Annotated in this window: 54 protein-coding genes (2 of these 54 cut by a window edge); 18 read left to right on the top strand and 36 right to left on the bottom strand. The window is 71.2% G+C overall.

Annotation, left to right across the window (positions count from 1 at the left end; genetic code table 11):
• The 5 genes from ACIREO_RS34315 to ACIREO_RS34295 all read right to left on the bottom strand — a co-directional run.
• Positions 1-433, bottom strand: partial view of an ABC transporter permease gene (locus tag ACIREO_RS34315; RefSeq protein WP_404117486.1) — the 5' portion only. It extends 326 nt beyond the left edge of the window; 433 of the gene's 759 nt are visible here — the first part of the coding sequence; it begins with the start codon at positions 431-433; its stop codon lies off the left edge, out of view.
• Complete coding sequence (locus tag ACIREO_RS34310) at positions 430-1,236, bottom strand: ABC transporter ATP-binding protein (RefSeq protein WP_404117484.1); 807 nt, start codon at positions 1,234-1,236, stop codon at positions 430-432. The genes ACIREO_RS34315 and ACIREO_RS34310 overlap by 4 nt, the downstream gene beginning before the upstream one ends.
• A gap of 101 nt (positions 1,237-1,337) precedes the next feature.
• Positions 1,338-2,102: a class I SAM-dependent methyltransferase gene (locus ACIREO_RS34305; RefSeq protein WP_404117482.1), complete on the bottom strand. Its 765-nt coding sequence runs from the start codon at positions 2,100-2,102 to the stop codon at positions 1,338-1,340.
• Between the two features lie 51 nt (positions 2,103-2,153).
• Positions 2,154-2,708, bottom strand: a complete 555-nt coding sequence (locus ACIREO_RS34300; RefSeq protein WP_404117479.1) for a hypothetical protein — start codon at positions 2,706-2,708, stop codon at positions 2,154-2,156.
• A 55-nt stretch (positions 2,709-2,763) separates the two neighbouring features.
• Positions 2,764-3,108: an SH3 domain-containing protein gene (locus ACIREO_RS34295; RefSeq protein WP_404117476.1), complete on the bottom strand. Its 345-nt coding sequence runs from the start codon at positions 3,106-3,108 to the stop codon at positions 2,764-2,766.
• Between the two features lie 123 nt (positions 3,109-3,231).
• Between ACIREO_RS34295 and ACIREO_RS34290 the strand changes: the two genes are divergently transcribed.
• The gene (locus tag ACIREO_RS34290; protein ID WP_404117522.1) at positions 3,232-5,415 is read left to right on the top strand and encodes a PQQ-binding-like beta-propeller repeat protein; all 2,184 of its coding nucleotides are present in this window, start codon (positions 3,232-3,234) and stop codon (positions 5,413-5,415) included.
• A 34-nt stretch (positions 5,416-5,449) separates the two neighbouring features.
• Here the strand turns inward: ACIREO_RS34290 and ilvD are convergent, their stop codons facing one another.
• The 5 genes from ilvD to ACIREO_RS34265 all read right to left on the bottom strand — a co-directional run bounded on the left by ilvD (position 5,450) and on the right by ACIREO_RS34265 (position 11,405).
• A complete protein-coding gene (ilvD, locus tag ACIREO_RS34285) occupies positions 5,450-7,300 on the bottom strand; it encodes a dihydroxy-acid dehydratase (protein ID WP_404117474.1) in 1,851 nt (616 codons plus the stop codon).
• Between the two features lie 196 nt (positions 7,301-7,496).
• Entirely contained in the window at positions 7,497-8,726 is a 1,230-nt protein-coding gene (locus ACIREO_RS34280; protein ID WP_404117519.1) for a PQQ-binding-like beta-propeller repeat protein, read from the bottom strand.
• 203 nt (positions 8,727-8,929) lie between these two features.
• A complete protein-coding gene (locus ACIREO_RS34275) occupies positions 8,930-9,553 on the bottom strand; it encodes a TetR family transcriptional regulator (RefSeq protein ID WP_404117472.1) in 624 nt (207 codons plus the stop codon).
• Positions 9,550-10,359: a sugar phosphate isomerase/epimerase family protein gene (locus ACIREO_RS34270; RefSeq protein ID WP_404117516.1), complete on the bottom strand. Its 810-nt coding sequence runs from the start codon at positions 10,357-10,359 to the stop codon at positions 9,550-9,552. The genes ACIREO_RS34275 and ACIREO_RS34270 overlap by 4 nt, the downstream gene beginning before the upstream one ends.
• A gap of 98 nt (positions 10,360-10,457) precedes the next feature.
• Positions 10,458-11,405, bottom strand: coding sequence for a Ppx/GppA family phosphatase (locus ACIREO_RS34265; protein WP_404117470.1), 948 nt, complete (start codon positions 11,403-11,405; stop codon positions 10,458-10,460).
• 32 nt (positions 11,406-11,437) lie between these two features.
• On the opposite strand from ACIREO_RS34265, the gene ACIREO_RS34260 reads away from it, so the two are divergent.
• Positions 11,438-12,280, top strand: coding sequence for a hypothetical protein (locus ACIREO_RS34260; protein WP_404117468.1), 843 nt, complete (start codon positions 11,438-11,440; stop codon positions 12,278-12,280).
• 106 nt (positions 12,281-12,386) lie between these two features.
• Here ACIREO_RS34260 and ACIREO_RS34255 read toward each other — a convergent pair whose 3' ends face one another.
• Positions 12,387-14,252, bottom strand: a complete 1,866-nt coding sequence (locus ACIREO_RS34255) for a hypothetical protein (RefSeq protein WP_404117466.1) — start codon at positions 14,250-14,252, stop codon at positions 12,387-12,389.
• Positions 14,253-14,387: 135 nt separating this feature from the next.
• On the opposite strand from ACIREO_RS34255, the gene radA reads away from it, so the two are divergent.
• Together radA and disA are read left to right on the top strand one after the other, a co-directional pair.
• Positions 14,388-15,800, top strand: a complete 1,413-nt coding sequence (radA, locus tag ACIREO_RS34250; protein ID WP_404117463.1) for a DNA repair protein RadA — start codon at positions 14,388-14,390, stop codon at positions 15,798-15,800.
• Between the two features lie 80 nt (positions 15,801-15,880).
• On the top strand, positions 15,881-17,005 hold the full coding sequence (gene disA / locus ACIREO_RS34245) for a DNA integrity scanning diadenylate cyclase DisA (protein WP_404117460.1): 1,125 nt from the start codon (positions 15,881-15,883) through the stop codon (positions 17,003-17,005).
• Positions 17,006-17,238: 233 nt separating this feature from the next.
• On the opposite strand, the gene ACIREO_RS34240 is transcribed toward disA, so the two are convergent.
• The 4 genes from ACIREO_RS34240 to ACIREO_RS34225 are packed head-to-tail and all read right to left on the bottom strand — an operon-like array spanning position 17,239 to position 21,717.
• Positions 17,239-18,501: an ABC transporter permease gene (locus ACIREO_RS34240; RefSeq protein WP_404117457.1), complete on the bottom strand. Its 1,263-nt coding sequence runs from the start codon at positions 18,499-18,501 to the stop codon at positions 17,239-17,241.
• Positions 18,498-19,235 carry an ABC transporter ATP-binding protein gene (locus tag ACIREO_RS34235; RefSeq protein ID WP_404117513.1) on the bottom strand — a complete coding sequence of 246 codons (738 nt, stop codon included), beginning with the start codon at positions 19,233-19,235 and terminating at the stop codon, positions 18,498-18,500. Before ACIREO_RS34235 ends, ACIREO_RS34240 begins: the two co-directional genes overlap by 4 nt.
• Before the next feature lie 26 nt (positions 19,236-19,261).
• Positions 19,262-20,767 carry a peptidoglycan-binding protein gene (locus ACIREO_RS34230; RefSeq protein ID WP_404117454.1) on the bottom strand — a complete coding sequence of 502 codons (1,506 nt, stop codon included), beginning with the start codon at positions 20,765-20,767 and terminating at the stop codon, positions 19,262-19,264.
• Entirely contained in the window at positions 20,764-21,717 is a 954-nt protein-coding gene (locus ACIREO_RS34225; RefSeq protein WP_404117452.1) for a hypothetical protein, read from the bottom strand. The genes ACIREO_RS34230 and ACIREO_RS34225 overlap by 4 nt, the downstream gene beginning before the upstream one ends.
• Before the next feature lie 220 nt (positions 21,718-21,937).
• Between ACIREO_RS34225 and ACIREO_RS34220 the strand changes: the two genes are divergently transcribed.
• The 3 genes from ACIREO_RS34220 to ACIREO_RS34210 are packed head-to-tail and all read left to right on the top strand — an operon-like array spanning position 21,938 to position 24,692.
• Complete coding sequence (locus ACIREO_RS34220; protein ID WP_404117449.1) at positions 21,938-22,630, top strand: response regulator; 693 nt, start codon at positions 21,938-21,940, stop codon at positions 22,628-22,630.
• A complete protein-coding gene (locus ACIREO_RS34215; protein WP_404117447.1) occupies positions 22,627-24,120 on the top strand; it encodes a sensor histidine kinase in 1,494 nt (497 codons plus the stop codon). Before ACIREO_RS34220 ends, ACIREO_RS34215 begins: the two co-directional genes overlap by 4 nt.
• Complete coding sequence (locus ACIREO_RS34210) at positions 24,117-24,692, top strand: hypothetical protein (RefSeq protein ID WP_404117445.1); 576 nt, start codon at positions 24,117-24,119, stop codon at positions 24,690-24,692. The genes ACIREO_RS34215 and ACIREO_RS34210 overlap by 4 nt, the downstream gene beginning before the upstream one ends.
• A 157-nt stretch (positions 24,693-24,849) precedes the next feature.
• On the opposite strand, the gene ACIREO_RS34205 is transcribed toward ACIREO_RS34210, so the two are convergent.
• Positions 24,850-25,677, bottom strand: a complete 828-nt coding sequence (locus tag ACIREO_RS34205) for a hypothetical protein (protein WP_404117511.1) — start codon at positions 25,675-25,677, stop codon at positions 24,850-24,852.
• Between the two features lie 262 nt (positions 25,678-25,939).
• Between ACIREO_RS34205 and ACIREO_RS34200 the strand changes: the two genes are divergently transcribed.
• From ACIREO_RS34200 to cseC, 5 genes are all read left to right on the top strand, one after another.
• Positions 25,940-26,842, top strand: a complete 903-nt coding sequence (locus ACIREO_RS34200; RefSeq protein WP_404117442.1) for an A/G-specific adenine glycosylase — start codon at positions 25,940-25,942, stop codon at positions 26,840-26,842.
• Between the two features lie 178 nt (positions 26,843-27,020).
• On the top strand, positions 27,021-27,605 hold the full coding sequence (locus ACIREO_RS34195) for a SigE family RNA polymerase sigma factor (protein WP_404117439.1): 585 nt from the start codon (positions 27,021-27,023) through the stop codon (positions 27,603-27,605).
• A gap of 20 nt (positions 27,606-27,625) precedes the next feature.
• Complete coding sequence (locus ACIREO_RS34190) at positions 27,626-28,288, top strand: hypothetical protein (RefSeq protein WP_404117436.1); 663 nt, start codon at positions 27,626-27,628, stop codon at positions 28,286-28,288.
• An 11-nt stretch (positions 28,289-28,299) separates the two neighbouring features.
• Positions 28,300-29,010 (top strand): two-component system response regulator CseB, encoded by a 711-nt coding sequence (cseB, locus tag ACIREO_RS34185; protein ID WP_404117434.1) that lies wholly within the window; start codon positions 28,300-28,302, stop codon positions 29,008-29,010.
• Positions 29,007-30,329 carry a two-component system sensor histidine kinase CseC gene (gene cseC / locus ACIREO_RS34180; protein ID WP_404117431.1) on the top strand — a complete coding sequence of 441 codons (1,323 nt, stop codon included), beginning with the start codon at positions 29,007-29,009 and terminating at the stop codon, positions 30,327-30,329. Before cseB ends, cseC begins: the two co-directional genes overlap by 4 nt.
• A gap of 61 nt (positions 30,330-30,390) precedes the next feature.
• Here cseC and ACIREO_RS34175 read toward each other — a convergent pair whose 3' ends face one another.
• Complete coding sequence (locus tag ACIREO_RS34175) at positions 30,391-31,983, bottom strand: MDR family MFS transporter (RefSeq protein ID WP_404117429.1); 1,593 nt, start codon at positions 31,981-31,983, stop codon at positions 30,391-30,393.
• Between the two features lie 135 nt (positions 31,984-32,118).
• On the opposite strand from ACIREO_RS34175, the gene ACIREO_RS34170 reads away from it, so the two are divergent.
• Positions 32,119-32,703, top strand: a complete 585-nt coding sequence (locus tag ACIREO_RS34170) for a TetR/AcrR family transcriptional regulator (protein WP_404117426.1) — start codon at positions 32,119-32,121, stop codon at positions 32,701-32,703.
• A gap of 51 nt (positions 32,704-32,754) precedes the next feature.
• On the opposite strand, the gene ACIREO_RS34165 is transcribed toward ACIREO_RS34170, so the two are convergent.
• Both ACIREO_RS34165 and ACIREO_RS34160 read right to left on the bottom strand, forming a co-directional pair.
• Positions 32,755-33,471 carry a M23 family metallopeptidase gene (locus ACIREO_RS34165; protein ID WP_404117424.1) on the bottom strand — a complete coding sequence of 239 codons (717 nt, stop codon included), beginning with the start codon at positions 33,469-33,471 and terminating at the stop codon, positions 32,755-32,757.
• Between the two features lie 963 nt (positions 33,472-34,434).
• Positions 34,435-36,960 carry an ATP-dependent Clp protease ATP-binding subunit gene (locus ACIREO_RS34160; RefSeq protein WP_404117421.1) on the bottom strand — a complete coding sequence of 842 codons (2,526 nt, stop codon included), beginning with the start codon at positions 36,958-36,960 and terminating at the stop codon, positions 34,435-34,437.
• Positions 36,961-37,400: 440 nt separating this feature from the next.
• Between ACIREO_RS34160 and ACIREO_RS34155 the strand changes: the two genes are divergently transcribed.
• Positions 37,401-37,985 carry an SCO3374 family protein gene (locus ACIREO_RS34155; protein WP_404117418.1) on the top strand — a complete coding sequence of 195 codons (585 nt, stop codon included), beginning with the start codon at positions 37,401-37,403 and terminating at the stop codon, positions 37,983-37,985.
• Here ACIREO_RS34155 and ACIREO_RS34150 read toward each other — a convergent pair.
• The 10 genes from ACIREO_RS34150 to ACIREO_RS34105 all read right to left on the bottom strand — a co-directional run bounded on the left by ACIREO_RS34150 (position 37,964) and on the right by ACIREO_RS34105 (position 46,187).
• A complete protein-coding gene (locus tag ACIREO_RS34150; RefSeq protein ID WP_404117415.1) occupies positions 37,964-38,299 on the bottom strand; it encodes an Lsr2 family protein in 336 nt (111 codons plus the stop codon). The genes ACIREO_RS34155 and ACIREO_RS34150 overlap by 22 nt on opposite strands.
• A 145-nt stretch (positions 38,300-38,444) precedes the next feature.
• Positions 38,445-38,942, bottom strand: a complete 498-nt coding sequence (locus ACIREO_RS34145) for an amino-acid N-acetyltransferase (protein ID WP_404117509.1) — start codon at positions 38,940-38,942, stop codon at positions 38,445-38,447.
• Between the two features lie 129 nt (positions 38,943-39,071).
• On the bottom strand, positions 39,072-39,506 hold the full coding sequence (locus ACIREO_RS34140; protein ID WP_404117412.1) for a BlaI/MecI/CopY family transcriptional regulator: 435 nt from the start codon (positions 39,504-39,506) through the stop codon (positions 39,072-39,074).
• Positions 39,507-39,608: 102 nt separating this feature from the next.
• The gene (locus ACIREO_RS34135; RefSeq protein ID WP_404117409.1) at positions 39,609-39,788 is read right to left on the bottom strand and encodes a hypothetical protein; all 180 of its coding nucleotides are present in this window, start codon (positions 39,786-39,788) and stop codon (positions 39,609-39,611) included.
• Between the two features lie 65 nt (positions 39,789-39,853).
• Positions 39,854-40,450 (bottom strand): hypothetical protein, encoded by a 597-nt coding sequence (locus ACIREO_RS34130; RefSeq protein ID WP_404117506.1) that lies wholly within the window; start codon positions 40,448-40,450, stop codon positions 39,854-39,856.
• Positions 40,451-40,590: 140 nt separating this feature from the next.
• Positions 40,591-41,388: a type III pantothenate kinase gene (locus tag ACIREO_RS34125; RefSeq protein ID WP_031091045.1), complete on the bottom strand. Its 798-nt coding sequence runs from the start codon at positions 41,386-41,388 to the stop codon at positions 40,591-40,593.
• Positions 41,388-42,437, bottom strand: a complete 1,050-nt coding sequence (gene nadC, locus ACIREO_RS34120; RefSeq protein ID WP_404117406.1) for a carboxylating nicotinate-nucleotide diphosphorylase — start codon at positions 42,435-42,437, stop codon at positions 41,388-41,390. The genes ACIREO_RS34125 and nadC overlap by 1 nt, the downstream gene beginning before the upstream one ends.
• A 2-nt stretch (positions 42,438-42,439) precedes the next feature.
• On the bottom strand, positions 42,440-44,206 hold the full coding sequence (locus tag ACIREO_RS34115; RefSeq protein ID WP_404117403.1) for an L-aspartate oxidase: 1,767 nt from the start codon (positions 44,204-44,206) through the stop codon (positions 42,440-42,442).
• Positions 44,203-45,216 (bottom strand): pantoate--beta-alanine ligase, encoded by a 1,014-nt coding sequence (gene panC / locus ACIREO_RS34110; RefSeq protein WP_404117401.1) that lies wholly within the window; start codon positions 45,214-45,216, stop codon positions 44,203-44,205. The genes ACIREO_RS34115 and panC overlap by 4 nt, the downstream gene beginning before the upstream one ends.
• Positions 45,213-46,187: a Rossmann-like and DUF2520 domain-containing protein gene (locus tag ACIREO_RS34105; protein WP_404117398.1), complete on the bottom strand. Its 975-nt coding sequence runs from the start codon at positions 46,185-46,187 to the stop codon at positions 45,213-45,215. Before ACIREO_RS34105 ends, panC begins: the two co-directional genes overlap by 4 nt.
• A gap of 166 nt (positions 46,188-46,353) precedes the next feature.
• On the opposite strand from ACIREO_RS34105, the gene ACIREO_RS34100 reads away from it, so the two are divergent.
• Complete coding sequence (locus ACIREO_RS34100) at positions 46,354-47,499, top strand: threonine aldolase family protein (protein WP_404117396.1); 1,146 nt, start codon at positions 46,354-46,356, stop codon at positions 47,497-47,499.
• 4 nt (positions 47,500-47,503) lie between these two features.
• On the opposite strand, the gene ACIREO_RS34095 is transcribed toward ACIREO_RS34100, so the two are convergent.
• Positions 47,504-47,662 carry a hypothetical protein gene (locus ACIREO_RS34095; RefSeq protein WP_404117393.1) on the bottom strand — a complete coding sequence of 53 codons (159 nt, stop codon included), beginning with the start codon at positions 47,660-47,662 and terminating at the stop codon, positions 47,504-47,506.
• 103 nt (positions 47,663-47,765) lie between these two features.
• On the opposite strand from ACIREO_RS34095, the gene ACIREO_RS34090 reads away from it, so the two are divergent.
• Positions 47,766-48,878 (top strand): DUF5937 family protein, encoded by a 1,113-nt coding sequence (locus ACIREO_RS34090; RefSeq protein ID WP_404117504.1) that lies wholly within the window; start codon positions 47,766-47,768, stop codon positions 48,876-48,878.
• 43 nt (positions 48,879-48,921) lie between these two features.
• Here the strand turns inward: ACIREO_RS34090 and ACIREO_RS34085 are convergent, their stop codons facing one another.
• Together ACIREO_RS34085 and ACIREO_RS34080 are read right to left on the bottom strand one after the other, a co-directional pair.
• The gene (locus ACIREO_RS34085; protein WP_404117391.1) at positions 48,922-49,596 is read right to left on the bottom strand and encodes a response regulator; all 675 of its coding nucleotides are present in this window, start codon (positions 49,594-49,596) and stop codon (positions 48,922-48,924) included.
• A gap of 19 nt (positions 49,597-49,615) precedes the next feature.
• Positions 49,616-50,824, bottom strand: coding sequence for a sensor histidine kinase (locus ACIREO_RS34080; RefSeq protein ID WP_404117388.1), 1,209 nt, complete (start codon positions 50,822-50,824; stop codon positions 49,616-49,618).
• A 96-nt stretch (positions 50,825-50,920) separates the two neighbouring features.
• Here ACIREO_RS34080 and ACIREO_RS34075 point away from each other — a divergent pair, with 96 nt between their 5' ends.
• Both ACIREO_RS34075 and ACIREO_RS34070 read left to right on the top strand, forming a co-directional pair.
• Positions 50,921-51,922 (top strand): SAM-dependent methyltransferase, encoded by a 1,002-nt coding sequence (locus ACIREO_RS34075; protein WP_404117385.1) that lies wholly within the window; start codon positions 50,921-50,923, stop codon positions 51,920-51,922.
• Complete coding sequence (locus tag ACIREO_RS34070; RefSeq protein ID WP_404117383.1) at positions 51,919-53,061, top strand: NADH-quinone oxidoreductase subunit D; 1,143 nt, start codon at positions 51,919-51,921, stop codon at positions 53,059-53,061. Before ACIREO_RS34075 ends, ACIREO_RS34070 begins: the two co-directional genes overlap by 4 nt.
• 33 nt (positions 53,062-53,094) lie before the next feature.
• Here ACIREO_RS34070 and ACIREO_RS34065 read toward each other — a convergent pair whose 3' ends face one another.
• The 4 genes from ACIREO_RS34065 to ACIREO_RS34050 all read right to left on the bottom strand — a co-directional run.
• Entirely contained in the window at positions 53,095-54,123 is a 1,029-nt protein-coding gene (locus tag ACIREO_RS34065) for a hypothetical protein (protein WP_404117380.1), read from the bottom strand.
• A gap of 151 nt (positions 54,124-54,274) precedes the next feature.
• Complete coding sequence (locus ACIREO_RS34060; protein ID WP_404117378.1) at positions 54,275-55,246, bottom strand: glycine betaine ABC transporter substrate-binding protein; 972 nt, start codon at positions 55,244-55,246, stop codon at positions 54,275-54,277.
• A 49-nt stretch (positions 55,247-55,295) separates the two neighbouring features.
• Positions 55,296-55,970, bottom strand: coding sequence for an ABC transporter permease (locus tag ACIREO_RS34055; protein ID WP_404117375.1), 675 nt, complete (start codon positions 55,968-55,970; stop codon positions 55,296-55,298).
• A 3-nt stretch (positions 55,971-55,973) separates the two neighbouring features.
• Positions 55,974-56,356 carry the 3' portion of an ABC transporter permease gene (locus tag ACIREO_RS34050; RefSeq protein WP_401524919.1) on the bottom strand. It continues 337 nt past the right edge of the window, so 383 of the gene's 720 nt are visible here — the last part of the coding sequence; its start codon lies beyond the right edge, outside the window; it ends in the stop codon at positions 55,974-55,976.

Genomic DNA, 56,356 nt, shown 5'->3' with positions numbered 1-56,356 from the left:
GGGCGACCAGGAGCAGCAGCCAAGGGGATCCGACGACGTCCAGTCCGAGGACCCAGACGGACATCGCGGTGGCCAGGAGCGACTGGGCGACGGCGACGGCCCCGAAGGCCAGTGCGTATCCGGCGATCAGGTCGCCCTTGCCGAGTGGCATGGCGAGGAGGCGTTCCAGGGTGCCCGAGGTGCGTTCGCGGAGGGTGGCGATCGAGGTCACGAGGAACATCGTGATCAGCGGGAAGATGCCGAGCAGCGAGGCGCCGATGGCGTCGAAGGTCCGGGCGTCCGCGTCGAAGACGTAGCGCAGGAGCGTGATCATCAGGACCGGGACGATCAGCAGCAGCGCAATGGTCCGGGGGTCGTGACGGAGCTGGCGCAGGACGCGTCCGGCGGTGGCGAGGGTCCGGGCCGGGGAGAGTGCGGGGGCGTCGGTGCTCATCGGCTCTCCTGACGGGCGGCTGCCTCGTCCGCGGCTGCCTCGTCCGCGGCTGCCTCGTCCACGAGGTGGAGAAACGCCTCTTCGACGGTGGCGGAGCCGGTACGGGTGCGGAGGGCGTCGGGGGTGTCGTCGGCGAGGATCCGGCCCTCGCGCATGAGCAGCAGCCGGTGGCAGCGTTCCGCCTCGTCCATGACGTGGGAGGAGACGAGGATCGTGGTGCCCCGGTCGGCGGCGAGGGTGTGGAAGAGGTCCCAGAGATCGCGGCGCAGCACGGGGTCGAGGCCGACGGTCGGCTCGTCGAGGACCAGGAGCTCGGGGGTGCCGAGCAGGGCGACGGCGAGGGAGACGCGGCTGAGCTGGCCGCCGGAGAGGTTCCCGGCGAGTGCGTCGGCGTGGCTGGTGAGGTCGACGTCCCCGATGGCGCGGGTGACGGCTTCCTCGCGGTGGGCCCGGTGGGCGCGGCCCGGCTGGAGCACTGCCGCGAAGTAGTCCAGGTTCTGCCTGACGGTGAGGTCCGAGTAGACCGACGGGGCCTGGGTGACGTAGCCGACGCGGGCCCGCAGGGAGGGGTGGCCTGCGGGGCGGCCCAGGACGTCGAGGGTGCCCGTGACCTTGGCCTGGGTGCCGACGACGGCCCTCATGAGCGTGGACTTGCCGCAGCCCGACGGGCCGAGGAGGCCGGTGATCCTGCCCGGCTCGACGGTGAAGCCGAGGCCGCGCAGGACGGTGCGGTCTCCTCGTACGACGGTGAGGGCGCGGGCCTCCACGGCCCTCACGTCCGCAGTTCGGAGAGAATTCATCATGTGATGAATATGATCCCGCCGAGGGCGCCGCGTCAAGGGACACGGCACACCGGGTCAGGGCGGGCTGCGGTCGGGGGATCAGGACATCCGGCGATCAGCGGTCAGGGGATCAGCACGGCGAGTTCGACCACGTAACGCTCCTCGACCATGCCGTCGGGGAACACGGCGGCCAGGTGCCGGCGCTCCTCTTCCATGAACCTGCGGGTCGGCTCCTCGCCGGCCGCGCCGAGCACCAGGAAGGCGGAGTGGCTGGCGAGGTTGGCGAGATGTGTGCCGACCGGCACCGTCCGGGACCACGGCAGCAGCCGCTGCGCGAACTCGCCTCCGGAGAGCTGCGAAAGGTTCCGCGAATCGGCCGGTGTGCCGTGGGCGCTGTCGTCCGCGCCGAGGTGGCGGCGCAGCCGGGTGTCCTGGTCGGCGATCCAGCGGACGGAGTCGTCGGAGACGTTCCACCAGAGCGCCAGCGCACCACCGGGGCGCAGGACGCGGCGCGCTTCCGGGAGGGCCAGGGCGGGGTCCGTCCAGTGCCAGGACTGGGCGTAGGTGATCAGTTCGGCCGACGCGGTGGCCAGCGGAAGACGGTTGCCGTCGCCCCGGACGACGGGGACGGACGGCAGCGACCGGTGCAGCTCACCCGCCATGCCGGGGCCCGGCTCCACGGCCGTGACAAGGGCGCCCCGGGCGTGCAGCAACCGGGTGGCGATGCCCGTTCCCGCGCCGACGTCGACGGTGCGGGCGCCACTGAGGGGGCGGCCGGCCAGCTCCTCGACGGTGTCCAGGAGAGCGGGCGGGTATCCGGGGCGCGCGGCTGCGTACTGTGCGGCGGCGCTGTCGAACGACAGGGCGCGGGGCGTGGATGAGGTCATGCGTTCATCGTGCACGCGCCTCGGCGCACGCGGGGGTGGAAAGCGTCAGTCCTACCTGCGCCCGGAGCGCTTCCCCTTGGCGCCCTTGGCACCCTTGCGGGCCGCCGGGTTGCCGGCCCGGGAGGAGCGGCGCTTCGTGTACCGGTCGAGCGCCGTCTCGTACTCCGTACGACGCAGCTTCTCGCCCGGTGCCTCCTGGAACGAGCGGATGAAGTAGGCGAGCAGCGAGCCGATGAAGCCGATCGACTTGAGGCCGCGCAGCCTGTCGTCGTGGGACGGGTCGGCGGGGCGGCGGGTGAAGCCCTCCCAGGTCTTGCGGAAGGCGATGGCGCTGCACACCGCGAACATCAGCACGACGAGCATGCCGACGAGGCTGCCGACCTCGGCGATCTCCAGGCCCTGGTAGGCGAAGCGCAGGACGAAGCACGCGGCGACGGCCGCGGCGAGCGAGCCGATGGTGGCACCCGCGCGCCGCAGCCCGTACCCGCCGTCGTGGTCGACCCAGGTCGTACCGAAGAAACGGAGGGATTCGGGCTGCGGGCCCGGTGCGGTGGAGCCCGAAGGCACGGCCGAGGGCGTTCCGGAGGCTTCGCTGTTCTCGCTCACGGAGTCGATTATCCCCGTACGCGTGCCGGTTCCGTGACGACCGCGCGTGGGATCGTCAGTCGCAGCGCGGGGCGATGTAGCCGTCACTGCCCGTGTGGACATAGGCGTCCGACACGAACTGGCCGTTGGCGATGTTGTCCCAGACGTTCGACGTGCCGTACGGACCGGACACCCGTTCCCCCGGCTTCTGGCAGTACACCGGAACGCTCATCCCGTACGGCAGGGTCCGGACGATCCCGTACTGCGTGCCGGGTCCCCTGCGGACGTTGACGCGGTAGCCGGGAGCGATCGGGTAGACGACGGTGCCCGCGGCGAGCGTCTCCAACTCCTCCTCCGTGACCGCCTCGGCGACCGCGCCGTCCGTGGTGACTGTGCCGGCGATGTTCTCTTCAACACCCATGAGGGCCTCCCCCGTTGAAAGCGATGCGTGTGACGCGCAGGCTAACAAGCCCCACGCTTCTCGCACGCACCATCGACTAGGCTCCGTGCGTCGCGCTTGCGCACGAACACACGGGGGTGGGCGATGCCGCCGCTGCGAGGGACCGGATCTCATCCGGAAGCGGAGCATCCTGGGTACGCCGGGCAGTACCGGCTCGAGGCATGTCTCGGAGCGGGCGGCATGGGTGTCGTGCACCTGGCACGCTCCGCGTCCGGGCTGCAGCTCGCGGTCAAGGTGGTGCACCGCCAGCACGCGGCCGACCCGGAGTTCAGGGCGCGTTTCCGGCAGGAGGTCGCGGCCGCACGGCGCGTCAGCGGAGCGTTCACCGCGCCGGTCGTGGACGCCGATCCGGGGGCGGCGCTGCCCTGGATGGCCACCCTGTACGTCCCCGGCCCGACGCTCGCCGCGCAGGTGAAGCGGAACGGGCCGATGAGCCCCGCCGAGCTGCGCAGGCTCACGGCCGGGCTCGCCGAGGCGCTGCGCGACATCCACCGTGCCGGTGTCATCCACCGGGATCTCAAGCCGAGCAACGTGCTGCTCCCCGACTCCGGGCCCAAGGTCATCGACTTCGGCATCTCCCGGCCGTACGACAGCGATCTCCGCACGGAGACGGGCAAGCTGATCGGCTCGCCGCCGTACATGGCGCCCGAGCAGTTCCAGCGGCCCCGCGAGGTCGGCCCCGCCGCGGACGTGTTCGCGCTCGGGGCGGTGCTGGTCCACGCGGCGACCGGGCGGGGGCCCTTCGACTCGGACAGTCCGTATCTCGTGGCCTACCAGGTGGTGCACGACGAAGCCGATCTGGCCGGGGTGCCGGCGGATCTCGCGCCCCTGGTCGGGCGTTGCCTCGCCAAGGACCCCGGTGAGCGCCCCACCCCGGACGAGATCATGACCGCGCTGCACCCTCCGTCGTACGAGGCCGCCGCCTTCATACCCGTCCAGCGCAGGCCGGTCGCCGCCGAGTCCGTCGAGTCCCTGGAGGCGGACGAGGGGGCCGACGAGGGGACGACGCATGTGCGGGCGGCGGACGGGCTGCCGTCCGGGGCGGGTCCGGCCGCGAGCCGTCGCACGCGGCGCCGGCTCGCGGCCGTCGCCGCGGCGGCGGTGCTGGTGGCCGGAGGGTTCTGGGCGGTCGAAGGCCTGGGCTCCGGCTCCGGGGTGCCGGAGCCGGAGCCCGGTGCGAAGAAGGGGAGCGCGGCGGCCTTCGTACCGTGGCAGACACCGCTGCTGTCGCAGGGCGGCTCCACACCGTCGTGCACCCTGGGGGCGGCGGCCCCGGCGCTGTACTGCGTCTCCGCCGGCTACGGCACGGTCCGGCTGGACTCCTCGGACGGCCGGGAGGTCTGGGCTCACCGGGACACGTCGCCGAAGAACTCCGAGGGCCCGAGTCCCTCCGGCGCGGTCTCCGGGAGCGTGGCGTACACCGTCGTGGCGAGCGGCGCGATCCGCGCGTACTCCCCCGACAAGGGCACAGAACTCTGGCACGGGGATCTCTCCGCGTACCTCGACGCGCCCTTCCCCGCGGGTGACACCCTGCTGACGGCCCGCCAGGACGGGACGCTCCAGGCACTCGACGCGGCGACCGGCGAATCCCGGTGGCGGCGCTCCGTCCCGGGGCACGCGGCGCCGGGCTACGCGCTGTACGAGGCCGGGACCGGGCTCGCGTACGCGTACGAGAGTTCGGCGCAGGGGACCACCACCCTGGTCACGGCCATCGAGGCGAAGACCGGCGTGACGGCCTGGCAGCGCAGGCTGGACGGGATGCTCACCCCCGCCGGTACGTCGGACGGGTCGCTCGTGCTGACCTCGATGAACCAGAAGGCGCAGACCACCGGGCTCGTCCGCTACGACCCGGTGCTGCGGACCACGACCCGCGTTCCGCTGCCCTTCCGGATGGACGGGCCGGAGACCGTGATGGACGGGGAGACCGCCCTGCTGCTGGAGCGCGGCGGGACGCTGCTGGCTGTCGACGTACGTCCGGGCGCCGGGCGGGCCGAGCGGTGGCGGCTGGAGACGGCGGTCAGCACGACCTCGGCGCCGGTCGTCGGAGCGGGCGGCCGGCTGTACTTCTCGGCCGCCGACGGGCGGCTGCTCGCCGTCGACACGGAACACGGGACGCTGCTCGGCCAGACGCGTCCCCGGCTGAGGGGCGGGAAGCTCAGCCACGCGTCGTCCCTGCCCTCCCCCGTCGTCGTGGGCCGGAGCGTCATCGGCACCGCGCCCGACGGGTCCGTCTTCGCCGTGGACGCGGACGACCCCGCCCACTGGTGAGACCAGGGACGGGGCCGTACGGGGTAGCCAGGGGTCAGCCGAGCTTGGAGACGTCGCGGACGGCGCCCTTGTCCGCGCTGGTCGCCATCGCCGCGTACGCGCGCAGCGCCTGGGAGACCTTGCGGTCGCGGTCCTTCGGGGCGTAGACGCCGCCGAGGGCCTGGTCGCGGCGGGCCAGCTCCTCGTCGGACACCAGGAGCTCGATCGTGCGGTTCGGGATGTCGATCGCGATCCGGTCGCCGTCCTGCACCAGGGCGATGGTGCCGCCGGACGCGGCCTCAGGGGAGGCGTGCCCGATGGACAGGCCCGAGGTGCCGCCGGAGAAACGGCCGTCGGTCACCAGGGCGCAGGTCTTGCCGAGCCCGCGCCCCTTGAGGAACGACGTCGGGTAGAGCATCTCCTGCATGCCGGGGCCGCCCTTGGGGCCCTCGTAGCGGATGACGACGACGTCGCCGTGCGTGATCTCCTTACGGAGGATCTTGTCGACGGCCTCGTCCTGGGACTCGCAGACGACCGCGGGGCCCTCGAACGTCCAGATCGACTCGTCGACGCCGGCCGTCTTCACGACGCAGCCGTCGACGGCCAGGTTGCCCTTGAGGACCGCGAGGCCGCCGTCCTTGGAGTAGGCGTGCTCGACCGAGTGGATGCAGCCGCCGGCCGCGTCCGTGTCGAGGGACTCCCAGCGCTCCGACTGGGAGAAGGCGGTCGCCGAGCGCTTGCACCCGGGGGCCGCGTACCAGAGTTCGAGCGACTCGGCGGAGGGTGAGCCGCCGCGCACGTCCCAGGTCTTGAGCCATTCGTCGAGGGAGGCCGCGTGCACGCTGTGGACGTTCTCGTTGAGCAGGCCTCCTCGGTACAGCTCGCCGAGGATGGCGGGGATGCCGCCCGCGCGGTGCACGTCCTCCATGTAGTACGTCCCGCCGGGCGCCACGTTGGGGGCGACCTTCGCGAGGCAGGGGACCCGCCGGGAGATCTCGTCCATCTCCGGGAGGCCGAAGTCGAGCTCGGCCTCCTGGGCCGCGGCCAGCAGGTGGAGGATCGTGTTGGTGGAGCCGCCCATGGCGATGTCGAGGGCCATGGCGTTCTCGAAGGCCTCGCGGGTGGCGATGTTGCGGGGCAGGACGGAGTGGTCGTCCTCCCCGTAGTGCCGCTCGGTGATCTCGACGACCGTGCGGGCGGCGTTCTCGTACAGCGCCTTGCGGCCGGTGTGGGTGGCGAGGAGCGAGCCGTTGCCCGGAAGCGCCAGGCCGATGGCCTCCGCCAGGCAGTTCATCGAGTTGGCGGTGAACATGCCCGAACAGCTGCCGCAGGTCGGGCAGGCGTTCTCCTCGATGCGGAGGATGTCCGCATCGGAGATCTTGTCGTTGACGGCGTCCGAGATCGCGTCGACCAGGTCGAGGGTGCGGACCGTGCCGTCGACGAGGGTGGTCTTGCCGGCCTCCATCGGGCCGCCGGAGACGAAGACCGTCGGGATGTTGAGGCGCAGTGCGGCCATCAGCATCCCGGGGGTGATCTTGTCGCAGTTGGAGATGCAGATCAGGGCGTCGGCGCAGTGGGCCTCGACCATGTACTCGACGCTGTCCGCGATGAGGTCACGGGAGGGCAGGCTGTAGAGCATCCCGCCGTGTCCCATGGCGATCCCGTCGTCCACCGCGATCGTGTTGAACTCGCGGGGCACCGCGCCCGCCGCATGGATCGCCTCGGAGACGATCCGGCCGACCGGGGCGAGGTGGGTGTGACCAGGGACGAACTCGGTGAAGGAGTTGGCGACCGCGATGATCGGCTTACCGATGTCCTCACTGGCTACGCCGGACGCGCGCATAAGGGCGCGGGCGCCCGCCATGTTGCGGCCGTGGGTGACAGTGCGGGACCTCAGCTGGGGCATCGTCGATCGCTCCTTCGACAGAAAAGACTGTCTCTGAGCGTACGCCTCCCGTGCCAAGATCTGGACACAGCGTCCGGAATGCGGGATGTGACGCTCAACGGGTGGGCAGGGCGGGAGCCTCCCGCTCGCCCCCCGTCTCCCGCTCGCCCCCGCCACCCGCTCGCCCCGCCACCCGCTCGTCACACCGCCGGAAGCGTCACACCGCCGGAAGCGCCAGCACGCGTTCGGCGTGCAGCGCGGCCAGCCGCTTCTCGCCACCGGAGACCACGTACCACTGCTCGACCGAGCCCGAGCCGTCGTTGTAGGTCCAGCGGAGCTTCCCGTCACGCGCGTCGTAGGCCTGGACGCCGCCCTTCTTGTCGAACTCCGTCGCCCCGTACAGGGTGTCCCCCACCTTGGCGAACTGGAGCGGGACCGAGACCTCGCGCAGGTCGTCGGTGTTGTGCCACCGCTGCTTGCCCGTGGCGGCGTCGACGGCCCACAGGGAGTGGGCGCTGTCCGAGACGTAGAGCACCCCTTCGAGGAGGGTCGGCCCGTTGAACGTGTCGAACTCCTCGGTCTTCACCGCCCAGCGCTCGGCGCCGTCGTCCAGACCGAAGGAGCGCAGCTGCCTGCCGTCGGCGACGACCACCGCCCCGTCGTGGACGGCGATCCTCTCGAAGTTGGCCCTGCTGATCTTCTTCGTCCACAGCTGCCGTCCGGTCGTGGTGTCGCGGACCGTCAGGTTCTTGCGGAGGTCGGTGTAGACGAGACGCTCGCCGAACACCGCGGAGGTGAGACCGGACTCGTCGGTCCCGGTGTCCCGCCTCTCGCTCCAGACGGCCTTGCCCGTACGGATGTCGATGGCGGCGATCACATTCGTCCGGGAGCTGAGGTCCTTCTCCTGGATGCCCGCGATCACGTACACGCGTTCGGTGTCGGCGCCGACGGGCCGGGGCTGGTTGTACTTCCCCTCCAGGCGGCTGCGCCATGTCTCCTTGCCGGTGGCCGGGTCGAGACCCACGAGATCGCCGTCGTACTCGCCGCTCGCCAGATAGAGCGTGTCCCCGCCCATGATCAGCCGTGCGCCCGGCTGGACGGCGCCCGGCAGCGACCACAGCTTCTTGCCGGTGGCGACGGAACGGCCCACCAGAGGATCGCCGGCGACCAGGACCACGCTCCCCACGACGGCGAGCACCTCGTGGTTGCCGTGGGTGCCCACATCGGTCTTCTCCTGCCACAGGGCGCGCGGGGCGGTCCCGGCGGGCGGTGTCGTGAACGCGTCCCCGCCGCCCTCGCCGCTCCCGCCGGGCTTCGGCTCCCCGGTGCCGCCGGAGGCGTCGGCCTCCTCGGGTCCGCACGCGGTCATGACCGCTCCGGCGAGCACCAGGCCGAGTCCCGCACCCGCCAGCCTCAGCAGCCGCCTCCGCGGCAGTGCGGCGCCCATGCCGTCCTGCGGCCCGTCCGGCCTGCGCCCGGCTCCGGTCGTCACGCTCATGATCGTCTCCCCCACCGTTGTCCACGCCGTACGTCGGCCCGGATGATCCCGGACAGCCAACCACCAGGATCCGGTTACGGCCGGTGTCCGGTACCGACTCGCGACATCGTTGTGATGTCACCGGCACAGCCGTCACACGTGCAGGACCCGGATCACCCGTCGCCCAGATACCGCTGGAGTGTGGGGGCCACCATCGCGATGATCTTCTCGGGGTCCGCGGAGGCCAGGGGTTCGGCGCGGACGACGTACCGCAGGATCGCGATACCGATCATGTGCGAGGCCGCCAGCTCGGCGCGGAAGGTCGGGTCGGGCACGTCCAGCTCCGCCGCGATCCGCTCCATCAGCCGGCGCAGCACGAAGCCGCGCAGCACCTTCGCCGCCGCCTCGTGCGTGAGCGCTGAGCGGAGGATCGCCAGCAGCGGCGCCCGGGACACCGGGTTCTCCCATACGCCGATGAAGTACCGGGCCAGCCGCTCCCCGAGGGCGTCCGCGGGGCCGCCGAGGACCTGGGGGAGGACGAGGGCGGGCTCGAAGGAGAGCTCGATGGCCGCGGCGAAGAGCTCGTCCTTCGTACCGAAGTAGTGGTGGACCAGGGCCGCGTCGACGCCCGCCGCCCTGGCGACGCCCCGGATCGACGTCTTGTCGTAGCCCCGTTCGGCGAACTCCGTGCGGGCCGCCTCCAGGATCCGGGCCTTGGCGTCGGGGCCGGTGGCGCCCGCGGTACGGGAGGGGCGGCCCCTGCGCCGGGGCGCCGGGCCGTCGGCGCCGGGGGTCACGTGCGGGGCGTCCGCGCCGACGACGCCAGATGGAGCCGGGTGAAGGCGAGCGCCTCCGCGAGATCGGCCTCACGCTCGGCCGACGACATGGCGCGGCGGGTGTTGACCTCGATGACCACATGGCCGTCGAAGCCGGTACGGGCCAGCCGCTCCAGCAGCTCCGCGCAGGGCTGGTCGCCCCGGCCGGGCACGAGGTGCTCGTCCTTGCCCGAGCCCTTGCCGTCGGCGAGGTGGACATGGGCGAGCCGGTCGCCCATCCGGTCGACCATGGCGAGGCTGTCGGTGCGCGCGGTCGAGGTGTGCGAGAGGTCCACGGTGAAGTGCCGGTAGTCGTCGTTGCTGACGTCCCAGGCGGGGGCGTACGCGAGCATCTCGCGGTCCCGGTAGCGCCAGGGGTACATGTTCTCCACCGCGAAGCGCACGTCCGTCTCGTCCGCCATGCGCCAGATACCGGAGACGAAGTCGCGGGCGTAGTTCCGCTGCCACCGGAACGGCGGGTGGACGACCACCGCCGAGGCACCGAGCTTCTCCGCCGCGGCCCTGGCCCGCTGGAGCTTCACCCACGGGTCGGTGGACCAGACCCGCTGGGTGATCAGCAGACAGGGCGCGTGCACGGCCAGGATCGGCACCTGGTGATAGTCCGACAGCCGTTGCAGCGCCTCGACGTCCTGGCTGACGGGGTCGGTCCAGACCATGACCTCGACACCGTCGTAGCCCAGGCGCGCGGCGATCTCGAAGGCCGTCGCCGTCGACTCCGGATAGACGGAAGCCGTCGACAGGGCGACCTTCGCATCCGGGATGCGCACCACTGGTTCTGCCACGTGGACAGGGTACGGGCAGCGGCGGGCGAGTCCGAGGGAGCCCGGCTGAAAGTGACGAGGCCCATGAGGGGTGTCCGCCGGGATCAGGCCAGCGCCGCCTGCTCCGCGGGCAGGTGGTCGAGCCGGCGCAGGATGACCCCCTCGCGCAGCGCCCAGGGGCAGATCTCCAGCTCCTCGATCCCGAACAGGTCCATCGCGCCCTCGGCGACGAGCGCACCGGCCAGGAGCTGCGCGGCGCGCCCCTCGGTGACCCCGGGCAGATTCCCCCGCTGCTCGACGGTCATCGCCGACAGCTTCGGCACCCACTCCTCCAGGGCCTTGCGGGTGAGGACGCGCTGCACGTACAGCCCCTCGGCGGAGCGGGCGGCACCCGTGATCCTGGCGAGCTGGCGGAAAGTCTTGGAGGTCCCGACGACGTGGTCGGGCGGCCCCAGCCGGGTGAACTCGCCGACCGTACGGGCGATACCTGCGCGGACATGGCGGCGCAGCGCCTTCACAGCTGTGGGGTCCGGCGGGTCGCCGGGGAGCCAGGCGGCGGTGAGCCGGCCGGCGCCGAAGGGCAGCGAGACAGCGGCGTCGGGCTCCTCGTCCATCCCGTAGCCGACCTCCAGCGAACCACCGCCGATGTCGAGGACCAGCAGCTTCCCCGCGGACCAGCCGAACCAGCGGCGGGCCGCCAGGAAGGTCAGCCTGGCCTCCTCCTCACCGCTGAGGACGGCGAGGGTGACACCGGTCTCGTCCCGCACCCGGGCCAGCACCTGGTCCGCGTTGCGGGCCTCACGCACGGCGGAGGTGGCGAAGGCCAGCACGTCCTCGCAGCCCTTGTCCTCGGCTGCCTGGAGGGCGTCGGCGACCGTCGTCACGAGGCGGTCGACGCCTTCGGGGCCGATCGCCCCGTCCGGGTCGAGGAGTTCGGCGAGCCGCAATTCGGCCTTGTGCGAGTGCGCGGGAAGCGGGCGGGCGCCGGGATGAGCGTCGACCACCAGCAGGTGCACCGTGTTCGACCCCACGTCGAGGACTCCGAGTCTCATACGGGAACGCTACTGCGGCTTACTCTGGGCACGTGCCAAAGACGAAAAAGGCGAAGCCGGACAAAGCCACGAAGAAGCAGCAGAAGACGAAGCAGGAGATGCGGCAGCCGGACACGACAGGGCCGGACGGGCCCGACGAGAAGGGACTCGACTTCGCGCGGGCCTGGGTCGAGTTCCCCGACCCCGCCGACGACGAGCAGATCTTCCGCTGCGACCTGACCTGGCTGACGTCCAGGTGGACCTGCATCTTCGGCAGCGGCTGCCAGGGCATCCAGGCGGGCCGCGCGGACGACGGCTGCTGCACGCTGGGTGCGCACTTCTCCGACGAGGACGACGAGAAGCGGGTGGCCGGGCACGTGGCACGGCTCACACCGGAGGTGTGGCAGTTCCACGACGTCGGCACGGACACCGGCTGGGTCGGTGTCGACGAGGACGGCGAGCGCCAGACGCGGCGCTGGGAGGGCTCCTGCATCTTCCAGAACCGTCCCGGGTTCGCGGGCGGCATGGGCTGTTCCCTGCACATCCTGGCCCTCAAGGAGGGCAAGGAGCCGCTGGAGACCAAGCCCGACGTGTGCTGGCAGCTGCCGGTCCGCCGTACGTACGACTGGATCGAACGGCCCGACGACACGCGCGTGCTCCAGATCTCCATCGGGGAGTACGACCGCCGCGGCTGGGGCCCCGGTGGTCATGATCTGCACTGGTGGTGCACCTCGGCGACGTCCGCGCACGGGGCCGGCGACCCGGTCTATGTGTCGTACCGGCCCGAGCTCACCGAGCTGATGGGCAAGGAGGCGTACGACCGGCTGGCCGAGCTGTGCGAGCAGCGGCTGGCGTCGCTGCTGCCGATGGCGCCGCATCCGGCCGACCCGGCCTGAGGCGAGGCCCTCGGGGCGGCTTCCGTCCGCGCGACGGCGCCCGCCCGACGGCGCCCCGGTGCACGGCGCACAAACGTTCCGCCGCGCACCGGGGCGCCGTCGCGCGTCAGCCCGCCGGTCCGGAAGGGCCGCCCGGACCCGTCGTCGGGCCGGACGACGGGCCGGGCTCGGTGGAGCCGCCGGACGGTGACGTGGTGGGGCCGGGGGAGTCCGGTCCTTCGGTCGGCGGTTCCGTCGGCGTCGGCGTCGGGTCCGGCGAACCTGTGGGGTCGGTGGGTTCCGTGGGGCCCGGGGTGGGATCCGTCGACGGGGGTGGGGAGGTCGGTGTGGGGCTCGGGGGCCCGGACGACGGATCCGGGGACGGCTCCGGACTTCCGGGGCGCGGGGCCGTGGCGCCGTAACCGGTGATCGCGACCGCGGACCCGGACGGGGCGAGCAGGACGCGTGCGCTCCACCGGCCCCGGGGCTCCGCCGCGCGGTTCACGAACACATGGAGGGTGACGCTCCGGCCGGGTGCGACCGTGCCGGACGTACGGCTGAGGTGCAGCCACGGGGCGTCCGCCCGGGCCGACCAGACGACGGCCCTGTCGCCGGTCGCGGTCAGGGTGATCGTCGTACGGCCGCCGGAGGAGCGGGCCGTGACCGCGAGCGAGGCCGCTCCGTCCCGGCCGGCGCCGACACTGATGACCTCGACCGAGATGTCCGGGCTCCCGGCGTCGTCCGTGAATCCGTCGCTCCCGTCGGGGCTGGCGTTGCCGGCGTTCTCGTAGTGGCCGCGCGGATCGCCGTCGGATCCGGACTCCCCGTCCACATCGCTCGCCGTGACCGATGTGCCTCGGTCCTCACCGGTCAGCGGCGCACCCCGGTAGGCGGCCCACAGGGCGATCACCGGGGCGGCGACGACCGTCGCCACGACTGTCGTGGTCACCACACGGGCGCGCAGCCGGTCCCGGCGCGCGGCATGGTCCTTGGGGTCCAGCGGAAAGCCCGTCCTGCCGAAGCGCGGGGCACCGGACCGGGAGCGCCGAGCGTGTGTCAGGGCGACGTGCACCGAGGGGCGGGGCGCCTCGACGACTGGCAGCGCGGCGGCCGGGGTGACGGTCGCGCCGGGCCAGGGCCCCGCCGCTCCGGCCCGCTCCGCGGCGCGGCGGCAGCGGGGGCAGTCGTCGACGTGCCGGACGAGCTCGCGGCGCAGGGCCGCCGAGAGGAGCACCTGATGGGCACCGGTGAGCCGGGTGACGGAGGGGCAGTTGCCCGTCTCCACGACGGCGAGGGCGGCGCGGGTGCGCTCCACCTCGCAGGCCGCACCGGCCAGGAGCTCCCGGGCGCTGCCGGGGTCGAGCCCGAGCACGGCGGCCACGGCGCGCGGGGTGAGCCCGTGGCGCACGGCGAGCTCCAGCGCCTCGCGCTGCTCGGGGGTGGTACCCGCCGCCTCAGGCCAGGCCAGCTGCGCGAGTTCGCGCCGGTGCGCTTCGGCCGCCGGGGACTCCGTCGGACATCCGGGAGCGCCGGCTTCCTCCGGAGCGCCGTGGGAGCCCCGGGGACGGGCCGCGCGGGCGCCTTCGCGCGGCCCGGAACCACGCGGGGAGAGCGTCGGCCGGCGGTGCGCCTGGCGGCCGCGCCGCTGCTCGGTGAGGACTCGCAGGCACGTCCATCTGGCCAGGGCGTACAGCCAGGATTTACGTTCCTCCTCGGCCGCGGGGCACCGGTTCTCCTGCCGCTCGGCGATCGCCAGGACCGCGCCGAGCGCCTCGGTGGCCGCCTCGTGCTCACAGAGCACGGAGAGGCAGTAGGTGAACAGGCCGTCGAGATACGGCTCGTATTGTGCGGACGATCGCTGCGCCGAGGGGCGCGCCTCGCGGCGGTGCGCCCGGTGTACGCCGGTGGTGTGTGTGGGGGTCTCCAGCCTGCTGCTCGTCACGTGGCGACCGTAGGCAGATACGGCCGGAACCCTGACGGCACTTTCCGACATTTAATCCTTACGGGTGATGGTCTCCCTCGAAAGGGGACAGGAATCCCGTATTCCGTCGGAATTACCGCATCGGGCACATGTTCGACCACCGTGCCCACGACCGGCGCTGTCAGACCCCACCTATACGGTGACGCCATGGCTGCCCGTACGAAATCCGCGAAGGACCGCCCGTCCTACCGCTGCACCGAATGCGGCTGGACGACGGCCAAATGGCTCGGCCGCTGCCCCGAGTGCCAGGCCTGGGGGACGGTCGAGGAGTTCGGCGGCGCCCCCGCGATCCGTACGACGGCGGCGGGCCGGGTCTCCACCGCCGCGGTGCCGATCGGCCAGGTCGACAGCCGGCAGGCCACCGCGCGCTCGACCGGGGTCGGTGAGCTGGACCGCGTGCTCGGCGGGGGCCTCGTCCCCGGCGCCGTCGTGCTGCTCGCGGGCGAGCCGGGCGTCGGCAAGTCGACGCTGCTGCTGGACGTGGCCGCCAAGGCGGCGAGCGACGACCACCGCACCCTCTATGTCACCGCCGAGGAGTCCGCCAGCCAGGTGCGGATGCGGGCCGACCGGATCCGGGCGATCAACGACCACCTGTATCTGGCCGCGGAGACCGACCTCTCCGCGGTCCTGGGACATCTGGACGCGGTCAAGCCGTCCCTCCTCGTCCTCGACTCCGTGCAGACCGTCGCCTCGCCGGAGATCGAGGGCGCGCCCGGCGGCATGGCGCAGGTCCGCGAGGTCGCCGGCGCGCTCATCAGGGCCTCGAAGGAGCGCGGCATGTCGACGATCCTGGTGGGCCATGTGACCAAGGACGGCGCGATCGCCGGCCCGCGCCTCCTGGAGCACCTCGTCGACGTGGTGCTGTCCTTCGAGGGCGACCGGCACGCGCGCCTCCGTCTCGTGCGGGGCATCAAGAACCGGTACGGCGCCACGGACGAGGTCGGCTGCTTCGAGCTGCACGACGAGGGAATCACCGGCCTGGCCGACCCCTCCGGGCTCTTCCTCACCCGCCGTGACGAGCCCGTTCCCGGCACCTGCCTGACGGTCACGCTGGAGGGCAAGCGTCCGCTCGTCGCCGAGGTGCAGGCGCTGACGGTCGACTCGCAGATCCCCTCGCCCCGGCGCACCACCTCCGGCCTGGAGACCTCCCGGGTCTCGATGATGCTGGCCGTTCTCGAACAGCGGGGGCGGATCAGCGCCCTCGGCAAGCGGGACATCTACAGCGCCACGGTGGGCGGCGTGAAGCTCACCGAACCGGCCGCGGACCTCGCGATCGCCCTGGCTCTGGCCAGCGCGGCGAGCGACACACCGCTCCCGAAGAACCTCGTCGCGATCGGTGAGGTGGGGCTCGCCGGGGAGGTCAGAAGGGTGACGGGGGTCCAGCGAAGGCTGGCGGAGGCGTACCGTCTCGGGTTCAAGCACGCCCTGGTTCCGAGGGACCCAGGACAGGTCCCGGCCGGTATGAAGGTCACAGAAGTGGCCGACATGGGCGACGCCCTGAGAGTCCTTCCCCGCCGCTCTCGGCCGGACGGACCACAGGAGGACGGCGCACGCCGGTAGACTTTGCCCTGGTCTCGCCCGCCCGTACGAACGGTATGAGGCACTCAAGGGCACCGCAAACCTGTGACCGGAGGAGTGCAGTGGCAGCCAACGACCGGGCAGCATCGCCCGGAAAGTCCGGCCAAGGCACGGGGAACGAGGCGCTGATGCGCGCCTCGTTGAGCGCGGTCGCGCCCGGAACGGCGCTCCGCGACGGCCTGGAGCGCATCCTCCGTGGAAACACCGGCGGACTCATCGTTCTCGGCATGGACAAGACCGTCGAAGCCATGTGTTCCGGCGGCTTCGTGCTCGATGTGGAGTTCACCTCGACACGTCTGCGTGAACTGTGCAAGCTGGACGGCGCGATGATCCTCGACAAGGACATCACCAAGATCCTGCGGGCCGGCGTCCAGCTGGTCCCGGACGCCTCCATCCCCACCGAGGAGACGGGCACCCGTCACCGGACGGCGGACCGGATCTCCAAGGCGTGCGGTTTCCCGGTGGTGTCGGTCTCCCAGTCGATGCGTCTGATCGCGCTGTACGTGGACGGGGAGCGGCGGGTCCTGGAGGAGTCCTCCGCGATCCTGTCCCGCGCCAACCAGGCGCTCGCCACCCTGGAGCGGTACAAGCTCAGGCTGGACGAGGTCGCCGGGACGCTCTCCGCGCTGGAGATCGAGGACCTGGTCACCGTCCGGGACGTGACGGCGGTGTCGCAGCGGCTGGAGATGGTGCGCCGCATCGCGACCGAAATCGCCGAGTACGTCGTGGAGCTGGGCACCGACGGCCGGCTTCTGTCACTCCAGCTGGACGAGTTGATCGCGGGCGTGGAGCCGGAGCGGGAGCTGGTCGTCCGCGACTACGTACCCGAGCCCACCGCGAAGCGGTCCCGTACGGTCCCGGAGGCGCTGGCCGAGCTGGACACGCTCACCCACACCGAGCTGCTCGAACTCCCCGTGGTTGCACGGGCGCTGGGCTACAGCGGCTCGCCGGAGACGCTGGACTCGGCGGTATCCCCGCGCGGCTTCCGGCTGCTGGCGAAGGTGCCGCGGCTGCCCGGGGCGATCATCGAGCGGCTGGTCGAGCACTTCGGCGGCCTGCAGAAGCTGCTCGCCGCGAGCGTGGACGACCTCCAGGCCGTGGACGGTGTCGGCGAGGCGCGGGCCCGGAGCGTGCGGGAGGGGCTCTCGCGTCTGGCGGAGTCCTCGATCCTGGAGCGGTACGTCTAGCTGGAAGACTGCTGAAATGCCGGATTCCGTCCCCGCTCGCGACCGACGCAGCTGGGGCCGGCGGCCGTCGAGTTCTCCGGGGCGGTGGATCACCCTCTGCTGGTCTCCGCGGTCCGCCGGGCACCCAGGAGTTCGCGCGCACACGGCCAGGGGCGGCCCCCCGGCGCAATGCCGAGGACCCGCCCTCCGGTTCTCAGGTTCAGCGGCCGCCGATGGGGCGGCTTCGGCAAGCTTCAGGAGGGTGCCCGCAGCGCGTCCGCCGGTTCCATGCGAGCCGCCCGCAGCGATGGGTAGAGGCCGGCGAGCAGGCCGACGAGGGCTCCGGCGAGCGGGGCTCCGAGGGCGAGGTTCATGTCCAGGACCGGGGTCCACTCCTTGAAGACGGCGACGGACACCACGACGGTGATGCCCAGGGCCGCGCCGACGATGCCGCCGAGCAGGCCGATCGTCGTCGACTCAAGGAGGAACTGGCCGGCCACCTGCCGCCGTGACGCGCCCAGCGCGCGCCGCAGTCCGATTTCGCCGACCCTTTCCATCACCGTCACCAAAGTGACGTTGGCGATGCCGATCGCGCCGACCACGAGAGAGACCAGACCAAGGACGAGGAAGAGACCGTTGACGTCGCTCTGGACGCCGTCGCGGGCCTTGGACAGGTCTTCCGGTGCCACGACGGTGAGGGCTTTCTCCTGCCCGGGGGCCAGGGCGATCGGCGCCTGGCGCGCCACCTGCTGGGCGGCACCCATCGCGGTGTTGATGAGTACGCGCGTGACGTCCCGCAGACCGAGGCGGTCTGCGGCGGTGGTGGGCGGGAGCATCACGGCGGTGGACAGCCGCTGCTCGCGCTTGATGCCGCCGAGGATGCCGATGACGGTGTACGACTGGCCCTGGAAGAAGATCGCCGGGGAGTCCTGTACCCGGCTGACGCCGAGCAGTCGCGCCGCCTGGTCGCCGAGGACCGCCACCTGGTCGTGCCGGGCGATGTCGCCGGCGTCGTAGAACCGCCCCGAAACCATCGCACCACGTACACCGGCGGGCAGGTCGGCCGAGGCGCCCACCACGGCCAGGGTCTGACTGGAGACGTCGTCGGGCGCTTTCACGTCGTTGGCCCGCACCTGGACGCTGTCGGTCGAGGTGGAATCGGCGAGGGTGGCGGCCGAGTCCACTCCGGCCAGCCGCCGGACCGCGTCGGTCCCCGACCAGTCCACCAGTGGCTTGTCGTCCGAGCCGGCCGGCACGGGCGGCACCGTCACGGTCACGGAGGTCGCGGTGAGCGCGTCGAACCGGCCGACGATCTGATTACCGGCGGTGGAGGCCACCCCGATGGTGATGACCAGCGTGGTGATGCCGAGCACGGTGCCGAGCGTGGTCAGGGCGGACCGTACGGGGCGGGCCATGACGCCCGCGAGGGCTTCCGTCCACAGGTCCCGGGGGTCCATCCAGGGGCGTTCGGGACGTACCCCGGCCGGTGTCGCCTTCGTCCTCACCGCGAGTTTCACTCGCCCTCCAGGGTCAGGCAGCCGTCGGTGATACGGACGCGCTGTCCCGCCCGGCGGCTGACCGCCTCGTCGTGGGTGATCAGCACCAAGGTCATGCCCTCGGCGCACAGGTCGTCGAAGAGTTCCAGTATGGAAAGGGTGTTCTCGCTGTCCAGGTTGCCGGTGGGCTCGTCGCAGAGCAGCAGCGCGGGGTCGCTGATCAACGCCCGTGCGATGGCGACACGTTGGCGTTCGCCGCCGGAGAGCCGGTCGGGCCTGAAGTCCGAGCGGTGCCCGAGCCCGACCCGGTCGAGTGCCTCCCGGGCGCGGGCGAGGCGGCTGCCGCGTCCGCGGCCCGGGCGCGGCCTGCGGTACGCCTCGGCCAGCATGACGTTCTCGTCGACGGTGCGGTACGGGAGGAGGTGGAAGGACTGGAAGACGAATCCGATGCGGCTGCCGCGCAGTGCGGTGCGTTCGAGGTCGCCGAGCCCCGTGGTGTCGACGCCGTCGAGCCGGTACGTACCGGCGGTGGGCCGGTCGAGCAGGCCGAGCGTGTTGAGCAGCGTCGACTTCCCGGAGCCGGAAGGGCCGACGATGGAGAGGTGCTCCCCGCGCCGTACGGTCAGGTTCACGCCGCGCAGTGCGTGCACCGGGGGCTGCGAGTCGAAGGTCCGCTCCACATCGGTGAGTTCGATGACGGCGTCCGGACCGCCGTGGCCGTACTCCGGTGCGGCACTGTCCGCCACCGGGGCCACGATGGCGGCCGGGGAAGGCCCGGGAGTCACTCGCCCACCACCACCTTGTCGCTCTGTTTCAGCGTGCCGCCGGTCGGCTTCACCTCGACGAGACCGGCTGCGGAGAGCCCGACGGTGACGTGGACGTCACTCAGCTTTCCGTCACGCTCGACCTGTAGCCGGGCCTTCCCGTCGGACGAGGTGCGGATCGCGGCGAGCGGCACGACCAGCACCTTGCCGTCCGAGGCTCCGATCTTGATGGTCACCTTCACTGCGGCCTCGGCTTCGTCGGCCAGATCGCCGGAGTCGGGTACGGAGATCCGCAGCTGGACCGGGGCCGAGGCGTTGGTGGCGGAGGCGCCGGTGCCGGCGGCTTCGGTCTCGGCACTCCCGGACGTCGTCCCGGCGGTTTCCTCGCTATCGCCCGTCGTTGTCGTCGAGGGCGCGGCGTCGGCGCCGAGCGCGGACACCGTGCCCTCCGCCTTCTTGCCGTCCGTCGTCGTCAGCTCGACGGCCATGCCTTTCCTCAGCAGTTCGGCGTCCGTGCCGGGGACGGCCGCCTGCACCTCCAGTTCGGAGCTGGTGACGGTGCCGATCGGGCCGGAAGCGGTGTCCCCCGTCTTCACGGTCACCTTGTTCAGCCGTACGGGCAGCTTCGGGAAGAAGACGACCTCGCCGGCCGGGACCTTCGTCCCGTACGAGGCCTGGAAGGTGCTGAGGGCGGCGTTGGCCAGGTCCAGCGTCTTCCGCGCGGAATTGAGCTGTAGCTGGTGGACCTGCGCGTCGGTGCTGGACTGCGGGTCCGGTGAACTCGTACTGCCGTGCGTCCCCGATTCCGTCCCCGTTTCGGTCTCGGTTTCGGTTTCGGTCTCCGTGCCGCTGCCGTTGCCGCTGCTGGTGGTGGTGCTGGTGGTGGTGAGGAGCGTCTCCTGGGCGGCGGACACCGCCTGCTGCAGCTGGCCCAGCTGCTGCTGGTCCTCCGCGCTCGGCTTCTGCGCCTCGTATCCCTTGCTCTTGTACCAGCTGGTGACCGCCGCCGCAGTGCCCTGGCCGTAGTTGCCGCTGATCGATCCGGGGTCGAATCCGAGCCGCCGCAACGCTCTCTGGAGCTGCTTCACGTCGTCGCCGGAGGCGCCCGGGCCCAATGCGCGGTACATCGGTACGGATCCGCTCAGCGCGAGCACCGGACGGCCGTTGACCGTCATCAGCACGTCGCCCTCCTTGACCCTGGTCCCGGCGACCGGCGCCTTGGTGATCCGCTGCTCTCCCTCGCCGTCCGCCACCGCGCTCGCGGACGCCCCGGTGCCGACGGAGCCGGCCAGCGAGAGCGGCCGCGGCGAGGCGAACTCGACGGACCCCGACGCCACCACGGTCGCGGTGAGGGACTGCCGCTGCACCGCTACGGTCACCGGGCCGGCCTTCGGGGCGTTGTGTGCGGCGGCGGCGTCGGCGGGTGAGTGCACCTGTGTACCGGCGGTCCAGCCGCCCGCGCCGACCAGGACCACCACGCCGACCAGGGCGCCCAGCTGCTGACGGCTACTGAGTCGGCTCATGCGCCGTCCCCCCAGTACGGGTGAGCCTTCTCCTTGGGGAAGTACGCGGCCCGGAACTCCTTGCCGCACTCCAGGTCCTTCAGGGAAATGTCGATCTCTTTGGTGAGCAGCGGCAGCGCGGCTTCCTTGGACATGCTGGCGTGGTTCTCCGGCACGACCTGGTCGAGCCGGACCATGTCGATCAAACCGGTCGGCTGGGTGGTGCTGACCGCGATGCCCTGCTCTTTCAGGCAGGTGGCGAACTTCTGGGCGAGCTGGACCAGCTGGGAATCGCCGTTGAGCTCAAGGCCGTTGGCGCGGTTCTTTTCCACACTGGCTTCCCAGGTCTTCTTCTGTTCGGCGAGGCTCGGCGTCGGTCCGTTCGCCGCTTCCGATCCTTTGAGTTCGCAGCCGTCGAGTTTTTCTTCCGCCTTGGTCTTGGCCGGGGGGCCCGCCAGCGCCTCCGAGTACGCCTTCTGCTGGGCGGCGGTGAGCCCCTTCTCGTCCTCGTCGACGGGATCGAGATCCTTTCCTGCCCGCCTTCCCGGTACGTCGGCGAAGGGGGCATCGGAGTCGCCCGGGTAGACGGCGGCCGAGTAGTTGCCGAACCCGTACTTCTGCCGGGACTTCTTTGCCAGCGCGTAGTCCTCCCCGCCGAAATAGCTTTCGGAGGAGCTCACCGACCTGGCGTGCGGGGTGTAGGTGAAGCCCTGCTTCTTCATGCAGGCCGCGATGGCGTTCTCCTGGATGTACTGCTTCTTGGTCTCGTCATCCACGCCGTCCGGGACGGTGAGCTGTACGGCCCCGTCGGCGTTCTTCGTGGTGCTGTTCGCCGCGTTCGAGCCACTGCCGGCCGCGGAAGTGGAACTCGCGTCGGCCTTGTCGCTCGAACCGCCGCAAGCGGCGAGGAGCGGCAGCAGACCCACCACTGCCAGGGTGGTAGCCACGGAAATGCGGAGTTCGGACGCCATTCTCATACCGTTTCTCTCTCCGCCGGGACAACGGGATCGGGTCATCGAAGCCGTCGCATGGTGTGCGGTCATGGCGGATGAGCCTGGGCGCACGGGGTGATGGGAGTAGGCCCGGAGTGTGATGAAACGGCAACAGATCCACCGAGGACTCGACCCGCGAGTATGTGATCATCCGGTAACAGCCACTGACCGGACCGTGCCTCTTGCGGATACTGAGCACATGCCACGCGTCCTGCTCGTAGAAGACGACCGCGCCGTTCGTGAGGGCGTCCAGCTCGCTCTGCGCCGCCAGGGACATGACGTCGCCTCCGCCGGAACGGGTGAGGCCGGGCTGGAGCAGCTGCGGTCGTTCCGGCCGGATGTCGTGGTGCTCGATCTGATGCTGCCCGGCATGTCCGGGCTGGAGGTGTGCCGCTCGATCCGCGCCACCGCCGGCCAGGTCCCGATCATCATGGCGACCGCCCGGGGCGACGATGTGGACATCGTCGTCGGACTCGAAGCGGGCGCGGACGACTACGTCGTCAAACCCGTGCAGGCCAGGGTGCTCGATGCCCGCATCCGTGCCGTCCTGCGACGGGTCGGCGGCACACCCGCCGACGGAGGCATACCGAAAACCGAGACCCACGGAGAACTGACCATCGACCGGGCCTCACTGACCGTAACCCGCCGGGGCGTGCCGGCCGCGCTGGCCCCGTCCGAACTACGGCTCCTGCTGACCCTGTCCGCCTCGCCCGGCCAGGTCTTCAGCCGGCAGCAGCTCCTCGAAGCGGTATGGGAACACAGCTACCACGGCGACGCGCGGCTGGTGGACGCCTGCGTCAAGCGGCTGCGCACCAAGTTGGGCGAGCCCGCGGGGCAGCCGTACTACATCCGGACCGTGCGCGGTTTCGGCTATCGGTTCTTGACCCGGTGAAGGCTCCACCGCTGCTGCGCGGCCTGCGCGGCCGGCTGATGGTGGCCTTCTTGCTGGTCGCCGGCCTCGCCACCCTGACCACCGGCGCCCTGACCTTCCGGGAAGCGCGCACCGGGGTGCTCCAACAGAGCCAGGACGCCGTGATCCGGCAGTTCCGCGACCATGTCAACGGCCTCGCCGCCTCCCTCGACTATCCCCCGAGCCAGGCCGGACTGGATGCGTTCGCCAGGGACGTGGCCAGCTCCGAACCGTCGGGAAACTGGCGCATACTGGCCACCTACGACGGCCTGAGCGCCATCTCCGCACCGCAGGACCCGTTCAGCGAGCTGACGCCCGACATGCGCGAGGCCGTGAGCTCCAGCAGGAGCACCGTCTTCCAGCGTGTGACGAGGCGCGGTCGACCCGCGCTCGTCGTCGGCCTGCCGGTCACCTTCGGCACCAAACAGCAGCCCACCTCCACCTTCTCCGGCCTCGGCGTTTTCCTGACAGTGCCGCAGACCAAGGAGGAGGCATACGTCCAGGCTCTGGTCCCCGCCGTGGAGCGGGCCACCGTTCCCGCGATGATCATGGCCGTGCTGCTCGCCCTGCTGGCCGCCCGGGGCGTACTGCGGCCGGTACGCGAGCTGCGCCGCGCCACCCGCAGTGTCGCCGAGGGACACCTGGACACCCGGCTCGCCGTCCATGGCTCCGACGAACTCGCGGACCTTTCCCACACCTTCAACGAGACCGCCGCCGCCCTGGAGGATTCGGTGGCCGAACTGCGCCGTATGGAGGCGCGTGCCCGCCGCTTCGCCGCCGACGTATCGCATGAACTGCGCACCCCGCTGGCCGCCATGTCGGCGGTCACCGACATCCTCGACGAGGATGCGGCCCATCTCGGCCCCGACACCGCCACCGCGGTTCGGCTCATCAGTGGGGAGACCGTCAAGCTGGCCCGCCTGGTGGAGGACCTGATGGAGATCTCCCGCTTCGACGCGGGCGCGGCCGGACTGCACCTGGACGAGATCGACCTCGCCGAATCCATCCGCCGCACCCTCGCCTCACGCGCCTGGCTGGAGACGGTGGACACCCACCTGCCCGAGCCCGGCGCGATCCGCGGCCGCCTCGACCCACGCCGCCTTGACGTGGTCGTCGCGAACCTGGTCGGGAACGCCCTCCGCCACGGAGCACGCCCCGTACGGTTGCATCTGTACGCGCGGGAACACCCCGACGGGGGGCGGCGGGCGGTCATCGAGGTACTGGACAGCGGGCCGGGCATTCCCGCAAGTGTCCTGCCCCACGTCTTCGACCGCTTCTACAAATCGGACACCGCACGCACCAGAACCGAGGGCAGCGGCCTCGGGCTCGCCATCACCTCGGAGAACGTCCACCTGCACGGCGGCACCATCAGCGCGGCGAACGGTCCGCACGGCGGCGCCGTCTTCACCGTCGAACTCCCGCTGTGGCCGGACGAGCCACACCCCGGCCCGCAGGAGGGGAGCCACCCGTGAGACGTGCCCACCGGACCGCCCGGCCCGCGCTGCTGGCCGCGGCAGCGCTCCTGCTCTCCGCCTGCGGCATCCCCACGACCGGTGTGGTGGAGTCGGGGGAGCCCGCCACCGGCATCCGGTCGATCACAACGGTCTACTTCTTGAAGAACCACGTGCTCACCGCGGTCCCCCGCGCTGTCGCTCAGCGGGCCGGCGTCGAGGTGGCCGTGAAAACCTTGTTCAGCGGTCCGGACGACTCGGAACGACTCGCAGGCCTGAACAGCGGACTGCCGACGCTGACGCTGGATCCTTCGGTCCGGATCGAGGGCACCAGGGTGTGGATCGAACTGGGCTTTGCCACCCGGTCACAGTTGTCGGATGCTCGTAAGCGACTGTCCGGAACCCCCACCCTCAGCCAACTGACCTGTACGGTCGGCAGAGCTCTCCAGGCCGAAGACCCAGGCATCGGATCGGTGTCGGTGATCGTCATGACCTCCATGGGGGACTCCGACGATCCCTGGAGCACCGAGGGGAACAGCAGCAGCTGTACCAGGTCGGGCCGGTTCCCCGGCGCTGCCTCCCGGCCCGGATAGGAGACCGCGTGCGCGCGAGCGCTTCGCCCACTGCCTACGCCGGTTCGAGGACGAGCGCCGGCGGACGGAGGCGCCCCCGCCGGGCGGTCGGCCCGGAGGAAGCTGTCCGGAGCCCCGCCGGACACTCTTGGCGGGTGGGGCCTGCGGAGTCGGGTCGTCAGTCCTTGGCCAGCACGAACGAGGCGCGCTGGACGGTCTCGCCCGGAACCTTGGCCTCCAGCAGATACGTTCCCGGGGCCGCGGCGCCGGCGGGCGGTGTCGCGCACTTCGGCGCACTCCCCTTGCGGTCCCACTCCACGGTGTGGACGACCGTCGCTCCGGCCGGGACCAGCAGGAAGAGGGCGCTGCTCCTCGGGCAGTCCTTGGAGGACCACACCTGCTCGTCGTCCTCGCCGGCTTCGGTGATCGTGAGCACGGCGTTCTTCGGGCCGAAGTCGGCCTTGCAGTCGCCGGCCGAGGTGTTCCTGGCGCTCAACCGGAACTTCGGCTTGTCCTCGGGTGCATAGCTGTTCTCGGTCTTGAGGCTCAACTGCAGCACGGCGGGTGTGCAGTCAGGGAGCTTCGATCCGGCCGGTACCTGCTGGCCGCCCGTACTGCCGCCGGTGCCCGTGCCCGTACCCGCCGATGTGGAGCCACCCGCTCCGCCGGCGTCCGCTCCCCCGGTGTCCGTTCCCCCCGCGCCGCCCGTTCCGGTCCCGGTGTCCCCGCCGCTTCCTCCGGAGCCCGTGTCCCCGCCGGAGCTCCCCGACTCGTCGCGTCCGCCGGGCGGTTGGCCCGTGACCGGGCCGGAACTCGAAGGTCCTGGGGTGATGGAGGGGGCGGGGCCGGAGCCTCCCGGCTTGCCGTCGTCCTGTCCGCCGCCGCTGCCGCCACCCGAGGTGACAGCCCACGCGACCAGCGCCGCGAGCAGCGCGATCACCAGCACCGCTACTGTTCTCCTACGCCAGTAGATGCTGGAGGGAAGCGGCCCGACCGGATTGCGCATAGAACCCACGGACCGAACTGTACGAGAGATCCACGCCAACTCCGGCCCCCAACCGCCGCTCTGATCGACAAGTTTTCCGGATCATCATCACGGAACGGCCGTTGCCGGGGCGCTTCCAGCCGCTTTGCACCGGCTCGCGCTCCGTCCGCCGCCCGCGAGGGGACAGAACGGGTGGCGTTATCACCCCCTGAGCGCTCTACAGGGCCGACACCCCCGTAGCCGTGCCCGATGTCCCGCCTTCCGTGCCAGGATCGTGGGTGCGATGACTGCCACGACTTCGACACAGACGACCCCCGCCTCCCTCCATGCCCCCGTCATCGGGTGGTTCGAGCAGCACGCGCGCGATCTGCCCTGGCGCCGCCCCGATGCGGGTGCCTGGGGTGTGATGGTGAGCGAGTTCATGCTCCAGCAGACCCCGGTGAACAGAGTCCTCCCGGTCTACGAGCAGTGGATGGCCCGCTGGCCGCGCCCCGCGGACCTGGCCGCCGACGCACCGGGCGAAGCCGTCCGTGCCTGGGGCCGGCTCGGCTATCCGCGGCGTGCGCTGCGGCTGCACGGGGCCGCTCAGGCGATAACGGAACGCCACGGCGGCGACGTGCCCAGCGAGCACGGCCAGCTGCTCGCACTGCCCGGGATCGGGGAGTACACGGCCGCGGCCGTGGCCTCGTTCGCGTACGGGCAGCGTCATGCCGTGCTGGACACCAACGTCCGCAGGGTGTTCGCCCGGGCCGCCACCGGCATCCAGTACCCGCCGAACGCGACCACCGCGGCCGAGCGCAAGCTCGCCCGCGCACTGCTCCCCGAGGAGGACGAGCGGGCCGCCGGCTGGGCGGCGGCCACGATGGAGCTCGGCGCACTCGTGTGCACCGCGAAGAACGAGGACTGCACGCGCTGCCCGATCGCCGGACAGTGCGCCTGGCGGCTGGCGGGCAAGCCCGCACACCAGGGTCCGCCGCGCCGCGGCCAGACCTACGTCGGCACGGACCGGCAGGTCCGGGGGCGGCTGCTCGCGGTGCTGCGGGACGCGGTCACACCGGTGCCGCAGTCGACACTGGACTCGGTGTGGGAGGAGCCCGTGCAGCGGGCCCGAGCCCTGGACGGGCTCGTCGCCGACGGGCTGGTCGAGCCCCTGGCGAACGGCCGGTACCGGCTGCCCCTGACCTGACCTCGCCCCGGCGGCCCGGCTGTCCACGGCTGTTACACAACCGATGGACAGCCGTGCGTCCGCCTACGGGTGCTCCGCACACCCTCGTGACAACGCCTCCGTAACGTCACCGGACGTCGGACGGGACCACCCGGCCGGCGGCGGTACACGGGAACCCACGGGGACGGAGGCGGTTGTTATGGCGCAGGGCGAGGTGCTCGGCTTCGAGGAGTACGTACGGACCAGGCAGGACGCGCTGCTGCGCAGTGCCCGCCGACTCGTTCCGGATCCCGTGGACGCGCAGGACCTGCTCCAGACCGCTCTGGTCCGCACCTTCGGCCGCTGGGACGGTATCGAGGACAAGTCCCTCGCCGACGCCTATCTGCGCCGCGTCATGATCAACACGCGTACGGAGTGGTGGCGGGCCCGCAAGCTCGACGAGGTCCCCACCGACCAGCTCCCCGACGCGAGCGTCGACGACGGTGCCGAGCAGCGTGCCGACCGCGCCCTGCTCATGGACGTCCTCGGGGTGCTGGCTCCCAAGCAGCGCAGCGTCGTCGTGCTGCGACACTGGGAGCAGATGAGCACGGACGAGACGGCCGCGGCGCTCGGTATGTCCGCCGGCACGGTGAAGAGCACGCTGCACCGCGCCCTGGCCCGTCTGCGCCAGGAGCTGGAGGACCGTGCGGTCCGGAACCGCGAGGCCGAGGCGGCACCGGCGCGGATACCCTCGCAGCGGAACAGGCGTCATGACGAGCGGGGGCGGGAGCGGTGCGCGGCCTGACAGGCAGCAGAGGGGGCACGATGGCCGGCCACGGGAGACTCCGGGCCGGTCTGGCGGCGGGGAGCACGGCGGCGGCCGGACTCGCCGCCTTCGGGCTGTTCTGCGCCGGCTGTTCCTCGGGGGGCACGGGCACGCGTGACGAGGGCCCGGCGAGCACCCAGCAGGTCGCACGGGCCGCGCCGTCGAGCACGGTTCCCAGCGGGACGGCCAAGCCCTCCCCGCGGGTCAACGCCGTGATGCTCGTCAAGGGCGACCCGAAGGTGAGCCGGCAGCTCAAGGAGGGCCTGAAGCCCTGCACCGGGGACGAGTACCCGGTCGACACCTCGTACGGCTCGCTCACCGACGGCTCGGAGGCCGATGTCGTGGTCAACGTGATGACCTGCGGCGATTCGGTGGGGGTCGGTACGTATGTCTACCAGCGCCGGGCCGACGGTTCGTACGGGAACGTCTTCGCCGCCGAGGTGCCCGCGGTGTACAGCACCATCGACCGGGGTGATCTGGTCGTGACGACGCAGGTGTACGGGTCCAAGGACTCGGTCACGTACCCCTCCGGCGAGGACGTCATCACCTACCACTGGACCTCCGGCCGCTTCACCGAGACCGACCGGGTGCACAACGATTTCAACCGGGCCGTCGGCAGCGGGGAGGGCGACCTTCCCGCACCGCAGACGACGCAGAACTGAGAGCCGCTCGCATGGCCGAGACCCATGTCCTCTTCGTCGAGGACGACGACGTCATCCGTGAGGCCACCCAGCTCGCGCTGGAGCGGGTCGGCTTCACGGTCACCGCGGTGCCCGACGGCATGCTGGGCCTGGAGGCGTTCCGGGCGGACCGTCCGGACATCGCGCTGCTGGATGTGATGGTGCCGGGCCTGGACGGCGTCAGCCTGTGCCGGCGCATCCGTGACGAGTCGACCGTGCCCGTGATCATGCTGTCGGCGCGGGCCGACGCCATCGATGTGGTGCTCGGCCTGGAGGCGGGGGCCGACGACTACGTCACCAAGCCCTTCGACGGGGCGGTGCTCGTCGCCCGCATCCGGGCTGTGCTGCGGCGCTTCGGCCACGCCGCCGGTGCGGGCGGATCAGCCGCAGGGGCCGGTGGCACGCAGGACGAGGCGGGCGGTGTGCTGGTCTTCGGCGATGTGGAGATCGACACGGAGGGCATGGAGGTACGCCGAGGGGGCGCGCACGTGGGTCTGACACCGACGGAGATGCGGCTGCTGCTCGAGTTCTCCTCGGCACCCGGCACCGTGCTCTCCCGGGACAAGCTGCTGGAGCGGGTCTGGGACTACGGCTGGGGTGGGGACACCCGCGTCGTCGACGTCCATGTGCAGCGGCTGCGCACCAAGATCGGGCAGGACCGGATCGAGACGGTCCGCGGCTTCGGCTACAAGCTGCGCGCATGAGGCGGCTGGCGCTGCGGACCGGTGTCCGCTGGAAGATCAGCATTGCCATCGCCGCGGTCGGCGCCCTCATCGCACTGGCGCTGAGTCTCGTCGTGCACAACGCGGCCCGCGTCTCGATGGTGGAGAACGCGCGCGAGGTGCAGCTGGAGCGGCTGCTGTTCGCCCAGCGGCTGTACGAGGCGACGAGCACGCAGAAGCAGTCGCCGAAGTTCGGCGCCAAGATCAACGACCCGTCGCTGCCGGCGAGCCTCCGCAGTGAGATCCGGGACAACCGGCGCGCCACCCACGTCGACGAGTACGAGGACAGGGCGCCCGACGTCTGGGCGGCCGTACCGCTGGCCAACGGTGACGTCCTCTCCCTGCACACCCGCTTCGCCGACCGCAGCGCCACGGTCATGGGCGACCTCGACCGGGCCCTGGTCATCGGCTCGGTCTCGGCCGTCTTCGGCGGCTGCGCCCTGGGGGTCCTGATCGGCGGCCAGCTGTCCCGGAGGCTGCGCAAGGCGGCGGCAGCGGCCGGCAGGGTCGCCCAGGGCAACACGGAGGTGCGGGTGCGGGAGGCCGTCGGCGGCGTCGTACGGGACGAGACCGACGAGCTGGCCCGGGCCGTGGACGCGCTCACGGACGCCCTGAACGAACGGATCGAGGCGGAGCGCCGGGTCACCGCCGATATCGCGCACGAGCTGCGCACCCCGGTGACCGGGCTGCTCACCGCGGCCGAGCTGCTCCCCCCGGGGCGGCCCACGGAGCTCGTACGGGACCGTGCCCAGGCCCTGCGGACCCTGGTCGAGGACGTGCTGGAGGTGGCCACGCTGGACGGCGCTTCGGAGCGGGCGGAACTGCAGGAGCTGCAGCTCGGCGAGTTCGTCGGCCGGCGGGTCCGGCTGCTGGATCCGGAGATCACGGTGCGGGTGCTGCACGAGTCCTGGGTGTCCACGGATCCGCGGCGGCTGGAACGCATCCTCGGCAATCTGCTGGGGAACGCCGCCAAGCACGGCGCGGGCCCGGTCGAGGTCACGGTCGAGGGCAGGGTGGTGCGGGTCCGCGATCACGGGCCGGGGTTCCCCGAGGCGCTGCTGCGGGAGGGGCCGAGCCGGTTCCGTACCGGAAGCAGTGACAGGTCGGGACGCGGCCACGGGCTGGGGCTGACCATCGCCGCCGGGCAGGCACGGGTCCTGGGGGCCAGGCTGACGTTCCGCAACGCCGGGCCTGCCGGGGGCGGGGGCGAGGGCGGGGCGGTCGCCGTGCTGTGGCTGCCCGAGCACGCGCCGACGAACACCGGAAGCTTCCCCGTCCTGCGGCAGGCGGGCACGGCCTGAGAGGAAAGCGGTGGGCCCCGGGGACGTCTCGTCCCCGGGGCCCACCGCTGTCAGGTGCCGCTCAGGCGTTCTGCGACTCCTTGGCCGACTCGGCCCGGGCGGGTGCCGTTCCACCGTCGTCCGAGGGGGTCTCCGGCTTCGCCGCGCCGCGCAGCGGGACCTCCTTGACGAACAGCGCCGCGACCAGGGCCACCACCGCGACCGAGCCACCCACCAGGAAGGCGATGTGGGTGCCGGAGGCCACTGCGTACTCGTACGCCTCGCGCATCACGTCCGGCAGCTTCGCCAGGTGCGCCGCGTCCAGCTGGGCGGACTGCGCGGTGGCTCCACCGCCGCCGCGTGCCGCCATCTCGTCCTGCACGCGGCTGGTGAACAGGGCGCCCATGATCGCGACTCCGAAGGAGCTGCCGAGCGTGCGGAAGAGCGTGGTGGTGGACGAGGCGACGCCCATGTCCTTGAGCTCGACGCTGTTCTGGGCGACGAGCATCGTGATCTGCATCAGGAAGCCCATGCCCGCGCCGAGCACCGCCATGTAGATGCCGGAGGTGAGGCGCGTGGTGCCGGTGTCCATGGTGGCGAGCAGGAACAGCCCGGTGACCATCAGGAGGCTGCCGATGATCGGGAAGATCTTGTACTTGCCGGTGCTGGTGGTGATCCGGCCGGCGACCAGCGAGACGATCATCATCGCGAGCAGCATGGGCAGGAGCAGGAGTCCGGAGTTGGTCGCGGACGCCCCCTGGACCGACTGCTGGAACAGCGGCAGGAAGAGCACCGCGCCGAACATCACGAAGCCCGCCATGAACCCGACCAGGGACATGAGGGTGAAGTTGCGGTTGCGGAAGATGTGGAGCGGCACGATCGGTTCGGCGGCCTTCGTCTCGACGAAGAGGAAGCCGACGAGGGAGGCGACACCGAGGGCGATGAGCTCCATGATCACGGCCGAGCCCCAGGCGTACTCCGTACCGCCCCAGGTGGTGACCAGCACGATCGCGACGATGCCGACGGTGAGGAGCGCGGCGCCCAGGTAGTCGACCTTCGCCTTCCGGCGCTCCTTGCGGGGCAGGTGCAGCACGGCGGTGACCATGGCCAGCGCGACGGCGCCGAGCGGCAGGTTGATGTAGAAGCTCCAGCGCCAGCCCAGGTGGTCGGTGATGGTGCCGCCGACCAGCGGTCCGCCGATCATGGCGACCGCCATCACTCCGGCCATCATGCCCTGGTACTTGCCTCGCTCCCGGGGCGGCACGAGATCGCCGATGATGGCCATGACACCCACCATGAGACCGCCCGCGCCGAGACCCTGGATGGCCCGGAACCCGATCAGCTGGCCCATGTCCTGGGCCATTCCGCTCAGCACCGAGCCGATCAGAAAGATCACGATGGACGTGAGGAAGACGCCCTTGCGTCCGTACATGTCGCCGAGCTTGCCCCAGATGGGCGTGGAGGCCGCGGTGGCCAGGGTATAGGCGGTGACCACCCAGGCCAGATGCTCCAGACCGCCCAGCTCGCCGACGATGGTGGGCATCGCGGTACCGACAATCATGTTGTCGAGCATGGCCAGCAGCATCGCGATCAGCAGCGCGAAAATCACCACCCGGACACTGCGCGGCTGTGGTTCCGCTTCCCCGCCCGCCGTCGCCTTCTTCAGTTCTGCCATGCCGCCCACTCCCCTGATCCCCTGCTGCCCGATCCACCGCCGGCCCGACACTTACTTGCCGCCCGGCTAGTTAGTACACTGAGGAACGTAGACCCGTAACTAGCCGGGCGTCAAGTAAGTTCTTGGGAGAGTCGCATGGGCAGCACGCCGCAGCCGCGCCGGGGCAACACCCGCCAGCGCATTCAGGACGTCGCCCTGGATCTCTTCGTGGAGCAGGGGTACGAGAAGACGTCGCTCCGCGAGATCGCCGAGCAGCTGCAGGTCACCAAGGCGGCGCTGTACTACCACTTCAAGACCAAGGAAGACATCCTCATCAGCATCTTCGAGGACCTGAACAGGCCCGTCGAGGAGATCGTCGCCTGGGGTGAGGGACAGCCGCGCACCCTGGAGACGAAGAAGGAGATCCTGGTCCGCTACAGCGAGGCGCTCAAGGCCGCCGCGCCGCTCTTCGTCTTCATGCAGGAGAACCAGGCGACGGTGCGCGAGCTGAGCATCGGCCACACCATGAAGCACCGGGTCATCTCCCTGGTGGACCTGATCAAGGATCCCGACGCCCCGCTCACCGACCAGGTGCGCTGCTTCACCGCGCTCTTCGCGATGCACGCCGGGATGATGGCCCTCAAGGACGCCGAAGGCGACCCCGAGGAGAAGCGCAAGGCTGCTCTCGAGGTCGCCGTCGAACTGGTGACCAGGGCCCATGAACCGGGGCCCGCCGCTTAGCGGCTACCGCTTCCGGCTTCGGCTTCGGCTTCGGCTTCGGGAAGGTGCGCGTCAGACCTTGACGTGCACGGACTTCAGGTACGAGACCGGGTCCAGCGCGGAACCGTAGTTCGGCGAGGTCCGGATCTCGAAGTGCAGGTGCGGGCCGCTGGAGTTGCCGGTGTTGCCCGACTTGGCGATCTCGTCGCCCGTCTTCACGCGGTCGCCGACGTTGACCTCGATCTTCGACAGGTGGGCGTACTGCGAGTACTTGCCGTTGGCGTGCTTGACCACGATGGCGTTGCCGTATGCGGGGCCGTCGCCGCCACCGTTCGGACCGGCCTTGACGACCCGGCCGGTGTGCGCGGCCTCGACCTTGGTGCCGATCGGCACCGCGAAGTCCTGACCGGAGTGCTTACTGGCCCAGCGGTCGCCGCCGGTGCCGTAGGTGGCGCTCAGCTCGTAGTGGCTGACCGGGGCCTCCCACGAGCCGGCCTTCTTCTTGGCAGCGGCCTTCTTCTTCGCGGCCGCCTTCTTCTCCTTCTCGGCCTTCTCGGCCTTGTCGGCCTTCGCCTTCGCGGCGGCCTTGCCCTGGGCGGTCGCCTGCTGGGCGACGGAGTCCGCGGTGGCGGCGAGGGCCGCGGTGTCCGCGGTACCCGTCGTGCCGGACGCGAACGCCGCGCCCGCACCGAACACCATCGACGCACCCAGGCCTGCGGCCACGACGGCGCCACTGACGCGGGACATGGACGGGCGGCGGGAGTGCTGGAACGTAACGCGCTTCGACATGCGGGGAGAACCTCCGGGGTGACTGGACCCAGTGCTCGGACCGGGCTTGCTCCACCTTGGTAACCCGCACCCCCAGCAACACTCAAACACCCCATCTACGATCAAAAGCCGTAGCCGAGGGGGCGGGAATTCATCGCTGCCGCCGCCCCGGCAGTAGCGGACGATCTTCTCGACATTCTTCGCGAAGCACGTTTAACCCCTGTTCCAGAGGCGCCCTCCCTGGACGCAAGCCAGCATTCCGGGCACAACAACTCAAACGCCGAAAGCCTCGGCCGGAGCGGGACCAAGGTCCCGGGACCGGTGACCCTGCCTCCTCCTAGCGCGCCTAGTAGGCCTCTGAGGGCCTGTGCGCCTTGTCACCGCCGGTGGGCCGGAAGCCTGCCCGTTTCGGGACCTTCGGCCCGCCGGTCCGACTACGCTGCCGGGGCAGACGCTCAGCGCCCCGGGGGCGGGACAGACCGGGCGCGCAGCGTCCGTAGCGGGATCGTTGACGGCCCGGTTCCGGGGCCGACGGGGACCGGTGCTGCGCCTCCGGACTCAGATAGGCCGTGTCGCCGACGGAGAGGCGCTCCTGCTGGTGGACAGCCTGGGCGAGGTACCGCCGGAGGACCGGGAGCAGGCCCACACGTGGCTGTCGCAGCTACTGCGCCGCTAACCGGAGAGACCCACGGCGTCGGCCGCCGTCCGCCCGATGGCCGACGAGCCTGACCGGCTCAGCCCCGAGGGCTTCGAGGAGCTCCGGCTGCTGCCGATGCGGAACGAGGACATCCAGTCGTTTGTGGTGCCCTGGCACCGGGTGGCGCGGCTGGTCGAGGAGGACGAGGACCGGGAGAGGCCGGGCGAGCTGGAGCGGGAGAACTGGGCGATCGGCTGGAGATCGAAGCACGCTGGAACGAGCGAAGGGGCTGCCCCGGACCGAAACCGGTCCGGGGCAGCCCCTTCGACGCTCAGGCGCTACGCGCCCTACGCCTCCTTCGTCAGGTTCGGGCCGCCGCCCGCTGCCTGCTCGATCGGCGGGACGTCGGGCAGAGGCGACTTCTCCTCGCCGCGGAACGAGAACTTCTTCTCGTCCCCTTCGCCCTCGGTGCCCACGACCACGATGTGACCCGGACGCAGCTCGCCGAAGAGGATCTTCTCGGAGAGGATGTCCTCGATCTCCCGCTGGATCGTCCGGCGCAGCGGCCGGGCGCCCATCACGGGGTCGTAGCCCTTCTTCGCCAGGAGCGACTTGGCCTCGGCACTGAGCTCGATGCCCATGTCGCGGTCCTTCAGGCGCTCGTCCACCTTGTCGACCATGAGGTCGACGATCTGGATGATGTCTTCCTCGGTGAGCTGGTGGAAGACGACCGTGTCGTCGACACGGTTGAGGAACTCGGGCCGGAAGTGCTGCTTGAGCTCTTCGTTGACCTTGTTCTTCATCCGCTCGTAGTTCGTCTTCACATCACCCTGGGCGGCGAAGCCCAGGTTGAAGCCCTTCGAGATGTCCCTGGTCCCGAGGTTGGTCGTCATGATGATGACCGTGTTCTTGAAGTCCACGACCCGGCCCTGGGAGTCGGTCAGACGACCGTCCTCCAGGATCTGGAGCAGGGAATTGAAGATATCGGGGTGGGCCTTCTCGACCTCGTCGAAGAGGACGACGGAGAACGGCTTGCGGCGCACCTTCTCGGTGAGCTGGCCGCCCTCCTCGTAGCCCACGTAACCGGGGGGCGAACCGAAGAGGCGGGAAACCGTGTGCTTCTCGCTGAACTCCGACATGTCGAGGGCGATCAGCGCGTCCTCGTCGCCGAACAGGAATTCCGCCAGCGTCTTGGAGAGCTCCGTCTTACCGACACCGGACGGGCCGGCGAAGATGAACGAGCCACCCGGGCGCTTCGGGTCCTTCAGACCGGCTCGCGTACGACGGATCGCCTGCGAGAGGGCCTTGATGGCGTCCCTCTGTCCGATGACGCGCTTGTGGAGCTCGTCCTCCATGCGCAGCAGACGCGAGGACTCCTCCTCGGTCATCTTGAAGACCGGGATACCGGTGGAGGCTGCCAGGACCTCGGCGATCAGCTCGCCGTCGACCTCGGCGACGACGTCCATGTCGCCGGCCTTCCACTCCTTCTCCCGCTTGGCCTTCGCCGCCAGCAGCTGCTTCTCCTTGTCGCGGAGGGACGCCGCCTTCTCGAAGTCCTGGGAGTCGATGGCCGACTCCTTGTCGCGGCGGACACCCGCGATCTTCTCGTCGAACTCGCGGAGGTCCGGGGGCGCGGTCATCCGGCGGATGCGCATCCTGGATCCGGCCTCGTCGATCAGGTCGATCGCCTTGTCCGGCAGGAAGCGGTCGGAAACATACCGGTCGGCCAGGGTGGCGGCCTGGACCAGCGCCTCGTCCGTGATGGAGACCCTGTGGTGGGCCTCGTAACGGTCCCGCAGACCCTTGAGGATCTCGATGGTGTGCGGCAGCGTCGGCTCCGCGACCTGGATGGGCTGGAAGCGGCGCTCGAGCGCGGCGTCCTTCTCCAGGTGCTTGCGGTACTCGTCGAGCGTCGTGGCACCGATGGTCTGGAGCTCGCCTCGCGCCAGCATGGGCTTGAGGATGCTCGCCGCGTCGATCGCGCCCTCGGCGGCGCCCGCACCCACCAGGGTGTGGAGCTCGTCGATGAACAGGATGATGTCGCCGCGGGTGCGGATCTCCTTGAGGACCTTCTTCAGGCGCTCCTCGAAGTCACCTCGGTAGCGGGAACCCGCCACCAGGGCGCCGAGGTCCAGGGTGTAGAGGTGCTTGTCCTTGAGGGTCTCGGGCACCTCGCCCTTGACGATGGCCTGCGCCAGGCCCTCGACGACCGCCGTCTTGCCGACGCCGGGCTCGCCGATGAGAACCGGGTTGTTCTTCGTACGGCGGGACAGCACCTGCATGACCCGCTCGATCTCCTTCTCGCGCCCGATGACCGGGTCGAGCTTGGACTCACGAGCGGCCTGGGTGAGATTCCGGCCGAACTGGTCGAGCACCAGGGACGTGGAGGGCGTGCCCTCCGCGGGGCCGCCGGCGGTGGCCGCTTCCTTGCCTCCCGAGTACCCGGAGAGCAGCTGGATGACCTGCTGCCGCACCCGGTTCAGGTCGGCGCCCAGCTTCACGAGGACCTGGGCTGCGACGCCCTCGCCCTCGCGGATCAGGCCGAGCAGGATGTGCTCCGTGCCGATGTAGTTGTGGCCGAGCTGAAGTGCCTCACGGAGCGACAGCTCCAGGACCTTCTTGGCCCGGGGAGTGAAGGGGATGTGGCCGGACGGGGCCTGCTGGCCCTGACCGATGATCTCCTCCACCTGCTGGCGGACCGCCTCGAGCGAAATCCCGAGGCTCTCCAGGGCCTTAGCGGCGACACCCTCACCCTCGTGGATCAGGCCCAGGAGGATGTGCTCGGTGCCGATGTAGTTGTGGTTGAGCATCCGGGCTTCTTCCTGAGCCAGGACGACAACCCGCCGCGCGCGGTCGGTGAACCTCTCGAACATCGTTAATCGCTCCTCAGAGCGGTCAGGCAGTAAGGGGTCGGTCCCCTCCCTGTCCTTCCGCAGCTTAGTCCCGCAAGCGGGGACCGCTCATTTCAACTGCCGACACCCGTCCCTGCTTCCGGGCGGATCCCCCGCCCCGAACGCCGACAACTGCTCCAACCCGATGGTGCGAGACGATGTTCCCGCAGGCCAGGCAGATAGCCCTTTCGCCAGTACGCCGATGGCGAACGTGAGACGTTTTTGCCCGCGTGTCGCCCCTTCCCACTAGGGATGTCTTACCCGCACTCACTGACAGTCCATGCGGCGCACCCCCGTTTACTCCGCTACGGGCGAACAACTTCGCGCCGCGGGGAGCTTCCGCACGCCCCCGAAGCGCACACGCAAGGCAGTCGATCATGAACAGTGCGTAACTCCCGGGCAGGTTCGGCGGTTCATCGGACATGGTTTCCCTCGTCCCGCCTCCCCGCTCGTCGCCGGAATCCGGCGACCGCGCTCAGTGGTACGCCCGCGAACTCGGCTGGGCCACGGCGGGCACATCGCCGGTGCGACTGCTGACGGGGCTGCGCTTCGACGTCCTGGAGCTGCCCGCCACGGCGGGTCACGCGGTGCTGCGCCGGGTCGGGCGCACCGGTCCGGTGGCACTGGCGGGGCAGCGGATGCGGCTGCTGGTGGCCGCGGGCAGCGCCGACGAACTGCCCGGTCTGCTCGACTGGCTGGAGTGGGGCGGTATCGCTCTCGATCTGTCCGCCCTCGGCATCGGCGGGCACATCACGGCGCCGGTGCCGCCCGGAGGGACTGCGGGCTCGCCGGGGGCCGCGGTCTGGCTGCGGCCCCCCGGATCGCGCCAGGCGGTGGAAATCTCACTCCCGGCCCTCGGCGGCCTCGGGAGCAGCGGTGGGGATGCTCCCGATCTCGTACGACTCGTGGACGCGGCGGCGACGGAATGCCACCGGGCCAGACTCGCTCATGCCCGGACACATCTGCGGGCCCACAGGCCGACAGATCAGCCGTTCGCCTTCTCGTAAGCCTCACGGATCTCGGCGGGAACGCGGCCGCGGTCATTCACGTTGTGGCCGTTCTCGCGCGCCCACCTACGGATCTCGGCCGTGTCCTTGTTGCCACCGGTAACGGCGCGGCCCTTGCCACGGCCCGTCGCGGCGCGGCCGCCGGTGCGGCGTCCGCTCTTGGTGTACGGCTCAAGAAGCCCACGGAGCTTGTCCGCGTTGCTCGTGGTGAGGTCGATCTCGTACGTCTTGCCATCCAGAGCGAACGTCACGGTCTCGTCCGCCTCGACACCATCGAGGTCATCAACAAGAAGGACCTGAACCTTCTGCGCCACCGGATTTTCCTTTCATCGAAAATGGAGTACGCGGAAAGGAAACCGCTTTTCTCCGGAAAACACAAACCCCTGGGAGGGGTTCAGCAGCGCAAGAGCACGGGAAACATGCGCGATTCGGACATAGGGTTCCGGCGCCTTCCGCCGTTCACAGGTGCAGAAGCATCCGGCTGTTGCCCAAGGTGTTCGGCTTCACTCGTTCGAGACCCAGGAACTCGGCGACACCCTCGTCATAGGAACGCAGCAGCTCACTGTAGACATCTCCGTCGACCGGCGTCTCTCCGATCTCGGTGAAGCCGTGTGCGGCGAAGAAGTCGACTTCGAACGTGAGGCAGAAAACCCGGCGGACACCGAGCCAGCGCGCGGTCTTCAAGAGCTTGTCCAGGACCTGGTGTCCGACTCCGGCGCCCTTGATGGCGTGGTCGACGGCGAGAGTACGCACTTCGGCGAGGTCTTCCCACATCACATGGAGTGCGCCGCAGCCGATGACACGGGCGTCCTCGTCGCGTTCGGCGACCCAGAACTCCTGGATGTCCTCGTAAAGCGTGACCGTCGCTTTGTCGAGCAGGATGCCTTCGGAGACGTAGCCGTCAAGGAGTCCGCGGACGGACGCCACATCGCTCGTCCTGGCGCGGCGGACGGTGATGGCCGGTCCATTTACCGACGGGCCGGTATGAACATGTGCGCGAGATCCGGTTTCCGGCCTCGCTCGATCTCCGGTTTGCGACTCGGCACGGTACTCGGTTTGCGACGGCTCTGAGGACATCCCCCGACGCTATCGCCCGCTCTCCGGCGGCGCTTCATCGGCTGCGGTCCCGTCATCGGGCCGGCTCCCGGCCGGTTCGGGGAACGTGGGCGCGACGACGCGCATCGCATCCCGGAGAGCCTCGCGCTGCTCCGCGGACATCATGCCGAAGAAGGCGACCAGTGCGGCCGCCGGGTTGTCGCTCTGCGACCAGGCTTCGTTCATCAGTGCGGCCGAGTATGCGGCGCGGGTGGAGACGGCCGTATATCGATATGCCCGGCCATCCACTTCCCGGCGTACCCAGCCCTTCTGATGGAGATTGTCCATTACCGTCATGACGGTCGTGTACGCGATGGACCGTTCCTGTTGCAGGTCCTCGAGAACTTCCCGCACGGTGACCGGGCGGTTCCATTGCCAGACCCGTGTCATCACGGTGTCTTCCAGCTCTCCCAATTGGCGAGGCACGGCGTCACCTTAGTGCTAGATGTCTGGAATGGGATAATTCAGGAACGAAAAAAGGGCGCACGGCTCCGGGGAGCCGTGCGCCCTTCGTGCTCGGGGCCCGGGTCAGACGCCCTCGGGCCTCGGGGCCTGCTCGGCCGATTCGGCCCGGGCGAGCGCCGCGTCCACCGCGGCGTCCTCCTTGGCCTTGTTCGGGCCACCCTGGCTCTTGATGATCACCATGACCAGGGCGATGAAGAAGGCGGCCATCACCACGGGGGGAACGAGCGCGGATACGTAGTCCATGCCGTCCAGGGTAGCGAGCCCGGCATTCCGGCCACTCCCGGGCACCCCTCAGGCGCGTCGGCGCCTCAGGACACGGCGCGCTCCTCGGGCGGAGGAGCCGGTACCGGCCTGCGCCGGGGCGGGAAGACCTCGGACGGCTTGGGCATCGGACGCTCGCCCGGGGCGGCCGGACGGGCCGGTACGGCGGGTCCGGACGGGGTCCGGGGCCTCTCGGGCTCCTTGGCCGCCGCCAGGCCACCGGGCAGGGCCAGCAGCCTGCTGCGCGGTGCGGGCGTCGTCATGGGCACCGCACGGCCGGCGAGGCGCGCGCGCACCGAGCGCTCGGCAAGCACCTGGCAGCGCTCCAGCAGGGCGGCGGCGACCGGCCCGGCACGCAGGGCGCGCAAGGCCGCGAGGTCGTCCGGGCGGGGGTCGTAGCCGGCCGCGAGGGCGTCCTGGAGGAGCTCCAGATAGCCGCCGAGCGAGCCGGGGAGCGCTTCGCGGTAGCGGGCGAGGTCGGCGAGGAGGAAGGCGCGCAGCCGTCCCGCCTCACTCACCACCTCGTCCACCGTGCCCGCGAGGCGCAGGCAGTCCTGGACATCCTCTTCCGGCAGGGGCGTGGGGTGGAGGGCGTTGGCGAGAGCACGTCGGAGCACCCGGAGCTCGTCCGCGCTGAACGCCATGCCGCCGCGTGATCCGTAGGGCGTGGGCATGACGCGACAATACGTGCTAAATGGACAAAATCGGCTTAACTCACCGCTCGGCGGCGCGGCGCCGGGCTCCGCTCCGCCGAGCTGTTCCCGCAGGTGGCCACGGGCGCGTCCTACATCCGGGCGATGTTGCGCTCGTACACGAGGCGCAGTCCGATGAGCGTCAGCCACGGCTCGTGCTCGTCGATGACGGAGGACTCACCCAACACCATCGGAGCAAGGCCGCCGGTCGCGATGACGGTGACCTCGTCGGGGTCGGCCGCCAGTTCCTTCTTCATGCGCTCGACCACACCGTCGATCTGGCCTGCGAAGCCGTAGACGATGCCGGACTGCATGGCCTCGACGGTGTTCTTACCGATGACGCTGCGCGGCCGTGCCAGCTCGATCTTGCGGAGCTGGGCGCCCTTCACCCCGAGCGCCTCCACGGAGATCTCGATGCCCGGCGCGATCACCCCGCCCGTGTACTCGCCGCGCGCGGACACGGCGTCGAAGGTCGTGGCCGTGCCCAGGTCGACGACGATGGCCGGGCCGCCGTAGAGCTCGACGGCGGCGACCGCGTTGATGATGCGGTCCGCGCCGACCTCCTTCGGGTTGTCCGTGAGGACCGGGACACCGGTCTTCACTCCCGGCTCCACGAGGACCGCCGGGACATCGCCGTAGTAGCGGCGGGTGACCTCGCGGAGCTCGTGCAGCACGGCCGGGACGGTCGAGCAGATCGCGATGCCCTCGATGCCGTCGCCGAGTTCGACCCCGAGGAGCGGGTGCATCCCCATCAGCCCCTGGAGCAGGACGGCGAGCTCGTCCGCGGTGCGGCGGGCGTCGGTGGAGATCCGCCAGTGCTCGACGATCTCCTCGCCGTCGAACAGGCCGAGGACGGTGTGGGAGTTGCCCACGTCGATGGTGAGCAGCATCAGGCGTCGGCCCCGTCGGTCGCCGCCGTGGCGTCGCGGAAGTCCAGGCCGATGTCGAGGATCGGCGAGGAGTGCGTGAGCGCGCCGACGGCCAGGTAGTCGACCCCGGCCTCGGCATAGGCACGGGCGGAGTCCAGGGTGAGCCGGCCCGAGGACTCCAGCACCGCACGGCCGCCGACCAGCGCGACCGCCTCGGCGGTCCCCGACGGGGTGAAGTTGTCCAGCAGGATCAGGTCGGCGCCCGCTTCGAGCACCTCGCGGACCTGCTCCAGGGTGTCGGCCTCGACCTCGATCGCGAGCTCCGGGAACGCCTTCCTGACCCGCTGGAACGCCTCGGCGACGCCGCCAGCCGCGATCACGTGGTTGTCCTTGACCAGCGCCGCGTCCACGAGCGACATGCGGTGGTTGACCCCGCCGCCGCAGCGCACGGCGTACTTCTCCAGCGCGCGCAGCCCCGGAGTGGTCTTGCGGGTGTCGCGGACCTGGGCCTTCGTGCCCTCGAGCACATCGGTCCAGGCGCGGGTCGCTGTCGCGATGCCGGAGAGCCTGCACAGCAGGTTGAGCGCGCTGCGCTCGCCGGTGAGCAGGTCACGGGTGCGGGTGGTCACCGTGAGCAGCTTCTGGCCGGGTACGACGCGGTCACCGTCCTCGACGTGCCGCTCGACCTCGAACTCGTCGGTGCAGACGATGGAGAGGACGGCCTCGGCGACCCGCAGACCCGCGACGACGCCGGCCTCACGCGCGGTGAAGTCGCCGGTGGCGACGGCGTCCTCGGGGACGGTCGCCACCGTGGTGACGTCCTCGCCTCCGTCGAGGTCCTCCTCGATCGCGACATGGGCGATGTCCTCGACCTGGACCGGGTCCAGTCCGGCGTCCGCCAGGAGCTGGGCCAGAGCGGGGTCGAGGCCGCACTCCAGACCGTCGGGGTCGTAGCCGTCACCGCAGCCGCAGCCGTCGCCGCAGCCGCCACCGGACTCGGCGGGTGCGCCGATGTGGATCAGCGGTACGTCCACAGGGGTGGGGCGCGGATTCTCTTCGGGCGTGCTCACGGTTACGGCTCCTCGGGGGCGTCGGCGGGGTGGTTCGGGAGGCCTGCAGGCAGTGCGGAGTCTGCCGGGTCTCCGGGGCGTACGGGCGGGAACGCGGAAGTGTCCGTCGTGCGGACGACGGGCCGCATGTACGGGTCGACACGGACGATCAGGTGACGGCGCCAGACGTCGTCGTCGCGCTCGGGGCGGTCCTCGCGCCAGTGGCAGCCGCGGGTCTCCTCACGCTCCCGCGCTGCGGCGACCAGGACCTGCGAGACCAGGAGGAGGTTCGTGGCCTCCCACGCCTCCACCCCGGGTACGGCGTCCTTGGGCCCGTCCTTCTCGGCGGCCGCCGCGGCCCGCTGGAGGGCGTCGAGCTCCCCGGCCGCGACCGCCAGGCTGCCGCCGGACCTGATCACCCCGGCGCCCTTGGTCATGATCCGCTGGATCGCGGTCCGCGACTCCGCGGTGAGCAGTGTGACCGTACGGGCTCCGGCGGGTTCCGCCACGGGGGTACGCCGGGGACCGGCCCCGGAATCCGTCCGGGACCCGTCCACGATGTCGGCCGCGATGCGCTCGGCGAAGACCAGGCCCTCCAGGAGGGAGTTGGACGCCAGCCGATTGGCGCCGTGCACGCCCGTGCAGGCGACCTCGCCGCAGGCGTACAGGCCCGGCACCGTCGTACGGCCCCGGAGGTCCGTACGCACGCCGCCCGAGGCGTGGTGCGCGGCGGGGGCGACCGGGATCGGCTGGGTGACGGGGTCGATGCCGTGCGCGCGGCAGGCGGCGAGGACCGTCGGGAAGCGCTGCTCCCACATCGCGGCGCCGAAGTGGCGGGCGTCGAGATACATGTGCTGGGTGCCGTGCAGGTGCATCTGGCGGGTGATGGCCTTGGCGACGATGTCGCGGGGGGCCAGCTCGGCCAGCTCGTGCTGCCCGAGCATGAAGCGGGTGCCGGAGGCGTCGACGAGGTGGGCGCCCTCGCCCCGTACCGCTTCGGACACCAGCGGCTGCTGGCCCTCGGAGTCGGCACCGAGAAACAGGACGGTCGGATGGAACTGGACGAATTCGAGATCGGAGACCTCGGCGCCCGCCCGCAGCGCGAGCGCCACCCCGTCGCCCGTGGAGACCGGCGGGTTGGTGGTGGCGGAGAAGACCTGGCCCATGCCGCCGGTGGCGAGCACCACGGCCGGGGCGTGCACGGCACCCACGCCGTCGTGCTGGCCCTCACCCATGACGTGCAGGGTGACGCCCTCGGTACGGCCTTCCGCGTCCGTGATCAGGTCCAGGACCAGGGCGTTCTCGATGGTGCGCAGGGCCGCCGAGCGGACCGCCCCGACCAGGGCGCGGGAGATCTCGGCGCCCGTCGCGTCGCCGCCCGCGTGCGCGATACGGCGGCGGTGGTGGCCGCCCTCACGGGTCAGGGCGATCGCGCCGCTGTCGGTGGTGTCGAAGTGTGCGCCGGTGTCGATCAGCCGGCGTACGGCGTCGGGGCCCTCCGTGACCAGGGCGCGCACCGCCGTCTCGTCGCAGAGGCCCGCCCCGGCGACCAGGGTGTCGTCGAGGTGCTGCTCGGGTGTGTCGCCCTCGCCGAGCGCGGCGGCGATGCCGCCCTGCGCCCAGCGGGTGGAACCGTCGTCGAGCCGGGCCTTGGTGACGACCACGGTCGCGAGGCCCGCCGCGGCGCAGCGCAGTGCGGTGGTGAGACCGGCCACGCCGGAGCCGATCACGACGACGTCCGCGTCGATGGACCAGCCCGGGGCGGGGGCGGTCAGCCGTATTCCGGTCACGTGAGGACTCCGAGGGTCAGTGGGATGTTGTCGATCAGACGGGTGGCTCCCACCCGGGCGGCGACAGCGAGAACCGCCTCACCGCTCACGCGGTCGTCGGGGAGCTCGGTGAAGTCCGCCGGGTCCACGAGCGCCACGTAGTCCAGGGCGAGGGGCACCGCTTCCTCCGCCGCCTCGTCCAGGACGGCCAGGGCGGCGGCCAGCACCGCGGCGGGTGCGACGGTCGGCCGGGCCGGCGTCACGGCCTGTGTGTCGGCGGCCGCACGGGCCTCGCCGAGCTGGTTCAGAGCGGCTGCCCGGCCGTCCCGCTCCGGGACCGTCCGGGCGCGGGCGTGCAGCGTCTGCTGGGCGGCCAGCCGGTCGCGGGCGGCGAACAGGGCCCTGGGCAGGGCCAGCGCGGTACGGCGCTCCTCGGCGGAGAGGAAGCGGTTGCGGCTGGAGAGCGCGAGGCCGTCCGGGTCGCGGACGGTCGGCACCCCGACGATGTCGATACCGAAGTTGAGGTCGCGCACCATGCGGCGGACCAGCGCCAGCTGCTGGGCGTCCTTCTGCCCGAAGAACGCCGCGTCCGGCCGGGTGAGGTGCAGGAGCTTGGCGACGACGGTGAGCATGCCGTCGAAGTGCCCGGGTCGGGAGGCGCCTTCGAACCGCTCGCCCATGGGGCCCGCGGTGATCCTCACCTGCGGGTCGCCGCCGGGGTAGACCTCGTCGACGGCGGGGGCGAAGACCGCGTCGGCACCGGCCTCCGAGGCGACGGCGAGGTCGGCGTCCAGGGTGCGGGGGTAGCGGTCGAGGTCGGCGGCCTCGCCGAACTGGAGCGGGTTGACGAAGACGGTGACCACGACCTGGCCGTCGGGCCCCGCGGCCGCCCTCGCGGCACGGATCAGGGTGGCGTGGCCGTCGTGGAGCGCGCCCATCGTCATCACGACGGCGCGGCGTGCCCCGGCGGCCCGGCCGAGGGCGTCCAGCTCCGCGGCGGAGCGCAGCAGGGTGGCGGGTGCGGTGTTCATCGCTTCTCCCCCGGTCCGGATCCGTCCGGTCCGTGTGTTCCGTTCGTTCCGTTCACGGCGTTGCTGTCGGAGAGCACGCCGAGGAGGTCCTCCGCGAACTCCGGCTTGAGCAGGCCGTGGTCGAGGGCCCGGTCGGCCGTGGCGCGTGCCATGGCGAGATATCCCGCCACCGTCTGCGGCGCGTGCGCACGCAGCTCACGGATGTGCGCGGACACCGTCCCGGCGTCGCCCCGGGCGACGGGGCCGGTCAGCGCAGCGTCACCGGAGCGCAGGGCGTTGTCGAGCGCCGCCCCGAGCAGGGGCCCGAGCATCCGGTCGGGGGCGCCCACGCCGGCCTTGCGGAGCAGGTCCATGGACTGCGCGACGAGGGTGACCAGGTGGTTCGCCCCGAGGGCCAGTGCCGCGTGGTAGAGCGGACGGGATTCCTCCGCGATCCATTCGGGCTCGCCGCCCATCTCGATGACGAGCGCCTCGGCGGCGAGCCTGAGCTCCTCGGGGGCGGTCACCCCGAAGGAGCAGCCCGCCAGCCGCTGCACGTCGACGGAGCTGCCGGTGAAGGTCATCGCCGGATGCAGGGCGAGGGGCAGGGCACCGGCCCGCAGCGCGGGGTCGAGCACCCTGGTCCCGTAGCGGCCCGAGGTGTGGACGAGCAGCTGCCCCGGTCGTACGGCGCCGGTCTCGGCGAGGCCTTCGACCAGGCCGGGCAGCGCGTCGTCGGGGACGGTCAGCAGCACGAGCTCGGAGCGTGCGAAGACCTCGGCGGGGGTCACCAGGGGGACGTCGGGGAGCAGTGCGGCGGCCCGGCGCACGGATGCGTCGGAGACGCCCGACACCGCGACCGGGCGGTGCCCGGCGAGCTGCAGCGATGCGGCGAGGGCGGGGCCGACCCGTCCCGCGCCGACGACGCCGACGGTGAGGCGGGCGGGGCGGTCCCTCGCGTCGAGGGCTTCCTTGGAAACTGATGCGTTCACGCGGCGATGGCCTTCCGTTCCAGTCCGCGGGGGGTACCGGACGATTCCTCTGCATGCTACGCCAGCGTTTCGTCACACACCCCAGCCGTCCACAGCCTGTGGATAACTTTTGACGACAGGAGAACCCGGGATGTGCGGTGCCGGCGGGCCGGGTGATCATCGTCCCATGGGAGACACCGAGGAGCAGAAGCAGCGGCACCGCAGGCTGACCGCCTGGCAGCGGTCAGGAAAGGTGCTGGCACGGATGTCGGCGGACCACACGCTGGCCGGGCGGCTGGCCGCCCTGGCCGCCGACGCCGGCACGGTCCACGACCTGGGCGAGTGGACGGATGTGTACGGCGGCGGGGTCGTCGCCGAGGTCGAGCGGCGCACGGCCGGTCTGCTGGGCATGGAGGCCGCCGCGTTCTTCCCGACCGGGACGATGGCTCAGCAGGTCGCGTTGCGGTGCTGGGCGGGGCGTACGGGCAACCCGGTCGTGGCACTGCACCCCCTCTCCCACCCGGAGGTGCACGAACGCGGCGCGCTCACCTCCGTGAGCGGACTGCGTACGGTGCATCCGACGACCGAGCCCAGGCAGGTCAAGGCGGACGAGATCCAGGACCTCCCCGAGCCGTTCGGCACGCTGATGCTGGAGCTGCCGCTGCGTGACGCGGGCTTCGTCCTGCCGTCCTGGGAGGAGCTGGAGGACGTCGTGTCCGCGGCGCGTGAGCGGGACGCGGTGGTGCATCTGGACGGGGCGCGTCTGTGGGAGTGCGCCCCGCACTTCGGGCGCGGCCTCCCGGAGATCGCGGCGCTCGCCGACAGCGTGTACGTGTCGTTCTACAAGTCCCTGGACGGGCTGTCCGGTGCGGTGCTCGCAGGCCCGGAGTCCCTGATCGAGGAGGCGAGGACCTGGCGCCACCGGTACGGCGGTCAGGTCTTCCAGCAGTACCCGGCGGCCCTCTCCGCGCTCCTGGGCCTGGAGCGGGAGCTGCCGAGGCTGCCGTCGTACGTGGCGCACGCGGAGGTGGTCGCCGACGCGCTGGCCGACGGCTTCGCCGGGTCGGCGGTGCCGTGGTTCCGGGTGCACCCCGAGCCGCCTCACACGCACCAGTTCCAGGTCTGGCTGCCGTACACCACGGACGTCCTGGACGAGGCGTCCGTGCGGCAGGCCGAGGAGACGGGCGTGACGCTCTTCCGCCGCTGGTTCGCGGCTCCGACGGGGCCGCCCGGACTCTCGTTCACCGAGGTCACGGTGGCCGCGGCGGGGCTGGGGTGGACGGCAGGCGACGTGCGGAGGGCGGTGGCCGACTTCGTGACGCGACTCGTGTAGGGGCTCAGGGGAGGGGTGGCGGGTGCGCGGTCACCCAGGCGCGCATACGCCTTCGGATGCCACGCATGACGTCCCGGTCGTATCGGCCGGGCAGCGGGGGCGGCACCTCACCGTGCTGCGCGGCGCGACAGCTGTCGAGCAGGTGCTGCTGAACGATGTCCATGCCTCCAGCCTGACCCCGGCACGGCGGGCCCGCCCGTGGATTGACGACCGCGGTCAAATGGCGACGGCCGCCGCCCCGCACCCCGCACCATGGAGGGGTGAGCGTGCACATCGACATCGCGGGCCTGCCCCCCGAGCGCATCGTCTTCGAGACCTCTCCTCTCGCAGAGCTGGGGCTCGCCCTTCATGCCCTCTCCGAACCCGGTCACCACCCGGGTGTGCACGGCTGGGCGACCGCGACCTCCGCAGCTCTGGAGCCGGATCTCGCGGACCGGCTGCACGAGGCGGAGTTCCTGTGGCGGAACACCTTCTCCGATGTCTTCATGCCGTTCGCCGGCGTCCGCGGCGGCGACGGCAGGACCGGCTCGACCCTCGCCGAGGACCTGGACATCCTGGACAGGCTCGACGACGAGCGGTTCGTCTCGGCCGCCCTGGAGTTCACCTGCGCCGGCCTGTACGGAGCAGGGGCGTCCTCCCCGCTCACCGACCCCAGGACGAGGACCCGTGCGCTCGACATGGCCGCGGCCAGGGGACCGAAGCAGCTTGCCTTCACCCGGCAGCTGCTGGCCGCCCCCGGCTCCGTACGCGGCTGGGTCCGGCGCCTCTTCGAGGACTGCGACCAGGCCTTCTTCGCCGACACCTGGCGGCGGGCCCAGGTCCAGCTGGCCACCGACGCCCGGCACAAGACCGAGGTGCTGCGGCACAAGGGCGTCGCCGCGGCCCTGAGCGCGGTCTCCGAGGCCGTCTCGCTGGACGAGGAGACCGGCACGATCAGCGTCGACAAACTGGGCACGGACCGGACCGCGGCCAGAGGCTCGGCGGCCGGCACCGGTCTCACCCTCATCCCGACCAGCTTCGGCTGGCCTCACCTGATGGTGCTGCACGCCCCCGGCTGGCGTCCGGTGATCCACTACCCGGTACACCGCCCCGAGCTGCCCTCTCCCGCCTCCGTCGAGCTGCTCCAGCTCCGGATGGAGGCGCTGGCCCACCCCATGCGGATGCGGATCTGCCGCAACCTGGCCGGCTCCTCCTACACCACCGGCGAGCTCGCCGACTCGCACGGCATCACGCCCCCCGAGGTCTCCCGTCACCTGGCGCTGCTCAAGAAGGCCGGCCTGGTCATCACCCGTCGGCGGGGCCGGTACGTCCTGCACTCACTGGACCTGACGGTCGTGGCCCGCCTGGGCAGCGACTTCCTGGAGGGTGTGCTGCGGTGAGCTGTGGCGGGGCCTGCCGCCGCGGATGGGACGTGGGGCCCGGTCAGCCCGCGTGGCCTCCGGCCCTGACCAGCCCCGTCTCGTAGGCGAGGACGACCACCTGGACGCGGTCGCGCAGGCCGAGTTTGGTGAGGATGCGTCCCACGTGGGTCTTCACGGTCGCTTCGGACAGCACCAGACGGGCCGCGATCTCACCGTTCGACAGCCCCTGGGCGACGAGCAGCATGACTTCGCGCTCGCGTTCGGTCAGCTTCTCGACGCGCTTGTGCTGCGGCTCCTTCTTCCCGCTCGGCAGCATCGGTGAGAACCGGTCGAGCAGCCTTCGGGTCGTGGACGGGGCGACGACGGCGTCGCCGCTGTGCACCGCGCGGATGGCGGAGAGGAGTTCGCCGGGCGGCACGTCCTTGAGCATGAAACCGCTGGCGCCCGCCTTCAGACCGGAGAACGCGTACTCGTCCAGGTCGAACGTGGTCAGGATCAGCACCTTCGGCGGATCGGCCTGCGCGCAGATGCGCGCGGTCGCCTCGACGCCGTCCAGCCGAGGCATACGGACGTCCATCAGTACGACGTCGACAGCCGTGGACCGCAGGACCTCGATCGCCTCGGCCCCGTCGCCCGCCTCCGCGACGACCTCCATGTCCGGCTGGGCGGCCAGCACCATCCGGAAGCCGGTGCGCAGCAGCACCTGGTCGTCGACGAGCATTACTCGGATCGCCATGCGGTGTCCTGTCCTTCTGTCACTGGTTGGCCGGCTTGAGCGGAAGCAGCGCGCTGACCCGGAAGCCGCCGCCCTGGCGCGGGCCCGCGTCCAGCGTGCCGCCGACCATGCCGACCCGCTCCCGCATCCCGATCATCCCCTGTCCCGCGCCGTCGGCGCCGCCGTCCTCGTAGAGTTCGTGCGGGGCCCCGCGGCCGTCGTCCTCGACCAGCAGGCCAAGACCGTCGTCGAAGTAGACCAGCCGCACGCTCGCCCCGGCGTCGGGGCCGCCGTGCTTGCGGGTGTTGGTGAGCGCCTCCTGGACGATGCGGTACGCGGTCAGCTCCACCCCGCTCGGCAGCGGACGCGGCGTGCCCTCGATCCTGAAGTCCACCGCGAGGCCGGTCTCCCTGACCTTGCCGACGAGTTCCTCGATCTGCTCGACGTCGGGCTGGGGGACGTACTCCCCGCTCTCCTGGGAGTCGCCCGTCCTGAGCACTCCGAGCAGCCGCCGCATCTCGGCGAGCGCCTGGCGGCCGGTGCCGGAGATGGTCTCCAGCGCCTGCCGGGCCTGGTCGGGGGACGAGTCCATGACATACGCGGCGCCGTCGGCCTGGACCACCATCACCGAGACGTTGTGCGCGACGACGTCGTGCAGTTCGCGGGCGATACGGGCCCGTTCGGCGGCGACGGCGACCTTCGACTGCGCCTCGCGCTCCTTCTCCAGCCGGGCGGCCCGCTCCTCCAGCTGGCTGAAGTAGGCCCGCCGGGTTCGTATGGAATCGCCGAGCACCCAGGCCAGGACGAACGGCACGGTCATCATCACGACGTAGCCGAGCGTCTGCGCCCAGCCGCCGAACGGTGCGTCGTCGGGCCAGCGCAGCCGGGAGGCCCCCGCTGCGACGAGGCTGCACCCGAGGGCGAGCCAGGACGCCCGGCGCTCCCCCACGGTGGCCACGGTGTACGTGATCACCAGCAGGGCGAAGTCCGCCACGTCCGGCCGCACGCCGAACAGCAGCTGGGCGAGCCCCATCAGGATCGCGAGCAGCAGCATCTTCTCCGGCATGCGGCGGCGCAGCGCGACCACGACGGACAGACCGACGGCGACGGGCACGGCGGCGATCCGCTCCTGGCCGCTGCCGACCTGGCCGGCCACGATGGACACGCCGGAGAACCCGAGGAGGAGGACAGCCCAGAGGATGTCGACGCCCGTCGGGTGTCTGCGGATGAAATCGTAGAAGCGCTGCACATTACCCAGCGTAGGGACAGCTGATCGGTGCCCGGGTCAGCCGGAGGGCCGATCCGGATCCTGGGACCGTACTCCCCAAGGTGGAGACTTGCCTACGTGACGTATGACTGGTGCCCCTGGCGGGAAGCCGCCGAGACCGCTTTGTACGGGGAAAAGGGCTTCTACCGGCGCCCGGAGGGCCCCGCGGGCCATTTCCGCACGTCGGTGCATGCCTCCCGTCTGTTCGCCACCACCGTCGCCCGGCTGCTGGCCGGCACCGCGCGGGAGCTGGGGACGGACTCGGTCTGCCTGGTGGATGTGGGAGCGGGCCGCGGCGAACTGCTGACCGGGGTGCTGGCGGCGCTGCGCGACGGGCCCCTGGCCCCTGGTCTCACCGTGCGCGCGTACGCCGTGGAGGTCGCCCCGCGCCCGCCCGGCCTGGACCCTGACATCGAGTGGTGCGCCGAACCGCCGCAGGGTGTGCGGGGGCTGCTGTTCGCCAACGAATGGCTGGACAACGTCCCGACGGACATCGCCGAGGCCGACGCCGACGGGGTGCCCCGCTACGTCCTCGTACGGAGGGGCGACGGGACCGAGCGGCTCGGCGACCCGGTGACCGGGGCGGACGCCGCGTGGCTGAGCCGCTGGTGGCCGCTGTCCCGGCCCGGCGACCGTGCGGAGATCGGCAGACCCCGCGACGAGGCCTGGGCCAGGGCGGTCGCGTCGCTGGCGGGCGGTACCGCGGTGGCGGTCGACTACGCGCATGTACGGGCGTCGCGGCCGCCGTTCGGGACGCTGACCGGGTTCCGTGAGGGCCGCGAGGTAGAGCCCGTGCCCGACGGGAGCTGCGACCTGACCTCGCACGTGGCGCTGGACGCCTGCGCGGCTGCGGCGGGCGGCGCGGCCGAACTCCTGGACCAGCGGACGGCGCTGCGGGAGCTGGGGATCAGCGGCGAACGCCCCCCGCTGGCACAGGCGTCGGCCGACCCCGCCGGCTATGTGCGGGCGCTCGCGTCCGCCGGGGAGGCCGCGGAGCTGACGGCGCGGGGCGGGCTGGGCGACTTCGGCTGGCTGCGGCATCGGGTCCCGGACCGTGAAGAGGGATACTGTCCCGCATGACGGAGACGACGATCGGCATCGGCGGCGCGGCGGAGAGCACCGACATGGTGCTGAACATCGGCCCGCAGCACCCCTCCACCCACGGTGTGCTCCGGCTGCGGCTCGTCCTGGACGGCGAGCGGATCCAGCAGGCCGAGCCCGTCATCGGCTATATGCACCGGGGTGCCGAGAAGCTCTTCGAAGCCAGGGACTACCGGCAGATCATCATGCTCGCCAACCGCCACGACTGGCTGTCGGCGTTCTCCAACGAGCTCGGGGTCGTCATGGCCGTCGAGCGGATGCTCGGCATGGAGGTCCCCGAGCGCGCCGTCTGGACGAGGACGCTGCTCGCGGAGCTGAACCGGGTCCTCAACCACCTGATGTTCCTCGGCTCCTACCCTCTCGAACTCGGCGGTATCACCCCGGTGTTCTACGCGTTCCGGGAGCGCGAGGAGCTCCAGGCCGTGATGGAGGAGGTCTCCGGCGGCCGGATGCACTACATGTTCAACCGGGTCGGCGGCCTCAAGGAGGACCTGCCGGCGGGCTGGCTCGGCCGGGCCAGGGACGCCGTGGCGTCCGTGCGTTCGCGGATGGACGTGTACGACCGGCTGGTGCTCGGCAACGAGATCTTCCGGGGCCGCACCCGCGGGGTGGGCGTGCTGTCCGCCGACGCCGTGCACGCCTACGGGGTGTCCGGACCGATCGCCAGGGCCTCCGGGGTCGACTTCGACCTGCGGCGCGACGAGCCGTATCTCGCGTACGGGGAGCTGGGGGGCACGCTCAAGGTCGTCACCCGGGCCGAGGGCGACTGCCTGGCCCGTTTCGAGTGCCTTCTGGAACAGACGCACAACGCCCTGGACCTCGCCGACGCGTGCCTGGACCGGATGGCCGACCTGCCGCCCGGCCCCATCAACCAGCGGCTGCCCAAGGTGCTGAAGGCGCCGGAGGGCCACACCTACGCGTGGACCGAGAACCCGCTGGGCATCAACGGCTACTACCTGGTTTCCACGGGCGAGAAGACCCCGTACCGGCTGAAGCTGCGCTCCGCCTCGTTCAACAACATCCAGGCACTCACCGAGCTGCTGCCGGGCACGCTCGTCGCCGACATGGTGGCGATCCTGGGCTCGCTCTTCTTCGTCGTCGGGGACATCGACAAGTAAGCCCCCCTGGACGGGGCACCCGGCCCGCGAGGGCTACGAGGAGATCGCGCTGCGCAGCTCGACGACGTCCAGCTGCTCGGTCTCGTCGTGCGCCGTCAGGTCGATGACCTTGCCGACGGCGCGGTTCTCGGCCGCGCCCGTACGGTGCGCCGCCAGGGCCTCCTCGCCCACCACGTCCGCGAGGTCCTCGTTCTGCACGGCCTCGATCGCGGCGTTCGCCTTCTGCGTGCCGAAGAAGTCGAAGCTTCCCTGCGGGACGAGGTGACGGCGCCCGGCGGCGTACGGAACGACGGCGGATGCCGCGGGTACGGCTCGCGGCGGGCGCACGGCTGCGGGCGACAGCTGCGGTGCGGACAGGGCGGCCTGGGGGCGGCGGTGCTGGAGGTCACCCGCTCCGGCGACCGCCGCGTGCTTCCCCTGCGGGCCGTCGCCCTCCGTCTCCCGCTCCGCGGAACGCTCGGCGATGTCAGGCTGCCGGGCCGGCTCGGCAGTGCGACGCGCCTCCTGGAGCGCGGCGTTGCGGGGCAGGTCACGCAGAGCCTGGGCGGCCCGCAGATAGGCGCCCGGCGTGGGCGTGGACCGGGCAGGCAGGAGCTCGCGCGGTGCGGACGCCTCGATGGCGAGCTGCCTGCGGCCCTCCAGCGCGCTGGCACGCTCCGTCTCGGCGTTGGCGTACCGGCGCAGCAGCGCGGCGTGTTCGCCGCGAAGCCCGGCGAGCTCCACGCGCTTGCGGCGCAGCTTGGTCTCCATCCGGATGCGCAGTTCCCTGGATTCCTCGAGGTCCGCCTCGAGTTCGGCTATGCGCTCCTCGGTCTTCCACTCGTCGCTGGCGCGGGCGCGGTTCAGCTCCGCGACACGCAGCCCCGCGGCCCGGTCCCAGCTGCGCATCAGAAAGGCACCGGTGACAGCGACCGCCCCTGTCACGGCCACCAGGACGCGCAGGGGCAGAGGTTCCGCGAGGAACCAGGCGCCGGCGGCGCAGACGACCGGCACTCCGGCCACCACGGCGGGAGGCAGGATTCTGTGGAGGGGTGGTGAATGGCGGTGGCGTCCTCGTGGCATGGCCCGAAATTTACCGTGCGTACGAGCCACTTGGGAGACCACCCGGCAATCTGTTCCCCGCCGGTTACCAAGGGCCTCTCGTCCGGGTCATGCAGGGCCGAACCGAACGAAAGATCCTTGGGCCCTTCAAGTAGCCCTCGCGTACGCCTTTTTACTTCTTGATCAGGCCCTTCGACCGGAGATAGTCCCCGGCCGCGTCGGCGGGCTTGGCGCGCTCCGCGTCGACCTTGCGGTTCAGTTCCGCGAGGTCCTCCGTGGTGAGTACGCCGGTGAGCTTCCCGAGCGCCTCCGCGATCTCCGGTGCGCCCGCGTCCTCGGCATTGAGTACCGGAAGGACGTTGTCGGCGTTCTGCAGCTTCTTGTCGTCCTCCAGGAACACCAGCCCGTAGGTGTCGAGCACCGCGTCCGTGGTGGTCGTGAGGACCAGCTGGTCCTTACCGTCCTTGACGGCCTGCTTGGACTGCGGCGTTCCGACACCCTTGGGGTCGATCCCGGTGACGTCGATGCCGTACGTCTCCTTCAGTCCGGGTGCGCAGAACGGGCGCACCTCGCACTCGTCGCCCGCCGCGATCTTCACCTTGATCTTCGAGCTGCCGAGATCGGAAAGCGTCGTGAGGCTGTTCTTCTCGGCGAATTCCTTGGACACCGCGAAGGCGTTCTGGTCGACGGCCTTCCCCGCCGGAAGGACCTTCAGTCCGAGGGGGGTGGCGAGCTTCTCCAGGGCGGCGACGGTCGCCGCGACGTCACCCGACGCGACCGGCTCGGCCTTCGCCCCGTTGACCTTGGCGTTGAGGAATTCCGCGAGGGTCGCCGCGTATTCCGGGACGACGTCGATCTCGCCCTTCTCCAGCGAGGGCTCGTACAGTTCGCGGTTCTTCACCGTGGTGACCGACGTGTCGTATCCGGCACCGCCCAGGACCTGGGCGTACAGCTCGGCGAGCACCTTGGACTCGGTGAAGCCGGCGGCGCCCACGACGAGCGAGCCCTTCTTGGAGCCGGCGGCGGCATCCGTGTCCGAACCGCCCTTCTCCTTCTCCAGGCTGTCGCCGCCGCACGCGGCGAGCGACCCTGCCAGCGCGACCGCTCCGATGACCGCACCCGCTATGCGCGAGGTCCTGCTCATGTTGTTCTCCGTCCGCGAAAAATGGTGTGCACAGTCCGAAAAGACAGGCTCATACGGCCCGGCGCCGACGCAGGGGCGACAGCAGCCGGTCGAGCGTCACGAGAATGCCCTCCACCACCAGGGCCAGGAGGGCGACCAGCACGGCGCCGGCGAAGACCTGCGCGGTGTCGTAGGTGTTGAAGCCGGCGGTGATGATCCGGCCCAGGCCACCGAGGCCGACCATCGCCGCGATCGAGGCGGTGGCGATCACCTGGACGGCGGCGGACCGGAGGCCGGTCATGATCATCGGGTACGCGAGCGGAAGCTCGACCCGCACGAAAAGCTGCGGGCCGGACATTCCCATGCCCCGCGCGGCCTCCAGAACCGACCGGTCGACCTCCGTCATCCCGACGTAGGCGTTGGTCAGCAGCGGGGGCACGGCGAACAGCACCAGCGCGATGACCGTGGGCAGATAGCCGGAGTTACGCAGCGGCGTCATCATGAAGAGGGCCAGCACCGCGAACACCGGGACCGCGCGCCCCACGTTGGAGATGTTGACGGCGAGCGCGCCCCCCTTGCCCACGTGCCCGAGATACAGCGCGACGGGCAGGGCGATGAGGCAGGCCACCGCGAGGGCGATCCCGCTGACGTACAGATGCTCGGCCAGCCGGTGCCCCGCCCCGCCGTCCCCCGACCAGTTGGCGCCGGTGGTGAGCCAGGTCCATGCCTCCCCGATGACTCCCATGGATCAGACCGCCTCCGTCTTCGCGATGCCCGCCCCGGCGGATGCCCCGGCGGGCGTCCGTATCCGGGTCCAGGGCGTGAGCAGGCGTTGCACGCCCAGCAGCAGGAGATCCGCGGCCACCGCGAGGAGCACGCAGAGCACGGACGCGGTGAGCACCTGCGCCTTGAAGAAGCTGGGCAGCGCGTCCTCGATGAGATTGCCGAGGCCGCCCTTGCCGACGAGCGAGCCGACGGTCGTCAGCGCGACCGTCGACACCGTGGCGATCCGCAGCCCGGCCATCAGAGCGGGCAGCGCGAGGGGGAGTTCGACCTCCCAGAGCAGCCTGACCGGTCCGTACCCCATGCCCTCGGCGGCTTCCCTGGCTTCCTGCGGGACCGCCTCGAGGC

The sequence above is a fragment of the Streptomyces sp. NPDC102441 genome (assembly GCF_044765585.1).
GTDB lineage: Bacteria > Actinomycetota > Actinomycetes > Streptomycetales > Streptomycetaceae > Streptomyces.
Note: the sequence above shows the minus strand (reverse complement) of the source record. Positions and strands in the feature narration are given on the sequence as shown.

Coding starts and splice junctions, on each gene's coding strand:
- ACIREO_RS34170 (WP_404117426.1), top strand. CDS start 32,119: ATGGGCAGCACGCCGCAGCCGCGCCGGGGCAACACCCGCCAGCGCATT.
- ACIREO_RS34295 (WP_404117476.1), bottom strand. CDS start 3,108: ATGGGTGTTGAAGAGAACATCGCCGGCACAGTCACCACGGACGGCGCG.
- ACIREO_RS34290 (WP_404117522.1), top strand. CDS start 3,232: ATGCCGCCGCTGCGAGGGACCGGATCTCATCCGGAAGCGGAGCATCCT.
- ACIREO_RS34095 (WP_404117393.1), bottom strand. CDS start 47,662: ATGGACATCGTTCAGCAGCACCTGCTCGACAGCTGTCGCGCCGCGCAG.
- ACIREO_RS34130 (WP_404117506.1), bottom strand. CDS start 40,450: ATGGCGTTCAGCGCGGACGAGCTCCGGGTGCTCCGACGTGCTCTCGCC.
- ACIREO_RS34085 (WP_404117391.1), bottom strand. CDS start 49,596: ATGGCGATCCGAGTAATGCTCGTCGACGACCAGGTGCTGCTGCGCACC.
- ACIREO_RS34065 (WP_404117380.1), bottom strand. CDS start 54,123: ATGCCACGAGGACGCCACCGCCATTCACCACCCCTCCACAGAATCCTG.
- ACIREO_RS34280 (WP_404117519.1), bottom strand. CDS start 8,726: ATGGGCGCCGCACTGCCGCGGAGGCGGCTGCTGAGGCTGGCGGGTGCG.
- ACIREO_RS34100 (WP_404117396.1), top strand. CDS start 46,354: ATGGGAGACACCGAGGAGCAGAAGCAGCGGCACCGCAGGCTGACCGCC.
- ACIREO_RS34055 (WP_404117375.1), bottom strand. CDS start 55,970: ATGGGAGTCATCGGGGAGGCATGGACCTGGCTCACCACCGGCGCCAAC.
- cseC (WP_404117431.1), top strand. CDS start 29,007: ATGAGGCGGCTGGCGCTGCGGACCGGTGTCCGCTGGAAGATCAGCATT.
- ACIREO_RS34255 (WP_404117466.1), bottom strand. CDS start 14,252: ATGTCGGAAAGTGCCGTCAGGGTTCCGGCCGTATCTGCCTACGGTCGC.
- ilvD (WP_404117474.1), bottom strand. CDS start 7,300: ATGCCCCAGCTGAGGTCCCGCACTGTCACCCACGGCCGCAACATGGCG.
- ACIREO_RS34060 (WP_404117378.1), bottom strand. CDS start 55,246: ATGAGCAGGACCTCGCGCATAGCGGGTGCGGTCATCGGAGCGGTCGCG.
- ACIREO_RS34230 (WP_404117454.1), bottom strand. CDS start 20,767: ATGAGCCGACTCAGTAGCCGTCAGCAGCTGGGCGCCCTGGTCGGCGTG.
- ACIREO_RS34160 (WP_404117421.1), bottom strand. CDS start 36,960: ATGTTCGAGAGGTTCACCGACCGCGCGCGGCGGGTTGTCGTCCTGGCT.
- panC (WP_404117401.1), bottom strand. CDS start 45,216: ATGAACACCGCACCCGCCACCCTGCTGCGCTCCGCCGCGGAGCTGGAC.
- ACIREO_RS34200 (WP_404117442.1), top strand. CDS start 25,940: ATGACTGCCACGACTTCGACACAGACGACCCCCGCCTCCCTCCATGCC.
- ACIREO_RS34165 (WP_404117424.1), bottom strand. CDS start 33,471: ATGTCGAAGCGCGTTACGTTCCAGCACTCCCGCCGCCCGTCCATGTCC.
- ACIREO_RS34225 (WP_404117452.1), bottom strand. CDS start 21,717: ATGGCGTCCGAACTCCGCATTTCCGTGGCTACCACCCTGGCAGTGGTG.
- ACIREO_RS34310 (WP_404117484.1), bottom strand. CDS start 1,236: ATGATGAATTCTCTCCGAACTGCGGACGTGAGGGCCGTGGAGGCCCGC.
- ACIREO_RS34220 (WP_404117449.1), top strand. CDS start 21,938: ATGCCACGCGTCCTGCTCGTAGAAGACGACCGCGCCGTTCGTGAGGGC.
- ACIREO_RS34190 (WP_404117436.1), top strand. CDS start 27,626: ATGGCCGGCCACGGGAGACTCCGGGCCGGTCTGGCGGCGGGGAGCACG.
- ACIREO_RS34175 (WP_404117429.1), bottom strand. CDS start 31,983: ATGGCAGAACTGAAGAAGGCGACGGCGGGCGGGGAAGCGGAACCACAG.
- ACIREO_RS34305 (WP_404117482.1), bottom strand. CDS start 2,102: ATGACCTCATCCACGCCCCGCGCCCTGTCGTTCGACAGCGCCGCCGCA.
- ACIREO_RS34265 (WP_404117470.1), bottom strand. CDS start 11,405: ATGAGACTCGGAGTCCTCGACGTGGGGTCGAACACGGTGCACCTGCTG.
- ACIREO_RS34125 (WP_031091045.1), bottom strand. CDS start 41,388: ATGCTGCTCACCATCGACGTGGGCAACTCCCACACCGTCCTCGGCCTG.
- ACIREO_RS34070 (WP_404117383.1), top strand. CDS start 51,919: ATGACGGAGACGACGATCGGCATCGGCGGCGCGGCGGAGAGCACCGAC.
- ACIREO_RS34155 (WP_404117418.1), top strand. CDS start 37,401: ATGGTTTCCCTCGTCCCGCCTCCCCGCTCGTCGCCGGAATCCGGCGAC.
- ACIREO_RS34135 (WP_404117409.1), bottom strand. CDS start 39,788: ATGGACTACGTATCCGCGCTCGTTCCCCCCGTGGTGATGGCCGCCTTC.
- radA (WP_404117463.1), top strand. CDS start 14,388: ATGGCTGCCCGTACGAAATCCGCGAAGGACCGCCCGTCCTACCGCTGC.
- cseB (WP_404117434.1), top strand. CDS start 28,300: ATGGCCGAGACCCATGTCCTCTTCGTCGAGGACGACGACGTCATCCGT.
- ACIREO_RS34195 (WP_404117439.1), top strand. CDS start 27,021: ATGGCGCAGGGCGAGGTGCTCGGCTTCGAGGAGTACGTACGGACCAGG.
- ACIREO_RS34205 (WP_404117511.1), bottom strand. CDS start 25,677: ATGCGCAATCCGGTCGGGCCGCTTCCCTCCAGCATCTACTGGCGTAGG.